We start from the raw sequence: 57668 nt of genomic DNA on the forward strand, positions 1-57668 counted from the left end.
TTAGCGCAGGGGCCCTGGTTGATATGCCCGGGGAGCCTGCACCGGTGCGGGGTAAGGTGCTATCAATACCCGATGGGCGCATGCCAGATGTGAACACACTCTACCTGAAACGGGGCACGCTGCCGCGCAAAGGACGGGAAGAAGTTATTCTCCTCGACAGTTTTGTACAGGCGCACAAGCTGCAGCTTGGTGATACAATTCCGGTCACCCTTTATGGCGCAAAACGATTCTTACGGATCGTCGGCGTGGCGCTTTCGCCAGAATTTGTCTATTCAATTCCGCCGGGAGAGCTTGTTCCAGATCCGAAACGGAATGCGGTAATGTGGATGGGTTATGATGCGCTGGCTCATGCCTATAACATGGACGGTGCGTTTAACGAGATTGTTCTGCTGACTGAACGGGGAGCCAGTGAACAGGATATCATGCGCAGAATTGATATTTTGCTGGAACCATATGGTGGTATTGGCTCTTATTCCCGAGATAATCACATATCCGATGAATTTATCAAAAGTGAACTGACACAGCTCTCTGTGGTGGGAAGCATTATCCCGCCAATATTCCTTGGTGTTGCGGCTTTTCTGCTGAATATCATCATTACCCGCATTGTTGAGGACGAACGGGAGCAGATTGGTCTTTTGAAAGCATTTGGATACACACAGACGCAGATCGCGATGCACTATCTTAAATTTGCTCTGATCATCATTTCTATCGGTGTCTTTCTGGGCTGGGCAGGCGGGGAGCGTATGGGGCGTGGCACCGCTAACATGTATCAGGAATTCTATCATTTCCCGCTGCTGATTTTTAATCCGGGTATCGGAATATTTATCGAAGCAACCCTTTTTGCCCTGCTTGCGGGTGTTCTTGGGGTTTTTCTGGCAGTGCGCAAGATTATTGGCCTGCGCCCGGCAGTTGCCATGTCACCGCCACCACCGACAGATTATTCCGGGGTTGTTAGTTTTGGCGGAAAGCTGAAATGGATGGACCAGACCCTGCGCCTTATCGTGCGGCACATCCTGCGTTGGCCGCTGCGGGCGGCATTAACGTGTTTGGGGATTTCCATGGGTATGGCCTTGATGATTGGTGCCCGCGGCAATGTTGATGCCCTTGATAAAATGATGATGTTGAATTTTGAACAGGTTAGCCGGCAGGACCTGACAGTATCCTTCACGGAAACGCAGGACCGGTCGATCGTCAATGAAATGGGGCATATCGACGGTGTTTTGGCGGTTGAGCCGTTTTTGTCTGTGCCTGTTACCCTGAAAAACAAGCACCATATCCGCCATAAGGCAATTACAGGGGTGGTGTTGAATGCGCAGCAAAACCTTCTTCTGGACCGACAGGAAAGACAAATCAACCCGCCTGCTGACGGACTTGTGATGGAAGAATTACTGGCTGAGGCGCTGGACGTGAAAGCCGGTGACACCGTCACCGTCAAAGTGAAAACTGGCAATCGGCCTGAGCTGGAAGTACCGGTTCTACGCATCATCAAAACATACCTTGGAACACCGGTTTACATGGAGATGCATAGCTTGCATTCCTATTTAAGGAACGGTGAAGAGATATCCGGGGTCTATTTGACGATCGACGAATCAAAAGAAGATGCGATCTTTAAAGAATTGAAGGATATGCCAGGTGTGTTGGGGGTGAATTCTAATAACGATACATATCGTGCCATGCGGAAAACCATGGATCAGGCAATCGGTACGATGCTTGTGTTGAATTCAACCTTTGCCAGCTTGATTGCGATTGGTGTGGTTTATTCCAGTGCCAGAATATCTTTCTTTGAAAGACAACGTGAAATTGCCAGTCTGCGCGTGCTTGGGTTCACTCTGACTGAGGTTAATATGGTTCTATTGGGCGAGCTGGCGATCTTGACCGTTTTCGCATTGCCTCTCGGTGTTGGGCTCGGACGGTTACTTGCACAGACGATGGCCCATGAAATGAGTTCCGAGTTGTTTAGAATGCCCAGTGTAGTCGAGCTGTCCACGCTTGGCAGTGCGGCGGCTATAATATTGATTGCCTCAATCTTGTCAGCCGCACTGATGTCAAGGCGTGTAGCAAAACTGGATATGATTATCGCACTGAAAACAAAGGAATAAGGAGCGATCAGTGACCAAAATTAAAGCGAGGACAATTGTTTTCGGGGGCATGGCTTTACTAGTGGCCGGGTTTTTTATCTTTGCCTTTATTCCCAAACCGTTACCAGTAGATATGGGCAGTGTCGACCGGGGTGATTTGACCGTTCATACAAGTGACGATGGCCGCACGCAGGTACGGGAATTGTATGTTGTATATGCACCTGTCGCAGGAAGGCTCCTGCGAATTCAGGGCGAAGAGGGTGACCCTGTCATCGCGGGAGAGACTGTCATTGCGACAATGCGGCCGTCTGGTCCAGGGTTTCTTGACGAAAGACGCTCCAAGGAGGCAGAAGCAGCGGTCGCAGCCGCAGAAGCTGCGCTCGCATTAGCGCAGTCAGATGTAAAGCGTGCCCAGGCAGAGGTGGATTTTGCCAAGGCCGAAATCAAACGCACACGGGAGTTAGTCGCTAATAAAGTATCCAGCCCTGCAATGCTTGACCGTGCAGAACTTGGGTTACGCACGTCGGAAGCACAGCTTGATACGGCACAGTCTGCTGTGCGTGTACGCCGGGCAGATCTTGAAGTTGCCAGGGCTGCACTGATTGCGCCGGGCAACGAAGACGGTACCGGCCCCGGTCTCATTGAAATCAAGTCCCCGATCTCTGGACGGATTATGAAATTGGTGCACGAAAGCGAAGGTGTAGTGCTGGCGGGTACGCCGCTACTTGAACTGGGTGATCCTGCAGAGCTGGAAATCATTGCTGACTTTTTATCGCACGAAGCGGTGAAAGTGAAAAAAGGCGCCAGAGTAGAGATTGATGGTTGGGGTGGGGCGCCGCTGGAAGGTTTTGTCCGCCTTGTGGAGCCCAAAGGTTTTACCAAGGTTTCTGCACTTGGGATTGAGGAGCAGCGCGTCAATATTATCATTGATTTTGCCCCTGGCGTGCTTGCTGCCCATCCAGAGATTGGTCACGGTTTCCGAGTCGAACCCCGCATTGTTATTTCAGAAGGGAAAGATGTTCTTCGGATACCTACTAGTGCCTTGTTTATGGATAATCGTGTCTGGTCGGTTTTTCAGGTGATCGGTGGTGTTGCGACAATAACCCCCGTTGAGATTGGCCGCATGAATACCGACCATGCTGAGGTAATTTCAGGCCTCTCAGAAGGAGATTTAGTTATTTTATATCCTTCTGATTCTGTCCACGAAGGGATAAAAGTTGAAAGCCGTAAAAAGTTTTTTCGGGTGTGAGGGTTTTTTAAGTATTTCTACACTATGTGATGTTTATAATGGTCAGTAAGACAATGCAGTAGTGTCACGTTATGTTTGAAGAACAACCTCGGAATATCTCCGCGCCTAGCTCGCACGACATTTTAAACGATTTGCTCGTGGCCGTAATAGTGTGTACGGAACAGGAGATAGTATATTATAATCAAAGCTTTAAAGATTTCACGGCTATTGGTGGTAAGCAGGTGCCGCTGTCTCTTGAAGATCTCTATAAAAGTGTTGTTCCAGAAGATTTGGCCTTGGTGGAAACCTTCAGGAAGAAGGTTTTTTCCGATGGACAATTTCCAGACAAAATCGAGTTTCGCATCCAGCCATCTTCAGCTGAGATCAAATGGTGCAAACTGTCCCTGAATAAGCTTGATGGGGAGCAGGGGCAGGAGAAACAGGCTACCCTTATTCTGGAAGATATCACCCGCGAGAAAACCGCAACGGGTGAGCAGGCCTGGACAGATAATCTCTTTAAAACCGTGTTTCGGATATCACAGGATTTTATGATTCTGTCACGGCTCCCTGCAACAGATATTGTCAGCGTGAATCCAACGTTTCTGAATTTGTTTGGACTGCGCCGTGATCAGGTGATTGGCAAGGCTACCCATGAACTTGGTGTATGGGCGGAGCCAATGCTGGTACAACGCTTCATCGAAGAACTGAAGATGAGCAGTTTCATATCCGATGTACCGGCGTCAGTCAGGGTACGGGGCGGTGTCATGCGGCATATAAACCTGTCTGCTCAAAAGCTCGAGCAGGGAGGCGATGAGTATCTTCTGCTGATTGGTCGTGACATCACGGATGAACTTACACAGGCGCAGGAGTTGAAGCGTAGCAGAGATTCGGCAGACCTTGCAAATCGGGCGAAGTCCGAGTTTCTGGCGAATATGAGCCACGAACTGCGTACACCGCTGAATGCAATTTTGGGTTTTGCTGAAATTTTACGGGATGAGATTTTTGGCCCGATAGGCAGTGATAGATACAAGGATTACGCAAGCGACATTTATAATTCCGGGAGTCATTTGCTGGAAATCATCAATGATATTCTGGATCTTTCAAAGGTCGAAGCAGGGCGCATGGATACGCAAATCCGCTGGATTGAGCCACAGGAAGCGATTGAAAGTTGCCTTTCTTTCATTCATCAGCGGGCGCTGCAGGGCGGACTGGTTCTGACGTCTGATATAGATGAAGATATGGAACTTGAAGCCGATGAAAGGCTGTTTAAGCAGATTTGTCTGAACTTGATGTCCAATGCTGTGAAATTCACCGAGCCGGGTGGAGAGGTTTCTGTCAGATTAAAACCGTCGGCTAGCGGCGGTGCCATTCTTTGTGTGCAGGATACGGGGATCGGTATGACCCCTGAAGAGCTTAAAATCGCAAAGAGGCCATTTGGGCAAATTGATAATGCATTGTCCCGGTCACAGGAAGGGTCGGGTCTTGGCCTGCCGCTGGTTAGTTCTTTTGCGGAGCGCCTGAAAGCCACGTTTGTAATTGACAGTACCCCAGGGCAAGGCACCAGGGTTAGTATCATGTTCCCGCCTGATAAGGTACGTGCACCTCAGGGTAGCACAAACGAAAGTGACGAAATCTGACGCAGTTGGGGCGTTACTTTCTGTTGGTAACTTTCAGAAAATGTTCAATCATTACATTCACTTGTTCTGGAACACTTTGGTGCAGGTGGTGCGATGCCTCAAGGGGTTCTGCCCACATGATCTTGGGCGCATTCTTTACAATGCTGGTGCGGTCATTACTGGGATGATTGGAGGCAATATAGGCCAGCGGTTTTTCAGAGGCGGCCTGTAAGGCAGGTTTGCCGTACCAGTCCAGCATACCCTTCCATGCCGATATCGCAGATTCTCTCGGTACTTGGTTCATACACTTCTGGGCATGCGACAGCAGACCCTTGGGGTCTGATTTAAAGAACATAAACCGCACAGCCATTTCATTGAAAATCTTGGGTAGCTCACTTTCCTCCAGTTTACGGAGGGATGTTTTCATTGAATTGATGACGGGCTTGTGTGCGACAATCGGTGAAGGGTCGACAAGGATACACCCGGCGGCACACTCTGGGGACTGGTGCAGTATTTCAAGGGCAACGGCTCCGCCCATGGAATGGCCGATCAATATGGGCGCGTCCAGCTTCAACTCATGGATAAACCGGCCAATAATTTCGGCCAGAAAAACGATCGTTAAGTCGATATGAGGTTTGGCAGACTTACCGTGGCCGGGCAGGTCAACGGATATGCAGCGATGGCTTGTGGCTAAATGATCAATTTGTTTGCGGAAACTGGTGTTATCAGCACACCAACCGTGGATGAAGACAAGGGGACGGCCCTTGCCAACATCCGAGTAATGTAGTCTGACGCCGTACGCAACCAGTTCGGCCACTCTAACTCTCCTGAACGGTAAGCCCGTTCGCGTTCTAACTGTTACTGTTCTCTTGCGACTGCTCGCCATCCAATGTCTGAGCGACAGAAACCTTCAGGCCAGTCAATCTGTGCGATTGTACTATATGCCAGTTTTTGGGCTTCGGTCACGGAATTTGCTCTACTGGTCACATTCAGCACACGTCCTCCAGTTGCCAGAAGGCTCGCACCGTCGCGTTTTGTCCCCGCATGGAATATGGTTACATCTTTGCTGTCCAGTGTTTCAGTCCCTTTTATTTCTGTGCCTTTATCATAAGAGCCGGGATATCCTTTGGCAGCCATCACAACGGTCAGGGCTACGTCAGTGCTCCATGACAGGGAAACATCGGACAGGGTGCCTTTTGCGCAGGCTAGCAAAGCTGGCACGATATCACTATCCAGTCGCTGCATCAGCACCTGACATTCCGGATCACCAAACCGACAATTATATTCGATCAACTGCGGGCCGTCTTTTGTAATCATTAGTCCGGCATAAAGAACGCCGGTGTAGGGGGTTCCCATGTCTCTTAGCGCTTGTGCAGTGGGCTCAATAATATCGCGGATCACTTGCTCACACAAATCATCAGTCATGACAGGCGCGGGGGAGTAGGCACCCATGCCACCTGTGTTTGGCCCCTTGTCACCGTCATAGGCGGCTTTATGGTCCTGCGCAGTTGCAAGTGGAAGAACGCTTATGCCGTCCAGTAGAACAAAAAAGCTTGCTTCTTCGCCTTCTAGAAAGTCTTCGATGACTACTTCGGCACCGGCTGAGCCGAATTCACCGCCAAACATGTCATCGATCGCTGCGACCGCTTCTTCCATTGTATGTGCAATGATAACGCCTTTACCGGCAGCAAGGCCATCAGCTTTAATCACAACAGGAACGCCCGTTTTGGATAGATACGCTTTCGCACTTTCTGCATCAGTCAGGCGGGCGTAAGCGGCGGTTGGAATATTATAATTCGCACAGATGTCCTTGGTGAAACCTTTGGAGCCTTCGAGCTGTGCAGCAACTTTTTTGGGGCCAAATGCCGGAATGTCAGCTGCTTCAAGTGCGTCAACAAGTCCTTCGACCAGTGGTGCTTCGGGTCCCACAACAACCAGATCAATCGCCATATCCTGACAGAAAGACAGTACAGCATCATGATCGGAAACATTCAAATCAACAGAGGTTGCAATCTCGCCAGTGCCGCCATTTCCTGGGGCACAGTATAAAGTTTTGAGCATTGGGCTTTGAGCGATTTTCCAACATAGGGCGTGTTCTCTGCCACCGGAACCGATTACTAGGATATTCATTAAAACCTCTACTTTTGTGGGGACAGGCAGATCTTTATCAACTGGCCCGAACCAAGACTTGATTGCCTGCCTTTTGTATCATAGCTTTTCAAACACTCAAGCGTCTTTGACGATTACCAGCATTGGTATTATAGACCGCAACTTATACATACAGGCACAAGCAGGGCAACATATGACGACAGACGGATGGGGTACCACCAGTTCCACAGGTAATGCGCACGAATATACAGTGTCGGAAATTTCCGGCGCGTTGAAGCGCTCTGTCGAGGACCTTTTTGGCAATGTTCGGGTGCGTGCTGAACTGTCCGGTGTAAAGCGGGCGGCGTCAGGGCATGTATATTTTAGTCTGAAAGATGACAAAGCAGTTATTGACGGTGTATGTTGGCGCGGTGTGGCCAGTCATTTGTCCTTTGTGCCTGAAGATGGTCTGGAGGTAATTTGTACCGGGAAACTGACGACCTATCCCGCCCGGTCAAAATATCAAATGGTTGTCGAACAGATGGAGCCAGCGGGTGCCGGTGCGCTGATGGCGCTTCTTGAGGAGCGCAAGAAAAAGCTCGCTGCTGAAGGGTTGTTTGACCCCGCTCGTAAGAAACCAATACCGTATCTGCCTTCGGTTATTGGGGTTGTGACATCCCCAACGGGTGCTGTTATCCGTGATATTTTACACCGACTGGGCGACCGCTTTCCCCGACATGTTCTTGTGTGGCCTGTTCTGGTCCAGGGGCAGGGGGCAGCCGAACAGATTGCAAATGCTATTGCGGGCTTTAATGCGATTGATGGGCAGGGCGGCCTGCCACGTCCAGATGTTTTGATTGTTGCGCGCGGCGGTGGGTCCATCGAAGACCTATGGTCATTCAACGAAGAAATTGTGGTGCGTGCGGCAGCAGACAGCGCTATCCCGCTTATTTCCGCTGTTGGTCACGAAACAGATACCACGCTCATTGATTATGTATCTGATCTGCGTGCCCCTACACCTACGGGTGCTGCGGAGAAAGCTGTTCCCGTTAGGAGCGAGCTTGAAGCAACACTGTATGACCTGTCCAAACGTCTTACGTTATCCAAGGGGCGGGTGATAGCAGATCGCCGCGACCGGTTGACAGCTCTTGGACGGGCGTTGCCAAAGCCACGGGATTTGCTTGGCCTGTCGTCCCAAAAACTGGACGACCTGTCTGATCGTCTGCCGCGTAGTTTGATGGCAGTGGTGCAAACAAAGACTGGCCGGTTAAATCGCCTGATTGGCGGTCTGGGCACTGGCCAATTACGGCAGGGATTGCAGTACCGCCAGGAGCGCTTGAAACAGCAGTCTGCCAGACTTCAGCCAGCCTACGCGCGCCGTCTTACGATTTTATCAGACCGCCTGACGGCGGCGGGGCGTATGTTAGACACCCTATCCTACGAACGCGTTTTGGACAGGGGCTTTGCCGTGGTCACAAACACAAATGGTGATCTGGTGACTGTCGGTGCGTCATTACAGGCAGGAGAGCAGGTACAAGTACGCTTTAAAGACACCGCTCGCGCCATGATCGTCGGGGGGGCTGGCACAGATAATAAACCAGACCAGGACGGTGCGCCCGGCATGACTGCTTCAGTCTCTATGCAGAAAGACAAGAAGTCTACAAAGACATCAGGTACAAAATCGGTGAAGAAGGCAGGACCAAAACCAGCAAAGGACGATGGCAGGCAGGGACGATTATTGTAAGCCGGTCAAAATTTTGCCCTAGTCCCCCTGTCAAGTACTTGGCATATACGCTGTATTCAGTCTGAATAAATGAGGCACCAGTTCGTGATATTCATCCGTAAACTCTTTTTGTGGACCCTGTTACTCAGTGGTTTTAGTCTTAGTGCCTCGGCGCTTGATATTGAAGGGTCGCTGGTACAGGGCGGCTTTGCCTACGGCAAGGTGGCACCGGGCTCTACAGTGTGGCTGGATAATAAGCCTATATATGTGGGCGAAGAAGGGGACTTTGTCCTGGGGTTTGGTCGGGATCATCCTGCCCAGTCCCGGCTGTCGATTTCGTCACCGACAACAAATAGTATGGAGACACATACCCTTGATATAGCGGATCGTGATTTTGATATTGAGCGTGTAAACGGCCTACCCCCGAAGACAGTATCGCCACCACCAGAATGGGCGGCCAGACGAAAATTGGAAACGGGGCGGGTGGCAAAAGGAAGAGCCGCAGTTAGTACGGATACTTTCTGGAAAACCGGTTTCATTAAGCCTGCTAAAGGACGCTTTTCCGGCTTTTATGGCAGTCAGCGTATTTTAAACGGTAAACCCCGCAGTCCCCACTATGGGCTGGATATTGCAGGCCCGATTGGTACGCCGATTTATGCACCTGCGGGGGGCAAAGTCACACTTGCAGCGCCCGACTTTCTTCTGGAAGGCGGTATTGTAATCATTGATCATGGCTACGGTGTTAGTTCGACCCTGTTTCACATGGACACGGTCACGGTTTCTGAAGGCCAGATAATCGAGCAGGGCGATCCTATCGGCACAATCGGTGAGAAGGGCCGGGCATCTGGACCACACGTCGACTGGCGGCTTAACTGGCGATCTGTCAGGCTTGATCCCGCTCTTGTGATTGGGCTAGAGGGGGCAACATCTGGTACGTCCTGATGGTCGTATCGCTTGGACGCCTAGAAAATTTGCAGCGAAGGTAAATAATAATGAGAACATATGTAACGGCACTGTTGATATCATCAGCTCTTTCATCACTGGGTATCGTAGGTACGATTGCTGACGATGCAATCAGCACCGTTGATTTTGATGCGTATGTCGGGGTTGTCAGCGATTACCGTGACCGCGGTTTATCGCTTTCAGATAAGGACCCAACCATTGTCGGGTCTGTTGTCGGCTACCACGACAGTGGGTTTTATGCCGGTGTGAAGGGTGCGTGGATTGCTGACCGTCGCGGCAATGATGCACAGGCTAAATTCTTCACGGGGTACAGCTTTGATAAGGATGCTTACACCTACGATGTGTTTGTTGATGTTGATACAATCCACGGGGATGGTGACAGCAAGTTCTATCCGTCCGTAGGGGCATCAGTAGCACGTGATTTCGGACTATTATATTTCCGGACTGGTTTGTCTTACTCTTTTGACGGGCGTTGGTTTACACCGGAAAATGATAGTCTATACGGCTTTTTTGATTTGGAAGTGCCGATCCCGAATATGCCGGAAATAACGGTTCTGACCCACGTGGGGTATGACAACCGTGTTGGGCGTTCTGATCTGATGGATTGGGGTGTCGGGCTGTCAGCTTTTGTAGATCAATTTGAGCTTACTGTTATGTATGAGGATTCAAGCGTTAATCACCCACTTGGCAGTGGGTCGGTCATGTTTGGGATACGCACGTATTTCTAAACAGTGTCTAGTCTCTGCGTATTAAGCGGGAAAATGGGAATTGAAGCGAAACTTTTGTGCCAACACCTGGCTCGGATTCAATAACCATTTTGCCGCCATGCATTTTCATCAGGCTCGATACCAGAGGCAGGCCAAGTCCGGTACCTTCTGTTGACCGAGTAAGCGTGTTGCCTGCCTGCCCAAAGGGGGTAATGGCAACTTCCAGTTCTTCTGCTGACATGCCTGTGCCAGTATCAGTAATAATGATGCTAAGGGCATCATCAATTGTGTCGCCCAGTAAATAGGATACCGTCACCGTTCCACCCGCCGGTGTAAATTTGATGGCGTTGGTCAGAACATTAAGAATGATCTGTTTAATTAACCTTACATCACCGCGCATGTCGGGAAGGGCATAGTCTGGCTGGGTTATGGAAAGATCCAGCCCCTTATTCGCAGCCCTCTGTTCCACAAGATATGTAGTATCGTCAATCAGTTCGGGCAGGTTGAACACCTCTTCATGCATTTCCATCTGCCCTGCTTCGATCTTGGATAGATCAAGAATGTCATTGATGATGGACAATAGATGCTGGCCCGACCGCTGAATGTTCTGAGCGTAATCGTGGTATTGCGGGGTTGAGTGTTTTCCGTACAACTCTTCAGCCATAATATCAGAAAATCCGATAATGGCATTCAGTGGGGTTCGGAGCTCATGGCTCATATTCGCCAAGAAGTCAGATTTTGCATTATTAGCATGTTTCAGTTGCAAATAGCTCTGGCGTAGACGCTTGGTGAAACGGCGCTGGATGATCAATATGAAAATACCCAGCGTCAGGATTGATATAAGGAGCAGTATGAAAAGGTTACGGTTCCTGCCTTCAGATGCAACAAGCTCGCGTACGGCCCGGCTGCGGTCCAGCTTTAGCTGAAAGTTCGCGGTTAGCTGGCCAAGGTTATTAGCGATTTCATTATCAAGAATGGTTTTCTGCGCATCCATCGCCGATCGCAGAACTTCATAGCCTTTTTTATAGTTTTGCTGTGCATATAGAATTTGTGCCTCCGTGAAGAGGCTTCTGGAATAAAGCTCTGTCTGATAATAGTCGGGATTATCATCAAGTGCTTTCAATACTTCATTATGATGAATGATTGCAGCTTCTATGTTGCCGATTGCTGCATAACTGTCTGCCAGCAGCTGATCCAGATAAATGGAGAATGTTCCGACAGCTTCATAGTTTTGACGCGCGGATTGACCGAATTCAAGCGCTTCCTCGAAACGCTGCTGTTCAAAGGCAACACTCGCACGTCCATACTGTGCATAAAAGCCGCCGTCTTCGTTACCGTTTTCATCAATGACTTGTTGAAGACCTGCATAAAACCGGTCAGCTTCTTCCAGATCACCAATGCCGATAAACCCAAAGGCAACATTATATATGATGGTTTCCCGATCAATGGGCACGCCAGAGGTTTCGGCGATATCCATGGCTCTGTGATAATAGCGAAGGACGCTTTGCAGGTCGTCGCCTTCCACATATATATATCCAAGCGTCTGAAAGATGGTCGACCTGATCTGGTTCGACCGATAGTCATCAGGCAGTTGTTGGTCAATCTCAAGAAGTGTTTCAACGCCTTCCAAGAGGTTGCCAACTTTGGGGCCGTGTAGGGCAATAACAAGATTTATGAAATGCGTTGCCAGCAATTGATCTTCATCCAGCGCTTTTTGCAGAAGGACTTTCTGATAGGTGTGGGGCGCGATCAGGTCACCATCAACTTCATCAGCAAAGGTTTGCGCGGAAAGCGAGATTAGCTCCAGTTCGTAATCTTTTTGTTCCTTGGCAAAGGCATGTGCTTCGTGGCCGATTTCACGCATCTTGTCCGAGAATTCGGTACTTAAAAGATTAAATAGTAAGCTTGTGTATAATTCTTTTTTTCTGGCTGGGCTTTCCGTAGATGCTATTTCAGACCGCAATTGATGAATACGCGTGTAAACGTCATTGTCGGGTGCAGACAGTACCCGTTCCAGTAATGCATCAGCCGTTTCAATAAGGGCGCGCGGCGCTGCTTTTGTTACAATGACAGCACTGGTTGCGCTTCCTGATGCCATAAATAACAAAAAAGCGAGTGTTAAAACGCAAGCGATCTTAGCCTGCCGTTTTAAAACACCCGACAATATTTCCGGATATTTAAATATTGCTCCAGTCCCCAGCTTAATTCGTCCCCCACTATTTCGTTTAGTGCATCGGTTCTTGAATTTCAACGAATTGTTCTTCGGACTTGGGCTGCATTTCAGGTATGCGGTTAATCATGCCTGTATTTCGCGGTCTATTTCTATGGTGCCGTCGGTGCGATGCCCGTGTTTAAACGTTTGTGCCATGCTTCCAGTGCTGGCTCTACCCGGTCCATAATGGGCGTTATCAACCCCGGTGTCGATGCCACTATATGCTCATGCAGGGGTTTGCGTCTGTTGAATACCAGTTCACATTCGCGTCCCGTAGTCACCAGCCCCCCTGCTTCCCTTACAATCAGGTCAGCAGCGGCAACGTCCCAGTCATTTTTCGGGCGCAGTGTTACACAGCAATCAAACTGGCCGTCCGCGACCTGGCAAAGCCTGAGCGCGATGGAGTTTGCCTGTTCTGCATACATGCTCGGTGGCCACGGGGTTGGCCAGTATTTGCTGGCCTTGAAAGCATCTGGGTCACCCATCATTCGTGCACTGCATAAATCAATGGATCCAGAAATCTGAATGGGCTGCCCATTACGCGTTGCCCCTTTGCCAGCACGCGCAAAATAGAAAGCATTTTTCACCGGCGCATAAAAGGCTGCAACAACTGGTTTTTGGTCCTGTACCAGTGCAACGCTGATACCCCAATTATCACCGCCCTCTAGGAAAGAGCGTGTTCCGTCAATCGGGTCTACAATCCAAAGCCGGCCGCACCGCAGACGCTCTGGCTGGTCTTCGGTTTCCTCAGACAGCCAGCCATATCCCGTGCGGTTTTGCATCAAGGTGGTGCGCAGAAACTCATCAACAGCGAAATCGGCCTCGCAGACGGGATTGTTGGGCGACTTTTCCCAGACCTTTACATCGCGTGCAAAATAGGAAAGGGCAATTCGCCCGGCTTCTTCAGTAACTTGTCTGACCAGTCGCTCGTCGTCGATCAGTGACCATGGACACGTGTCTTCGTCAAATCTGGGCGCTGGTTGCAGCGTTTTCATCGTATCACCTACTGGCTGGCCCTGACGGTTAGGAACCAGCGATCATCATGCCATCAATGCGCACGGTCGGTGCGTTGCTTGAATAGCGGAACTTCAAGTCTGATGCTGCCACACACTGCATGAACATTTCCTTAAGATTGCCTGCAATTGTGATTTCCGAGACAGGTTCAGCGATCACCCCGTTACGTATTCTGTGCCCGGCTGCGCCGCGACTATAATCGCCCGTGACACCATTTACACCCATGCCGATAAGCTCGGTGATATAGACGCCGTCTTTGATATCTGCAATCAAATCATCTTTTGAAACAGTCCCTGCCGCCATATATAGATTGCTGCAGCCAATGCCAGGGGGGGAGCTGGTGCTGCGGCCCGCATGGCCTGTCACCGGTAAATTCAACTGCCGTGCTGCGGCGCTGTTCAGCGTCCACATTTTCAAGACGCCATCATCGACTAAAGCGCATTTTTGAACCTGTACGCCTTCGCCGTCGAATAGACGGGATTTCAGACCGCGTACAATCTTGGGGTCATCAATAATGGAAATGCCGTTGCTGAATGTCTGCTTGTTCAGGTAATCTTTCAGAAAGCTGGTGCCGCGAGCAATGCCGGTACCGTTAATCGCGCCAGCAAAATGCCCAAGGAGGCTATTTGCGACCCTTGGTGCAAATACCACAGGCAGGCTTCCGCTGGTCATTTTGGTTGGGTTCAGGCGTGCCACCGCCTGTTCGCCAGCACGGCGGCCAAATTCCTCGGGACTATCCATATCCTGAAAATGACGCGCACTGGTAAAATCATAATCGCGTTCCATGCCTGTACCTTCACCGGCAACACCGGATACAGACGCGCTGAAACTGCTTCCTTTGTAGCTGTTGGAAAACCCGTGGCTGGTTACAAGAGCCATGGACCAGCTACCTGCGCTGGCACCAGCGCCGGAAGAATTGGTTACGCCGTCCACACTGTACAGCGCATCCTCTGCGCGGTGTGCAATTTCTGCCAGAGTTTCCGCGCTGACATCTGTATCGTCATAAAGGTCCAGCTCTGCCAGTGGTCCTGTATGGAGTTTGTCTTCGGGAGCAAGGCCGCAGTAAGGATCTTCTGGTACTGCTTTGGCCATAGACATGCAGCGGTCGATTAGTTTGTTCAGGCTTTCAGTGCTGCGGTCACTGGTCGAGACCATTGCCTGCCGTTTACCGATAAAGACACGAAGACCAATGTCTTCGCCTTCAGATCCGTCAACGTCTTCAAGTTTGCCGTTGTGCCAGGAAACTGATTTGCTCGTGGCTTCAATAGCGGCAGCATCTGCCGCATCTGCACCTGCTTTTTTAGCTTTTTGCACAAGGTCATGAAGAAGGTCGAGCGAAGTATTTGACATGAACCGGTCCTTATTGATCAAATTTTCCGCAATAAGCCACAGTTTTGACCTGGCTTCAACCTTGATCGACGTTGATTATCAATCACCAAAGAAAAAGCAGGATCGAAATCCTGCTTTGTCCTGCTTTTATTTTGTCACCAGACCGGGGATTTAGAAGTTGACCCGGTACGTCACGCCGTATGTCCGCGGCTGGTTGGTGAAGAAGGCCAGCCGTGCCCTGCCGCCGCGTTCGCGGTTGAAGGACAGGTTAGCATTCTCGTCAAACACATTGTTGACGTAAAACACCAGTTCCCAGTTGTCTGTCATCAGGCCGGTACTCAGGTTCATGGTTGTGTAGCTGTCCAGCTCCAGATCCAGCGTTGTGGACGCATCAGCAGGCGCACCACCAAATGGCAATCCATGCGTGAAAGTTCTTGGATTGTCTTGCTGGTCGGATGGTTGAGTAAAGATACTGTCACGGTGCTGTACAGTGCCAGAGAAGAATGCCTCTGCGTCCCGAACCATTTCAATCGGCCATGAATACGTGGCCGTTGCCCCAATTGAGAGCTTTGGAACAGAAGGCAGGCGCCAGCCATCTTCGACCAAGGTATTGCCAAGGCTGTCCACAATGGTGCTGTCAAACTCTGCTTCAATCAGGCTTGCATTCAGCGCAAAATCCAGACCTTCGGTCGGGCGGGCTTTCAGTTCAGCTTCCAGGCCCATGGTGTGTGCTTTGGGCACGTTGAACGAAATACGCGACGAACATGTACCGGCGTCCAGAGTTACCTGCAGGTTTTTGATGTCGGTATAGAAGGCAGCGGCATTCAGGCTAACAGCGCCTTTTTGCATTTTGATGCCAGCTTCATAGTTCCAGAGACTTTCATCATTATAATCCTGGAAGCCACCAAATACTTCAAGGTCATCATCAGAACAAAGCGCAGTGTTCAGCGGATCGTTGACACCGCCTAGGCGGAAGCCCTTGGAGACTTGCGCATTCAGCGTGACATCCTCATTCATGTCATAACTGACCATGACACGAGGGGAGAAACCGTTAGAACTGGTTTCGTCAACCTGATCTACAACACCGTTACCAAACAGCCCAACCTGTGTTACCGAACGCTCTTCCTTATAATCATAGTAGCGACCACCCGCAGTAAGATGCAGCACATCAGAAACATCGTATGTTAGTTCTGCGAACAGGGAGATCTGCTCCAAAGTATAAGGCAGTTCCGAATAGAAAGGTGAATCAGGGGGTGCTACGCCTGCGCGGGTCGCTTCTGCCGTGCCGGCACCAAGTACAGAATCTGTGAAGGCGTCATAGCCGGGTGTTGGCAGGAACTGCTTGTAAAAGCGGTCTGTGTTTGAATAGAAACCGCCAACAACCCACTGCAAGGGTCCGTTACCATTTGAAGATAGGCGTAATTCCTGTGTGAAGCTTTCCACCTTGGTCGTATCGCGCAGGTTTGACGGCAGGTTCACAGCCTCGTCCGGGTATCCCAGATCGACGGAAACAGACCCGGTGAGGGCAGAAGCATCCCGGCTGACCAGAATGTCACGGTCCGTGTAGCTGGTCACGGAGGTAAGGTCGACACCGCCAAATGAAATTTCTGCAGTAAGATCAGCGATCATGGTCTGATCTTTGAAGCCTTCGTCCAGTAGCAGATATTGTTCGCGCTCGCCAAAATTGACGACGCCGCGGTCTGTTGTAAATTCATTGCCGTACAGGTTATAGACTTCCTGACGATTAAAGCCGTCCATATCTATTTCCTGATACACCAGTCGTGGTGTAAGGGTCACATTTTCACTTGGCTCAAACTTCATGGCGACGCGCAAACCGCTGCGAGTACCGTCATTGACATTTGTTTTCATGTCGCCGGACGGGGTGTAGGCGTCAATAAATCCACCATATTCCTGATGATAGGCAACCATGCGCAGGGCGACGGTATCTGTCAGTGGCAGGTTATACATGCCTTTCAGATGATAGCCCATGCTGCCGCCGTCTACCTGGTTAAGGTTAGCTTCAAAGCTGCCTTCTGCTTCATCCAGATTAGGTTGGTTGGTAATGTAGCGGATTGTACCGCCAACAGAGCCAGAGCCAAATAATGTCCCCTGTGGTCCACGCAGTGTTTCCACACGGTTCAGGTCATAGAGATCAAGGTCGGGGGTGAAAAGCGAAAGGGAGATTACAGATTCGTCCAAATAGACACCAACCTGTTCTTTAACGCCGGGCTGGTCACGGACAATCTGGCCAGCGGACACGCCGCGAATAGCGACCTGACTTTGACCTGGCCCAAGGTTTTGGATCATTAAGCCCGCGACATTTCGGGACAAGTCTTCCAGTGACTGGGAACCGGTACGACGAATATCATTAGAAGTCTGGGCATTAATGGAAAATGGAACATCTTGGATGCTTTGGGCACGTTTAGTTGCTGTAACGGTAATTTCTTCCAGTATAGCAATGTCACTATCCTGCGCGGTAACGGCTGATGATAATGCACCTGATGCAAAAACGGCTAGTGCGGATACGCTTAATAGGCTGGACGTAAAGGTCGTTTTCATACGATTCCTCCCTAAGTGATTATTATTGTTTCACTACCTCCCGAGTAGCGGTACTTCCGACTGACGTAAAATATTGAACTTCATGTCATTGCTGACACTACAGCAGGAAAGTACAGATAGTGGATAGTATGAATATTGTAAAATCCTGTCCATACAACAGGGTAGGTAGACATAGTCTGCCCTGCATACTTTTCCTGTCAGTGTTGCAGATATGTCCCCATCGCTTGTCCTGGTGCGGAGAATTTGAGAAATACTAGCAATTTGGTATAAAATCAGGTATCACGCCGGCCAAATGTTAGATATTGAGTAGGATCAGGAATGCGCGACCAGAAGAAAAGATCTGAGCTATTAATGCCAGCCGGTAATCTAGAGAAGCTGAAAGCAGCAGTGCTTTACGGTGCGGACGCGGTATATCTCGGTACACCGGATATGTCCCTGCGGACAAAATCTGAATTCTCGCTTGAAGATGTTATCGAGGGTGTTGAATTTGCCCACAAGCACGGCAAACGCGTATATCTGACGCTTAATCTGTTTTCACATAACAAAGACATTACGAAACTACCACAGTTTGTGGAGACAGTGCGCAAGGTTAAACCTGACGGATTGATTGTTGCTGACCCTGGTGTCTTTATGTTCGTCAAGGAACAGGCCCCAGAGCTGGAACTGCATATTTCCACGCAAGCGAATGTGTGTAGCTGGCAGTCTGTAAAGTTCTGGGAAGACCTGGGCGCCAAGCTGGTCGTGCTGGGACGGGAAGTGTCCTTTGCGGAGCTGGTTGAAATTCGCGAAAAATGCCCGGATATCAAGCTTGAAGCCTTTGTGCACGGCTCGATGTGTATGACCTATTCCGGACGCTGCATGTTGTCTAACTTTATGGCAGAGCGCGGTGCCAACCAGGGCGCGTGTGCCAATAGCTGTCGCTGGAAATACAAAGTCCATATGAAGCTGAAGGACGGCACGGTCAAAGAACTGCCGCTGACAGAAGAAAATCTAGAGCTGTTTGATTTCTTTATCGAGGAAGGGTACCGCCCAGGCGATTTGCTTCCGATCGAAGAAGATCAGCGCGGGACCTATATCCTGAACAGTAAAGATTTGTGCATCATGCCTAAGCTGAATGACCTGCTGGAGTTGGGCGTAGACAGCCTGAAGGTCGAAGGACGGGGCAAATCCGTATATTATGTGTCGATGGTTGCACGCGCGTACCGGATGGCTATTGATGACTGGTACGAAAACAAAGAAGACTGGAATGCAGATTCTTACATGAAAGAACTGTCCCACGTTCCGTCGCGCGGCTATACGCTGGCCTTCCACGATGGACGTTTGACCAACTATGCGCACGGTTTTGAGCAGACTTACACGCTGGCGGACTGGGAATATGCCGGTGTGATCCGCGAAGTTCGCGATGATGCCTTCATCGTTGAAGTGAAAAACAAAATCGCGGCAGGGGATGTGCTGGAATTTGTTTCTCCAATCCGGAAAGAGACAATTCTGTTGCGTCTTTATGAGATTGAAGAAGCCAAGAATGGACGCATATGGGAAGAGGTCCACGCAGGCAATAAGCCGATCATTCGTGTTCCTTTCTCGTTGTTCCATGAGGAAGAGATATCTGTGTTACAGAATGACTTCCCGGAAATGACGGTGATCCGGAAGGAAAAGCCACTTACACAAGACCAGTGGGACCGCCTGAAACTGGACGCAGAAGCACAGCTTCTTGAGCTTGGTAAAGGCAATGAAGGGTCATACGAGAAAAAGCGTGCAAAGCTGCAGGAATCTATTGATGCGGCTGAAAAAGAACTATCGCTGCGGACGCCGCGTCGAGGTAAGGAAGGCTGCTGCGGTAAGGGCTGTAATGGCTGTCTGCCGTTCTGGCATGATGAAAAATATGCTAAGGCTCGTGCACTTCTTGCACAGAAAAAGATGGGCCAGCTTTTGACCAAGGAAGAAGTAAAAGCCGAGACAGCCGAAGCCATCCCGGCGGAATAGTTTGAATGTAGCTTACTGACAGAAGATTACTGGCCGCTATTCAGCTTTTTATCTTTCCAGTATTTAGTGCCTTGCAGCGTTGCCTGCAGGGCAATACCGTTTTTGGTAATCTGGTAAACGCTGACTTCTTCACTGATGTTATCTGCAACAGATCCTTCGCCGCCTTTGTCGCCAGACTGGGCTGCTGCATCAGCCTGGGCAGATAAGTCCCATCCTTTGTCGATGAAATAGTCGAACGCTTTCTGGGTGCGGAAAATAAAGACGGCCCGAAAATCTTTCACGCCAAGGCCAAGACCGACACCGGCACTCGCCATTTTCATGAAGGTTTTTTCGCCGGTTTTATTGTTGATGGCAACGCCGCGTCCGCCCCCGCCAGAGAGAAAAATTACATTAACGCCGACATTCGAGAAGACGGCATAGCCTACGCTATTATCCAGTTCTTTCTTTGCACCGGGTTCCTCCTGCAGTAGCTGGGCGATTACATCTTGCTTCATCTCCATAATTTTGGCGCGCTTTGTATCCGATGCAAAGGTCGGTAGCGCAAGGGAGATGATCAAAAGGCCTGTGGCCAGCAGTCTTGCAAACATATGAATTCTCCTAACTAGCTTGGTTTGGCCGTATCATCAGTGATGATAGGAATATCGTCAATAGCACAATAAAAAAAGCCCCGACCCAGTTCAGGAAGCTGTCGTCGATGTAGTAGATTGTGTCAACTTGAAACAAGTTTGGTGAAAATCAACCATATGGAAAGTTTCTTGATTTATACTTAGATGAAAGCAGTTCACGAGCACTGTAGTTACTTTCATTGGCTTTAAATCAGGGATTTGCGCGGTTTGAAGTGTTTGCAGCGTGGTTTTGCTTTGCTAGTCTGCACCGTAGATTCCCGTCTAAGGGGTTGCCATCTATGCATATTTTTGACATGACTGTCCCGCCGTTGGGGGTGATGGCTTGCAGTTTATCGGTCATTTTAATGATTGGTGTGCTGTCAACAGGGACACATGGGGCGGACGTATGAGGGTGATTTGGTGTTGGGTGTTTTCCCTTTTATTAATAAGTGTTTCTTTTGATTCGCTGCATGCTTCTGGTCAATCTGGTACACGTCAGAACGTTTTTGTTGGTGGCTATGTTTATGAACCGTTTATCGACGCGGACGGTTCAAGCGGGGTTACCTTTGATCTGATCAGGCAGCTTAATCAGATCCAGGATGTCTATCAGTTCAATATATCGGTTTTTCCGTCCCGGCGGCGTTACGCCCAAATGGCGCAGGGTAATATGCATGTAATATTCTTTGAAAGCCCCATTTGGGGGTGGACGCCACTTGCTGAGCAGTATGATGTTACAGACCCGATTGTACAAGTTCGGGAGCAGATGGTCATGCGTGCAGATAGTGCCAGGTTTCCGCGAACCTTTGGCGATGTGGCAGGGTACCGGTTGGTGCTGATAAATGGGTTTTCTTATAACTTCGCAGGCTTTGAACTGGATACCATGCAGTTAAAACGACGATATGATGCCGTTTTCGTGCATAATCAGTATCAGATCCTGCATATGATTCAGACAGGCAGGGCAGAACTGGGCATTGCAAACGATATGTTTCTAAGTCTTTGGCGTAAACATAACCCTCAGGCTGCGGTTTCAATCGCAACTGGCCCAACGCCAGACTATGATTATAAATTACCTGCCATCGTCAGCAATCAAAGCCCGGTTGGTAAGGAGGAGCTTACCCATTTGCTAGACACGCTCAAGGACAGAGGGATGCTGCTGGATATTATTCCAGAGGAGAATCTTATCTGGGGCGGGAATGATAGATAGTAGCATCTGGCTAGATTGAATTTGCCGTGTTCTTTCTAAAGTGTTCCCATATAAAAGAGTGCCCAGATAGCAGCGTATCTGATCGCCTTGCCGAAACCAACCAGAACTAAAAAAAGTGAAAAACGCGTGTTTAGCACCCCCGCTATCAAGGTGAGCGGGTCACCAATCACTGGCAGCCACGCAAACAGGAGGGACCAAACGCCGTAGCGGGCAAACTGATTCGATGCCTTGTCTATTTGTGCGGGTGTGAACGGAAACCAGCGTTTCGTCTGGAAATCATGCAGGCGCATCCCCAGCCACCAGTTCACACAGGCACCAAGAATATTACCGGATGTAACGGCAAGAAACAGGAGAAAGGGACTATACTGCCCCTTTGTGAGCAAGGCCGCAAAAGCCAGTTCAGAAAAAGCGGGCAATAAGGTTGCCGCAATAAAGGCATTGCTGAACAATGTCAGATAGATGATGGCATCACCCATCATGCTTTGGTCCTGTTCTGTCTTGCGTTCGGTACGTTTACGGCCATTTTGCCTCTGGTGGCAAGGACATTAGAATTGCTTCTACATTGCCGCCGGTTTTCAAGCCAAAGGTGGTGCCGCGATCATACACAAGATTGAATTCAGCGTAGTAGCCTCTGTACTCCAGCTGTGTTTCACGTTCTGCTTCTGTCCAGCTGTCGTGCATATGGCGGCGAACTAATGCAGGATAAATCTCGTTAAAGGTTCGTCCAACGTCTTTTGTGAAAGCAAAGTCATCTTCCCATTTACCTGAGTTAAGCTGATCATAAAAGATACCGCCTTCGCCGCGGGCACGATTCCGGTGCTGGATATAAAAATATTCATCACACCATTTTTTGAATTTTGGATAATACGCTGGATCGTGACGATCGCAGGCCTCTTTGAAGGCTGCATGAAAGTCCGCTGTATCCTGTGCGACAGGCAAGGGGGCATTCAGGTCCGCACCGCCACCAAACCAGCTTTTTTTTGTGCAAATAAACCGGGTATTCATGTGAACGGCAGGTACTTTGGGGCTGTTCATGTGGGCAACAAGCGAAACACCGGTGGCAAAGAAACTTGGATCTTCATCGGCGCCGGGAATGTTTTTGGCAAATTCTTCGGTGAAAGTACCGTGTACCGTGGAAATGTTTACACCAACCTTTTCGAACACACGGCCGCCCCGCATTATGGACATGGTCCCGCCGCCACCTTCGGCACCGTCCGACTGGTTCGTCCGGTCCCATGTCTTTCTTTCGAATCTGCCTGCGTCCCGGTCGCTTAACGGGCCGGTTGCTTCATCTTCCAGCTTTTCAAAACTGGCGCAAATCTGATCCCGCAAAGTTCTGAACCAATCAGCAGCTTGTTGTTGTTTTTCCTGTAGTGTCAGATCAGACATGAGATATCCTTGTTTCAGTAAGACTTCAGAGTACGGTTTATTGCAATCGTCTGGCGCAGTGTTGTATGAAAGCTTTATTCAAGCGTATCAAATGAGCCGGTCTGTCGCAGTGCTTCACCCAGTACCATAGCCATAGATACGGCGACATTCAGTGAGCGCAACTGTTTTTGCATCGGTACACGGACTTTTCCGTCTGCCGCTGCAACGACCTGATCGGTTACACCGCCGGATTCGCGACCAACAAGCAGTATATCAGTCTCCGAATAAGTGAATTCGGTATGTTTTTGGCTGCAGGCAGTGGTCAAAAGGACAATCCTGCGACGGTTTGTCGCACACCATTTTTCAAAGGCATCCCAGTCCATATGATGATGGATAGTGACCATATCAATATAGTCCATGGCAGACCGGCGCAGTGCCTTGACGGAGAACGGGAAACCGCACGGTTCAATAATGTGTACAGCGCAGCCCATACAGGCCCCAAGTCTAAGCATGGTTCCAGTATTTTGAGGCTGGTCGGGTTCAAACAGGGCTATATCCATGGGCGGACACTAGAAAAATAATCCCGTCCGCGCAATCCAAACAATGGCCAGCATTGGAAAAATATGGCGTTTTTGTGAAAACTTCACGATAAACCCTTGCACCACAAGCCATACCCGATTAAACCCTCTTTATCGTACTGGATCTGTATCCAGTGTGCGTTATGTGGTGTGGGATATATTACCCTGTCTTATAGGGGCTGTACCTGATCCATGTAACTGTATAGAATTATAGGAGGGCTGGGCCCGGTTCGCCGGTTATTCAGTCTATGAGTTTGGAAGCAAACATTTGATCGCCTGAGATGCATCAAGTTCCTGCCAAGGAAGATTAGATGAGCACAGTAGAAGACACAATACATGGTGAAGAGGGCGCTACACGGCGTGACTTTCTTCATATCGCAGCAACTGGCTTCGGTGCGGTTGGTGCCGCAGTTGCAGTTTGGCCATTTATCCATCAGATGAACCCTGCAGCTGATACGCTTGCTCTTGCAAGTGTGGAAGTTGACATCAGCCAAATCCCGGTTGGTGAGGCTGTTCTGGTGAAATGGCGTGGTAAACCGGTTTTCATCCGCCACAGAACCGCAGCGGAGATCGCAGACGCACGTGCTGTTGATGTAGCAAGCCTACCTGATAAGCAGACCGACCAAGAGCGTGTACTTGAAGGTAAGGATGAGTGGCTCGTTCTTACTGGTATTTGTACGCACCTTGGCTGTGTGCCACTTGGTACAAAATCCGGTGATGAAAAAGGTGAATATGGCGGATGGTTCTGTCCTTGCCATGGTTCCCACTATGACACATCTGGTCGTATCCGGAAGGGTCCTGCTCCACGGAACTTGGAAGTTCCTGAGTATGCTTTCCTAAGCGACACAGTGATGCGCATCGGGTAAGGGGAAGAAGAATGGCACTTTCAGAAGTAAAACCGAATAACAAGGTTCTGGCTTGGGTAGAAGAGCGTCTGCCAATCCTGACTGTTGCAAACAGTGTAATGGGTCCTGGTACGCCAACACCTCGTAACCTGAACTACTGGTGGAACTTTGGTTCCCTGGCAGCTCTCTGCCTGATTATTCAGCTTGTCAGCGGTATCGTTCTTGCGATGCACTACACGCCGCACACTGGCATGGCCTTCGACAGCGTCGAGCGTATCATGCGTGATGTGAACTACGGCTGGCTGATACGCTACATGCATGCGAACGGCGCGAGCTTCTTCTTTATCGCAGTGTACACGCACATTTTCCGCGGCTTCTACTATGGTTCCTACAAGGCACCACGGGAAGTATTGTGGATGCTGGGTGTTGTAATCTTCCTCCTGATGATGGCGACTGCTTTCATGGGGTACGTACTACCATGGGGCCAGATGTCCTTCTGGGGTGCGACTGTGATTACCAACCTGTTCTCTGCGATCCCTGGTGTAGGTGAAAGCATTGTGACACTTCTTTGGGGTGGTTTCTCTGTTGATAACCCAACTTTGAACCGTTTCTTCAGCCTTCATTATCTGCTGCCATTCGTGATTGCAGGTGTTGTGGTTCTCCATATCTGGGCGAAGAAAATCTCTGATAGTGGTAACCCACTTGGCGTAGAAGTAAAAAGCAACGCAGACCAAATTCCTTTCCACCCTTACTACACAGTTAAGGATGCGTTTGGTGTAGGTGTATTCCTGATGGTATTTGCGTACTTTGTATTCTTTGCACCGAATGCGCTGGGTCATCCGGACAACTATATCCCGGCTGAGCCACTTGTGACGCCTGACAGTATTGTTCCTGAATGGTACTTCCTGCCATTCTATGCGATCCTGCGGTCAATTACATTCGATCTTGGTATCCCGGGTACAGACATCGTCTTTATCGACGCGAAGCTTCTGGGTGTACTAGCAATGTTTGCATCCATCCTTGTTTGGCTGGCACTGCCATGGCTTGATACGTCCAAGGTTCGTTCTGCAAAGTTCCGTCCAACATACCGGATTTTCTTCTGGTTCCTCGTTGCTGACATGCTGCTTCTGACAGTTGTTGGCGGTAAGAAACCTGAAGGTATCTGGCCGATGCTTGGTCTTGCCGGTACTATTTACTATTTCGCACACTTCCTCGTTATCCTGCCTCTGCTGGGTAAAAAGGAAAAGACACTGCCACTGCCTGAAAGCATTATTTCAGCAGTGAAAAAGTCAGCATAAGTAGGAGTATAGACAATGAAGATGATTAAAAACATTGCCCTTGCTGCCGCTGCTGTTGCTGCCTTTGCTGTGGGTGCGAATGCTGCGGGTGCTGCAAAGCACCCGGAGAAGGTTGACTGGCAATTCGAAGGTGTCTTCGGTACATTTGATGTCGAATCTGCGCAGCGTGGCTGGCAGGTTTACCGCGAAGTTTGTTCCGCGTGTCACGGTCTGAAGTATTTCCGTTTCCGTAACCTGGACAAGCTTGGCTATGACGAAGACATGATCAAGGCATTTGCTGCAGAATACACTGTAGCTGGCGAGCCTGATGATTTCGGGGATCCGACTGAGCGCAATGCATTGCCGCAAGATGCGTTTCCGAACCCATTCCCGAACGACAATGCAGCTCGTGCGTCAAACGGCGGGGCTCTGCCACCAGATCTTTCTCTGATCACTAAGGCGCGTCATGATGGTGCAAACTATCTTTACAGCCTTATGACTGGATACGAGGAAGCGCCAATCGGTGTGGATATCCCGGCAGGCAAAAGCTACAACCCTTACTTCAAGGGTGGTCAGATTTCGATGGCTTCTCCTCTTTCGGAGGGCATCATCGAGTATGAAGATGGTACGGCTGCTACACAGGAACAAATGGCAAAAGATGTTGTGAACTTCCTGATGTATGTTGCTGAGCCAAGCTTGCAGGATCGTCACTCCCTCGGACTGAATGTATTCCTGTTCCTGTTGGTTCTGACTATCATTCTGTATTTCTCAATGAAGAAAATCTGGAAGCCAATTAAGGCAGGCAAAAACGTCTACGAAGACGAGTAAGCCAGAACAGGCATAAAAAATTATGAAGGGCTGCGATTTCGCAGCCCTTTTTCTTTGTCTGTGTTTTCTGAACCGAACAGAGATGTGCTACACTTCTTCTGGACAGTTTCGGTTGATGGCAATGGGAACGTACAGAAAATCAGTAGCGACAATGGTGCAGCAGGATATCGCGGGTCGCGGTATCAGGGATCAGCGCGTCTTGGAGGCGGTGGCTTCGGTAGACAGAAAGCAGTTTGTACCAAAGGCCCTTGAGGATGCTGCGTATGATGATCGGGCTCTTCCCATAGCCGGCGGCCAAACGATTTCCCAGCCCTATATCGTTGCCTTGATGGCCGAACACTTACGGTTAAAGGGCACAGATACTGTTTTGGATATTGGGACAGGCTCGGGCTATGCCGCGGCTGTCCTCTCCCAGTTGGCTGGCAGGGTTATTTCCGTTGAATGTATTGCCGAACTGGCACAATCAGCGAAGGCCCGGCTGGAACATCTTGGGTATGATACTATTCAAGTCTGCCAGGGGGACGGTGCTTTGGGCTGTAAAAAATACGCTCCCTATGATGCTATTCATGTTGCTGCTGCTGCACCTTCTGTGCCTGACGCCCTTTATCAGCAATTGAAAGTGGGAGGGCGCATGATACTCCCAATAGGACCACCCGGTCACGTTCAGATGTTGAAACTTATTATTCGGCAGGAAGAAAATTGCTGGCAGGAAGAAGACATACTGCCTGTCAGATTTGTGCCGCTGGTTGCCGCTATGTAAGAAAATAGCCGGCATGGAAGTGATCCAGACCGGCTAACACCGAAAATACTGAACAATAGGGCAGCTAGTTTCTATTCGAACGGGGCGACCCCAAAGGTGCCGTCATCACACTGGGTGACCACGTTTAGTTCACCGGTATGAATGTCAAAAATCGTACCGTGGATATTCAGGGACTTTTCGGCCAGTCTTTCCTGAATGAACGGGAATGTTTTCAGATTATCAATAGACATATTGATGGCGGCGCGCTCTAACATGCTGGAACGTGCTTTCAGGTCAGATGATAGAATGCCGGTATTTTTCTGCATCCAGCTGTCCAGGGGCGCCATCCACTGGGAAACAAAGCTTCTGGTCCCTGATGTGGGGCAGGCATGTCCTTGGGCCACGTGGCCGACACCGCCGCAGCCTGTGTGACCCATAACCATAATGTTTTGTACTTTCAGTACCGTCACGGCAAATTCAATGGCGGCACTGGTACCGTGATATCCATCATCGGCTTCGTATGGGGGAACGAGTGCTGCTACATTTCGGACAAGGAATAGATCACCTGGTCCTGAATTGAGAATATGTTGTGGCAGTACGCGTGAATCTGAACAGGCAATCATCAATGTGTGAGGTGTTTGCCCCATTGTAGCCAGTTCTTCGTAAAGGGCGCGATCTTCCTGAAACCTGTGGGTTAGAAAGTGTTGGTAACCGTCCTTAAGTTTTTGATCCATCGTTGATATGGTATCCTTTTATAAAGAATGTTCGTTCGTGCATTTATGGTTTTAGGGCGGTTGGGCGAAAGGTCAAATAATTTCGACCCTCTATCCTTGCAGCCGAACACTGCCTTCAGGCTTTATGGCCACCTGTGCCGTCTCCCGCGCGTTCCCACGTTCGCTGCCGGTTGATGGACATTTTATCATTTAAAACCTGTGAAACGGACAGGCCGTTCAGTTCCAGTAATCTGTATAAAAGAATCAGCACGTCTGCTGTCTCATGACCTATTTCATTGGTCTGGCCAGCTTGCACCGCTTCCCTCAGTTCAGTCAGCTCTATGGCAGCACGGTCAACAAGTTTTGTCTGGTCTATAACCGGGCCAAATGCCGTGTTGGCCCAGTCTGCGATTGTTTTTTGTGTCTCGGCTGGGGGTGTTGATTGTGGTTCGGGCATAGGTTGCGTATCTGGCATCGAGGGTCTTTCTTGTCGCCTATTTTTCAATTTGCCCCAGAACAGCATCCCGTTTGTCTTCATCAACAATGTTTAAAAGGACCTCCCAGAAACCTGAAACAGCTTCCGGACCAGCTTTGCGATATGCCTGTGCAACGCGCTCCCGCTGGGTGTCAAAGAGCATTTTTTCAAACCTTTCGCCTTCATCTGTCAGGTATAACAGTCGTTGTCGGCGATCTTCTGTGCCTGCCTTTTGGATAATATAGCCTTCTTCTAGAAGCTGACCCAGCACACGGGACAGACTTTGCTTTGTTATCCTTAGGATGCTCAGAAGCCCGGATACACTAGTACCGGGATTGCGCCCAACGAAATACAAAACTCTGTGATGAGCCCGGCCGAAATTAGATTTAGATAGAATATCATCAGGGTCGCGGGTAAAATCACGATACGCAAAATACAGGAGCTCGATCCCGCTGCGGAGCTCTTCTTCACGAAGGTACAAATTAGAACTAGGAATTTTCGTTTGCATGAGTATTATTGCCAGCAATTTAAGTCAGTTATATTGACTTATATGCGACACAATGTTACGCCGATCAACATATTTATGATATTTTATAGTAGTAAGGTTCCGGAGAAAAAGAATGTCTGTTGCTGCTTTTGATGACCGTGATGGCACAATTTGGATGGATGGGAAGTATGTTCCCTGGAGAGATGCAAAAGTCCATGTGCTGACCCATGCCATGCATTATGGCAGTTCTGTTTTTGAAGGTCAGCGTGCCTATAATGGCAAGATTTTCAAGTTGGAAGAGCATACAGAGCGCCTTTTCGCTTCCGCAGAAAAGCTCGGCATGACTATCCCGTTCACGCAGGCAGACATTAATGATGCCTGTAACAAGCTCCTTGAAATGAGTGGCCTCGAAGACGCCTATTTCCGCCCTGTTGTATGGCGCGGTAGTGAAATGATGGGTGTGGCAGCGCAGAAAAACACGATCCATGTGGCGATTGCTTGCTGGGCGTGGCCATCATATTTTGAGCCAGAGGCACGCTTGAAGGGGATTCGGATTGCAATCTCTGACTGGAAACGTCCAGACCCAGCAACTGCACCGGTTACTGCCAAGGCTGCTGGTCTGTATATGATCTGTACGCTGTCCAAGCATAAAGCAGAGTCAGAAGGGTATGACGATGCCCTGATGTATGATTACCGCGGCCAGGTCGCTGAGGCTACAGGTGCAAATATCTTTTTCGTGAAGGACGGTGTAATTCATACACCTACCCCAGACTGTTTCCTGGACGGTATTACCCGCCGTACAGTGATTGATCTGGCAAAGGCGCGGGGTTATGAAGTGATAGAACGCGCGATCATGCCAGAGGAAATGGAAGGCTTTGAACAGGCTTTCTTGACTGGAACAGCTGCCGAGGTAACACCTCTTAGCGAAATCGGTCCATACTCTTTTGAAGTCGGCGAGATCACTAAAAACCTGATGTTTGATTATGACAAACTGGTACGGGGTGAGCTTTAGTCTTCGTCAGTGATTTTGTAGCGGTGAAGCAGGGGCGCGTTTTGTGCCCCTTTTTCTTTATGGTAAATCTGTCTTTTCCCAAGTGTCGGTTTTGGTTGAAATTTTTAGTATGTTTGCACTAGCATGCTGCAGTTTTATCTGGATGTATGGGGCTTTATGAAATTCTTATCGGTAAAAAATATTGTGGGACTGCTGATGGTGGTCATCGCTATTGTGGCATATCGTCAGTTGAAGGATGACAGCCCGCAGCTGGACCTGACCCCTGTTCCTGATCTTGTTCGTCAAACAGCTGACGGTTCTGTTATTGGAATACGGTCTCCAAACGATGCTGATATGTGGCTCGGTGTTCCGTTCGGTAAAGTGACGCAGCGCTGGACAGAAGCAGAAAAAGCTGACCCATGGTCAGGTGTGCGCCAGCCCTATCAATCCCCTGACTGTGTCAGCACGGGCACGTCCTTTGGTGAAAATGCTGGCGGTCTTGCTGTCGGTAGCGAAGACTGTCTGTATCTGGATATTAGTGCACCACAGAATGCCAAAGGCAAAAATCTACCCGTGATGGTTTGGGTGCACGGCGGGGCAAATCGCTACGGTGCGCCGGGTGATCTGACGCTTAATCGGCTAGTGCCCGAACAAAACGTAATCCTTGTTGGTGTGCGGTACCGTACGGGTCCTTTCGGCTATTTCAGCAGCAGTATTCTGCGTGATAATGGTATTGATCTTGCCAATTTTGGACTTTCCGATGTTATCAAGGCTTTGGAATGGGTGCAGACAAATATCGCCGAATTTGGGGGTGACCCTAACCGCGTGACCCTGTTTGGTGAAAGTGCTGGCGGCCGGAATACATTTGGCTTGTTAATCTCGCCTAAGGCACAGGGACTGTTTCACCGGGCAATCGTTCAAAGTGGTTCTGGTATGACGACACCGCGGGCACAAGCAGAAAACTCCCGTCAACATCCAACTGCGCCTGGCCTTGCGAATAATAGCACTGATGTTTTGGCTAAGCTGTCTGAACAAACCGGCACTGATATTCAGTCGCTGGCTCCGAAAGAACAGTTGGAGTTTTTGCGGAGCCTGTCGCCGGATGATCTGCTGGCAGCCTACAAAAGTAAGCCGGAAGATATTTCCTATAGTTTGCCAAATGTTATTCGGGACGGGGTGATTATCCCGTTTGAAAACCCGTATGACCTGCTGGCGTCCGGTACCTATAATCAGGTGCCTGTGATTATGGGGGCGAACCGGGATGAAAATAAACTCTATCAGTCTGTGAATCCGGCTTTGGTTGAAAAAGACTTGTTGCAAAGACCAAATGTAATCGACCAGGACTTGTATGATCGTTTATCATATTACGGCTCGCAGGCATGGATTATCTCGGGCGTCGATAAGCCGCTTGGCCTGATGCAGGCAGGGGGTGCCAAAGATATTTATGCGTACCGGTTTGATTGGGACGAGCAGGCAACGCCTTTCGGTGTGGATCTGCCTAACATTCTGGGGGCATCTCACGGTGCAGAGATATCCTTTGTGTTTGGTCAGTTTATCAACCGGGACTACCCGGACTATTTATATGACGATGAAAATGCTGAGGGTCGGTGGTTTGTCTCTCGCGCAATGAACGCTTACTGGGCAGAATTTGCGCGTACTGGTAAACCCGGTCGAGGGGGTGGTGCGTATCCTGAATGGCAGCCCTTTGGCCAGGCTGAGGCAAGCAGCATGGTGTTTGATACGCTGGCTGATGGTGGCGTTCGCATGGAAGGGCAGCCTCTCGTGGGGGCGGACCTGTTGAAAGAGCTATCGGCAGATACTCTCCTGTCGGGTTCAGAGATACGGTGCAAAGTAGCGAAAAGCTTCACGGGCTATCGCAGTTGGGATGAGGCTGAAACCGAGCGGTTCGCACAGGAAGCCTGCGCAGCTAAGTAGATATGCCTGATGGCTTAGGTGCTTTGGGAAGGGTGGCTGTAACAGGCTGCCCTTCTTTGGTTCAGAGGGGCAGGAAGTAAGCGCGCTTAAAAAATATCAGGGGCAGTTTCTTCTGCTTTAAAAATATCGCTTGGTCCGTTCAAGACTGGACCGAATACCAGCGAAAGCAACATATCCAAGCCCGGCAATGATCAGTAAATTCAAGACAGTCATTTTCATTTTCCAGTTCTAATCTGCATAATAATATTTCAACACCTGCAGGATGCAGGGATAAATGGGCATGATTGTGAAGAAAATAGGGAGTCTTTGTTGCAATTTGGGCAAGAGTTTGCCATAAGGCGGCTGAGTTTTTACAAGGGCAGCAAGTGTCAGTGTTTGTTGCTCTCCCAACCCTTTTAATCTGGAGGGATATCTATGTCTCATGATACTCTTGGTACTCGCCGTACGTTGACCGTTGGTGGGAAAGAATACGACTATTACAGCCTTGCTGCGGCGGCTGAAAAGATTGGTGACGTTTCACGCCTGCCATATACTCTGAAAGTTCTACTGGAAAACCTACTGCGCTACGAAGACGGCGTGTCCGTCACGACTGGCGACATTCAGGCGCTTGCGGACTGGCAGAAAGAGCGCAAGTCAACTGCGGAAATCGCATACCGTCCGGCTCGCGTTCTGATGCAGGACTTTACAGGCGTTCCTGCTGTTGTTGATCTTGCTGCAATGCGTGACGGTCTCAAGAGCATGGGTGGTGACGCCTCCAAGATTAACCCACAGGCACAGTGCGATCTGGTGATTGACCACTCTGTAATGGTTGATAAATTTGGCACTGCGACTGCCTTTAAAGAAAACGTTGATCTGGAAATGGAACGTAACGCAGAGCGTTATGAATTCCTGAAATGGGGCCAGAACAGCTTTGAAGATTTTAATGCGGTTCCTCCTGGAACTGGTATCTGTCACCAGGTTAACCTGGAGTATATCGCGAAAACTGTCTGGACGAAAAAAGAGGGTGACCGCACGGTTGCTTTCCCTGATACCTGCGTAGGTACAGACAGTCACACGACAATGATTAACGGCCTTGCTGTTCTTGGCTGGGGTGTAGGTGGTATCGAGGCGGAAGCAGCAATGCTTGGCCAGCCTGTATCTATGCTGATCCCGGAAGTTGTTGGTTTCAAACTAACTGGCAAGCTACGTGAAGGCATTACGGCTACTGACCTCGTTCTGCGCGTTGTTGAAATGCTGCGTGAGCTTGGCGTTGTCGGCAAATTTGTCGAATTCTACGGCGAAGGTCTGGACGAACTGACACTGGCTGATCAGGCGACAATCGCAAACATGGGTCCAGAATACGGCGCGACTTGCGGCTTCTTCCCTGTGTCACAAGCAACACTTGATTACCTGACCTTCACTGGTCGCGACGAAGAAACCGTTGCACTGGTTGAAGCATATGCCAAAGAGCAGGGCATGTGGCGTGACGGCAATAGTGCAGAGCCAGTGTACACAACAACACTTGAGCTAGACATTTCTACTGTTAAGCCAGCGCTTGCAGGCCCAAGCCGCCCACAGGACCGCGTTGATCTTGATAATGTTGCCAACTCATTCGTGAATGAGGTTCTGGCAAAAGCTGGCAAGAAAGACGACGAAAACCAGTATAAGGTTGAAGGCGAAGACTACACACTGGGTCACGGCGACATTGGTATTGCTGCGATCACGTCTTGTACAAACACGTCTAACCCGGGTGTTCTTGTTGCGGCTGGTCTGGTTGCTAAAAAAGCCCACGAACTTGGTCTGCAGCGTAAGCCTTGGGTGAAGACATCCCTGGCGCCTGGCTCCAAGGTCGTCACTGACTATCTCGACAAGGCTGGCCTGACGGAGCATCTCGATGCTCTTGGCTTTAACCTGGTTGGCTACGGTTGTACGACTTGTATTGGTAACTCTGGCCCACTTGCTGCGCCAATTTCCAAGACAATCAATGACAACCAGTTGGTCTGTGCGAGCGTTCTGTCCGGTAACCGGAACTTTGAAGGCCGTGTAAGTCAGGACCTTAAGGCGTCATACCTTGCGTCACCGCCACTTGTTGTAGCATACGCTATCGCCGGTAACGTGAAGATCGACATTACTACTGAACCGCTTGGTCAGGACAAAAACGGTAATGACGTATTCCTGAAAGACGTTTGGCCGTCAAATGCTGAAATTCAGGAAGCAATTTCCCAATCTCTGAGTCGTGAAATGTTCATCGAGCGTTACGCAAACGTCTTTGATGGTGAGCCAGAGTGGCAGTCAATTCCTGTTGCTGAGGGTGAAACCTTTGCGTGGAAAAGCAACTCAACTTACATTCAGCACCCACCATATTTCCAGGGTATGAGCCTGAATGTTGGACCAACGTCTGATATCACTGGCGCGCGTCCACTGGCACTTCTGGGTGACAGTATCACGACTGACCACATCAGCCCTGCTGGTGCGATCAAGCCAGATAGCCCTGCTGGTGCGTATCTGCAGTCCAAAGGTGTTGCGGTTAAAGACTTCAACTCTTACGGCTCTCGTCGTGGTAACCACGAAGTAATGATGCGCGGTACATTCGCAAACGTGCGTCTGCGTAACTTGATGGCACCTGGTACAGAAGGTGGCTGGACGACACATCAGCCAACGGGCGAAGTGATGAGCATTTATGATGCTTCTATGAAGTATCAGGAAGCTGGTATTCCGCTTGTTGTTGTCGGCGGTAAGGAATACGGTACGGGTTCATCCCGTGACTGGGCTGCGAAAGGCACGAACCTTCTTGGTGTCAAGGCGGTACTGGTTGAAAGCTTTGAGCGTATTCACCGCTCCAACCTGGTTGGTATGGGTGTACTTCCACTTCAGTTCAAAGACGGTGACAGCCGTGAAAGCCTTGGTTTGACGGGGACTGAAACGTTTGACGTAACTGGTATTGCGGGCACGATCAAGCCACGCCAGGATGTGAATGTTACAATTCATTATGCTGATGGTTCTCAGAAAGACATAACGGTACTGTGCCGCATCGATACTGCGGACGAAGTTGAATACTACCGTAACGGCGGCATTCTACATTACGTACTGCGTCGTCTGGCTTCCTAAGTCAGAGGATATCTTCAGATTGTGTGAAGGGGTGGCGATTGCCACCCCTTTATTTTTTGCGGTGCTGTGCGTTTTCTATGGCATCAAGCAAATCTACTACGGCTTCTTCGATACGGGTATGCGGTCGAAGGCTTTGCGACATAGATGCAGCGCTTGATGCCAGCGCAGTATCGGGCAAGGGGCGCAGGCCATGATAGAATCGTGTGACCGACACACCCATGGCGTTGGCCAGCATGAATAGTTGGCCTGCGCTGATACGATTATGACCATGTTCGTATTTGTGTATCTGGTGTGATGATACGCCGACCATGGTTCCCAATTGGGTTTGCGTTAGATGTTTATCCACCCGAATAGACCGAAGTTGTTGGCCAATATGTTTTTCCAACTTCTTCGTTTTTTCGCCAAAATCTGGTGTCACAAGACTTTCCCCACATGTGTTGTTTTACCGATTTGAGCGTCAACCCGCGGGAATAGGGGCAATCCACTCTGGCAAGCAGCAAAATCATGTGCTAGAGGATTGTCCAAGGTACTATTCGCGATCCCTTCATGCGGGAGCGATCAAATAGTAATAAACACTAATAGTAGAATTTCGGCAAGGGATTTTCTACTAAAGAAACGTGAAACCACTTTGCCAAGCTGGAGACAGAGACTTATGACGTCCAATTGGATCAAAATTCCCCTTATCGTGGCTACTTTTTTTAGTCTTGCGGCCTGTAGTTCATCGCAAGAGGAAGATCGTTATGTCGCTCGGGATGTGGAAGTTCTCTATAATCTGGCGCAAGATTTGTTGGAGCGGAAGCGTTTCACAGCTGCGGCTATTACATTTGATGAAGTCGAGCGCCAGCATCCATATTCTGTCTGGGCACGCCGGGCGCAGTTGATGGCATCGTATGCACATTATATGAGCAATAATTACGATGATTCTATTTTGGCAGCACAGCGGTTCCTGCAGCTCCATCCGGGTAACCAGGGGGCACCGTACGCCTATTATCTGATTGCTCTGTGTCACTATGAGCAGATTAGCGATGTAGGCCGTGATGCTGAGGAGACTATCCGGGCGCGTGATGCCTTGACCGAAGTTATCCGCCGGTATCCTGAAAGCGAATATGCGAAAGATGCGTCCATCAAGCTTGGCCTTACAAACGATCACCTTGCAGGGAAGGACATGGAAGTAGGGCGGTATTACCTGCAGCGCCATGAATATCTTGCGGCGGCACTGCGGTTCCGGCAGGTGGTGGAGAACTATCAGACGTCTTCTCATGTACCAGAGGCCCTGCACCGCCTTGTGGAAGTGAATTTGGCACTTGGTATATACGAAGAAGCACAAATGGCAGCAGCCGTTCTTGGCCATAACTACGGCGGTACGAAGTGGTATCGTTACAGTTATGCTTTGATGACGGATAAAGAGATCGAACCAGAATATTCCAATAAAAGCTGGCTGAGTAAACTTTGGCCGTTTTCGTAACGCGTTCAACTGGCGGTAAGGGGGAACAGGATGCTGGCGAGCCTCAGCATTCGTGATATTGTTCTGATTGACAAGCTGACCTTGAATTTCGAGGCCGGCTTGACCGTTTTGACGGGTGAAACTGGCGCTGGTAAATCCATCCTTCTAGATTCTCTGGGCCTTGCAACAGGCAGTCGTGCTGACCGCGCCCTTGTTCGGCAGGGGCAGGACACGGGTATAGTGATTGCTGAATTCTGCGTAGCGCCTGACCATGCCGCTTGTATAATACTGGAAGAAGAGGGCATGGATTCTGGTGGCGGCACGCTACTGTTACGGCGCCAGGTGTCCTCTGATGGCCGTAGCCGTGCCTGGATCAATGATCAGCCTGTATCACAAACCATGTTGTCCCAAGTCGGCTCTCTTCTTTTGGAGGTACACGGTCAACATGATGACAGGGGACTTCTCGAAGCATCAGCTCACCGCGGTTTACTGGACACGTACGGGGCATACGAGACTGAGGCGAAAACCGTATCCGATCTTTTCCGGGAGCTGGAGAAAACCAGAAAACATTTACGGTCGCTAGAAGCAGAAATCGAAGCTGCACGCAAGGACGAAGAGTATTTGCGCCATGCGGTGGAGGAATTAGACCTGTTAGGTATGACAGAGGGAGAAGAAGAAGCCCTGTCAGAAAAGCGCACCATGATGATGCAGGGCGAGAAACTGTCCGACGATTTGTCTGGTTTCATGAAAGACCTGATGAAAGATAAGGGTATTGATGCAGCAGTGCGTAATATCTTGCGGAAGATGGACCGTCTTGATGCATCAGCTCATGAACTGGTCAAACCTGTTTACGATTCTCTAGACCGTGCTGCGATTGAGCTAGGAGAAGGTATTGGGGCGCTGGAAGGTCTGATGCAGGATCTGGAATTTAACCCCGTAGACCTTGAAGAAACTGAAGAACGTCTTTTCGAAATCCGGCGGCTCGCTCGCAAACATTCCTGTGCGCCAGATGATTTGGTATCGCTCCGGGAGCAATTGCATGCTCGCATTCAGGCGCTAGAGGCTGGCGATACAGATTTGTCTGAGACACGGCACAAAGTTGAGGCGCTGGAAAAAGCGCTGGGTGACGCAGTGACAGTCCTGCACAAGAAGCGTGTTGAAGCCGCTGCAGAGCTTGATGCACTGGTTATGGCGGAGTTACCACCACTGAAACTGGAAAAGGCTATTTTCCGCACGGTGGTGACACCCGTGGAGCCAGACGAATGGACTAGACATGGCGGTGATTTTGTGACTTTTGAGGTGCAGACAAATCCGGGTGCCCCCTTTGGCCAGATGGTCAAGATAGCATCGGGTGGTGAGCTTGCCCGGTTCATTCTGGCATTGAAAGTTGTTCTCGCACGGTCTTCCAGTACACCCGTAATGGTATTTGATGAAGTCGACCGAGGCATTGGCGGCGCAACTGCAGATGCTGTTGGCGAGCGTCTGAAGCGGCTGACTGACGGGTCACAGGTGCTTGTTGTAACGCATTCGCCCCAGGTGGCGGCACGCGGTGATAGTCATTTCCAGATTGAAAAAGGGGATGACGGCGTTGTTACCAGAACTGCCGTGCGCCAGCTTGAAAATATCGAACGCCGCGAAGAATTGGCACGTATGCTGTCCGGTGCAGAAATTACGGATGAAGCCCGCGCGGCTGCTGATAGACTATTACTTGTATCATAGAGGATCTTATGGTTGATCTGTCCAAATATCCTGTGGAAGACCTGTCCAGTCGTGAGAGCAAGAAAGAGCTTGAGCGCCTGACCAAAGAAATCGAACACCATGACAGATTATATCACGGGGAAGATGATCCTGAGATTTCAGATGCGGCCTATGATGCGCTTCGTCTGCGCTTGCAAGCGATTGAGGAGCGTTTTCCCGATCTGGTTACAGCGGCAAGTCCCACGCAAAAGGTAGGGGTTGCACCGCAAGGCAAGTTTGCCAAGGTGCGTCATGCGCGCCCTATGTTGTCCCTTGATAATGCGTTTACGGACACAGACGTGCAGGATTTTACGCGTCGGATCAGACGGTTTCTGAATTGGAATACTGACACGGACGGTGCTATTGCCCTGACTGCTGAACCAAAGATTGACGGACTTTCACTGGCGCTTCGTTATGAAAAGGGAGAGCTGGTTATCGCGGCAACACGGGGTGACGGTACAGAAGGCGAAAATGTAACGGCGAATGCGCGTACAATCTGTGATGTGCCTTCAACCCTAAAGGGCGAGGGATGGCCAGACATTCTCGAGGTCCGCGGTGAGGTCTATATCTCCCGGTCCGACTTCCTGCGCCTGAATGAGGCCCAGGAGGCATCGGGCGGCAAGGTTTTCGCGAACCCAAGAAATGCGGCTGCAGGCTCGCTCCGGCAATTGGATGTGGAGATCACGAAACAGCGGCCACTGCGTTTCTTTGCCTATGCGTGGGGCGAAGAGAGTGGCCTGAATGCGCAAACCCAGATGGACGTTATCAAGCTGTTCCAAAAGTGGGGATTTTCCACTAATCCTTTGATGAAAAAATGCGACGGCTGGGAAGCAGCGGTAGAGCACTATCATCAGATAGAGCAGGCCCGACCAGAGCTGGATTATGACATTGATGGTGTTGTCTATAAGGTAGACCGGCTCGACCTGCAGGAAAGACTGGGCATGGTTGCCCGTGCCCCAAGGTGGGCCATTGCTCATAAATTCCCTGCCGAGAAAGCTTTTACAATTTTGAAGGCTATTGATATTCAAGTCGGGCGCACGGGGGCGCTGACACCTGTTGCAAAGCTGGAGCCGGTTACTGTGGGTGGGGTCGTCGTCTCTAATGCGACGCTTCACAACCGTGATGAAATCAAACGTCTTGATGTGCGGATCGGTGATACAGTTGTGATCCAGCGCGCGGGCGATGTCATTCCGCAGGTGGTCGAGGTTGTGAAAGACAAACGGCCCGCAGATACAAGTGCGTTTGAGTTTCCAAAGGCTTGTCCGGAATGCGGCAGCCATGTGGTAGCCGAAGGCGACGATGTGGTCGTGCGCTGTAGCGGGGGGCTGAGCTGCCCGGCACAGGCTTCGGAACGGTTGGCGCACTTTGTTTCCAGAGATGCCTTCGACATTGAAGGACTTGGAGAAAAGCAGGTCAAGGAACTGTTCCGGCGCGGGTGGGTGAAAACCCCTGCTGATATCTTTGAGCTGGAAAGCATAAACCGAAATGCCGCTGACCCTATTGAGAAATGGGAAGGATGGGGTGACTTGTCAGTGCGTAACCTTTTTGCTGCCATTGAGGAACGTCGTACCGTCAGCCTGCACCGTTTTCTATTTGCGCTGGGTGTTCGTCATATGGGGCAGCAAACAGCCAAACTATTGGCGCGTCATTATGGCTCTTTCGCCGTATTTTATACTGCGATGAAAGAGGCTGCAAACGGGGATATGTTGGCGCGGGGTGAATTGACATCCATCGACGGGATAGGTGACAAGGTTGCGGACAGCATCATCAACTTTTTCGCTGAAGACCATAATCTGTCCACACTTGATGCGCTGGAGGCCGCCTTGAGGATTGAGGACGCGGAAGTAGTATCCAGCGATAGTGCAGTATCAGGTAAGACCGTTGTCTTTACCGGCAAGCTTGAGAAGATGGGACGGTCTGAGGCCAAGTCCAGTGCCGAAGGGTTAGGCGCAAAGGTTTCCGGCTCTGTATCTGGTAAAACCGATATTCTGGTCGCGGGGCCTGGGGCTGGATCCAAACTGAAAAAAGCAACGGAACTGGGAATTACAGTCATGACAGAAGATGAATGGCTTGAATTGATTGGGGAATAATGTGTCTGAGTTTGCAACGCCTGTACCAGCATTTTCTGATGCGGAAATCCAGAAGTTAGTTCGTGAAATATACGGGATTGACGCGGCGGCCAGTGCCTTGGTTGGTGACCGCGATCAGAATGTTGCTCTGAAATCGTCGACTGGTGAAAAATACGTATTGAAAATCGCGAATGCCGCAGAAGATGTGTCTATTCTGGCATTGCAGGCGGAACTGGCAGATCATTTGGCAGCTGTTGATCCGTCGTTAGGTATTGCACAGGCCGTAAAATCGCTGTCCGGAGCGTCGATCCCGCAAATTACCGCGAAGGATACAGACGGTACCCATGCCGTGCGGCTGTTACCTTTCGTTGAGGGGCAGTTATTGGCGCATACACCTCGCACACTATCTCAAGTAAGAGCAATTGGAGCGTATCTGGGACGATTAACCCGAGCCCTACAAAGTTTTGGTAGTCCGGTGGCACACCGGCCAGACTTCATGTGGTCACTTGATAATGCAACTGGGGTGGAATCATTTGCTGGTGATATTTTGGACCCTGCCGACCGTGCGTTGGTAGAAAGAGAATTTTTTCGCTATAAGCTGCGGTGTAAACCGCACCTTCAAGGTCTTCGCAAAAGCGTGCTGTATCAGGACGCCAATGATCACAATATCATCATGCAAGCGGATGATCCTGACTCTGTTGCCGCAGTGATTGATTTTGGCGATGTAGCTTACGGCAGTACGGTGAATGATCTGGCGATCGCGCTAGCCTACTTGTTGCTGGATGCAGACGATATATATGCGACAGCGCGGGCGCTAATCTCCGGTTATGTTGGGGTATGCCCTTTGCAGCCCAAAGAACTGGAAATACTGTTTGATCTGGCTGCAATGCGTCTTGTGATGAGTGTCTGTATTTCATCAAACCGGGCAAAGGACTTTCCTGATAATGACTATCTTACTATATCACAGGCGCCGGCATTAGCATGCCTTAGACGACTGGATAGTTTGAACAGGGAGTTCCTGTCTTGTTTTGCCCGTCATGTTGGGGGCTGTGAGATTTTTGATGGTCAGCGAAACGTACTGGCTTCGATCAGAAGCGCGGGAAAATCTGCGCGCTCCTTACTGGGAATAGACATCCAGTCTGCCGCGAAGTCGCTGGTGTCAATGCGCGAAGGGGCGCGGGGGGCTGAGTATATTGAAGATCAGTCCCAATATACTAGCTGGCTTACTGAATGCATGGCGAGGGAGGGTAGCGAGATTGCCCTTGGTACCTATCTTGAAGACAGAACCTGTTATCAGATGGATCAGTTTCAGTCAGAGGCTGGTGAAAGCCGATCAGTGCATTTGGGTGTCGATGTTTTCGCGCCGGCCGGGATGTCTGTGCACACGCCGCTAGATGCAACTGTTGTCAGCGTTACGAATAATGATGCGGCACTGGATTATGGGCCAACAATCATTTTGGCGCATAACGGTATTCCGGGCGAAGGCACCAAGCAGCCATTTTACACCTTATATGGTCACTTATCGCTGACTTGCCTAAAGACCCTAAAGCCCGGCCAAAAGCTTGCTGCAGGGGACAAAATTGCAGAGATCGGTGATATTTCTGTCAATGGCGGTTGGGCGCCTCATTTACATTTTCAGGTCATGACAAGTCTTCTTGGCGAAGAAGGAAACTTTTTTGGTGCCTGTGAACCTTCTGTGGTTGATGTATGGCAGCAGATAACACCTGACCCGAATTTTATTATGGGTCTTGCCCCCGAAAGCTTTAAGTATGACCCGCTAGGTCCTGATCAATTGCTGGAGGAGCGCAGCCAGCTTATGGGGCCTTCCTTGTCTGTCAGTTATGACAAGCCCCTGAAAATAGTTCGGGGTAAAGGCGCGTATCTCTATGATCACACGGGACGGCAGTATCTGGACTGTGTAAACAATATTTGCCATGTCGGTCATGCGAACCCGCGTGTTGTAACCGCAATGGCGAAGCAGGCAGCGATTTTGAATACCAACACGCGCTACCTGCACGAAACAATATTGACATACTCAGACAGGTTGCTGGCAACCCTGCCGGATAATCTTGAAGTGATCTATTTCGTCTGCAGTGGGTCGGAAGCAAATGAACTGGCGCTGCGGATGGCACGCAATGCCACAGGAAGAGAAGATATCATCACCCTGGATTGGGGATATCACGGCAATACGGCTGGTTTGATTGATATTAGCCCCTATAAATTCAACCGTAAGGGTGGCACGGGCCGTAAAGATCATGTGCATATCGCCAAGCTTCCAGAAGCACAGGCTGCAGAGCCTATCGATCACTATCTGGAAAGTGTTCAGCAAGGTATACTCGCATCAATCGACCGGTGTGGTGATGGGCCCGCCGCCATGATCGCAGAATCCATTTCAGGGTGCGGTGGGCAAGTGGTGTTACCGGACGGGTATCTGAAATCAGCGTTTGAAATGGTCCAAAGGGCAGGCGGTGTTGCCATTGCCGATGAAGTGCAGGTCGGGTTTGGTCGCACAGGCAAAGGCATGTGGTCGTTTGTAGAACAGGGAGCACGTCCAGACATTGTGACGATGGGCAAACCCATGGGCAATGGCCATCCTGTGGCTGCGGTTGCGACGACACGCAGGATTGCCGATGCCTTTGCGAACGGCATGGAATATTTCAACAGCTTTGGTGGCAACCCTGTTTCCATGGCAACAGCATCAGCCGTGTTGTCTGAGATTGAAGACAAACAATTAATCGCTCATGCGGATGCAGTAGGCAGTTATCTGATGGACGAAATCCGTAAGATGAGTGCAGAATATCCAGCTATAATGGACGTTCGGGGCAGAGGGCTTTTTATCGGGGTTGAGTGTACCGGCACACTGGGTGGGGACATAGTTAGCTTCGCACGGGACAGGGCCATCCTATTGTCAACTGACGGGCCGCATAATACAGTAATTAAAATCAAACCGCCGATGGTTTTCTCATATGCGGATGCTGATACGCTGATGGCGGTCTTAAAGGACGGGTTCGCACACCTGTCGCCGTAAGCAATATTCTGATTCTGGCAAAGGGGGATATCAATGCCACTGAAAATGTTACAAATCTCTGCCCCTGTTGCAGCCGAAGCTAAACTCAAACAGCTTGCACGCGAGTATGAGTGCCTGTCTTTTCATAAAGGTGTGACGCTAGAAGATGATCATGCAATGTTTTTCATCCTCACCACGCCGAAAAGACGACAAAAGCTGATCGATAAATTGCAGGAGATATTGTCTTATTCCTCGCAAACACGAATCAGCATTATGCCTGTTGATGCGACCCTGCCAGCACCGGATGCCCGGGGGGCTGCAGATACCCGTGAAGAGCTCATGCATAAAATGGATATTGGTGCCAATACGGACGGTACGTTCTTAACGCTGGCAGCTTTGTCAACCGTGGTGGCGCTTATTGGCCTGATGCAGGATAATGTGGCCGTTGTGGTTGGTGCAATGGTGATTGCCCCGCTGCTTGGTCCGAATCTGGCGTTTGCGTTTGGGACATCCCTTGGCGATACAAGTTTGATGCGGCGGGCGCTTGTAACCGCGCTTAACGGCTTGATAATGTCAATCATCTTTGCCTCGCTTACCGGATATATTTGGGGTGAGGTTCCTGAAAGTATTGAATTGATGAGTCGTACGTATGTTGGGCTTGACGGAGTGATATTGGCAGCTGCATCCGGGGTTGCAGGTGTTCTGTCACTAACATCCGGTCTGTCGATGACCCTTGTGGGCGTAATGGTTGCGGTTGCTTTGCTGCCGCCTGCGGCCACTTTCGGGTTCATGCTGGGTGTGGGGGAATTGGGGCTGGCATTTGGTGCTTTCAAGCTTCTTGCTGTTAATATTGTCAGTGTCAACCTGGCAGGTTTGCTTGTCTTTCTTGCAAAAGGATTTCGCCCGCGGCTGTGGTTCGAACGCCGCATGGCACGGTCTTACGTTCTTACAGGTATAGTCTTCTGGTCCTTGTGCTTGCTTGTTTTGGTAGGGTTAATTCGCCAATAACAGGCCGTTTTCTCGCAATACCTATGTTTGCTGCCGGCTCAGGTCATGGCAGGAATGGTTAATCTATGCGTTTTGTGCATGGCTACCTTGCTGAAATTGCCCTTCTAAGCCTTTGAAGTTGAGCCTATATAGCGCCTCAGATGATCTGCGATAGATGACTGATTGATTTTTTGGCCTAAGGAGAAACGACATGGCTAAGACTCGGAACGAAATTGAAACTATTGGTGCATACTCATTTATGGGCTTGATGGCTTCGCGTGGCCAGATCCCGGGTGTTAAGTCTGCGCGTCAATCAAACGGCTTCCCTCACATTGTGCGCCCGCTCAGCATGGGTGGCACATCGGAATTCAAGTTTTCCTAAGTACTCTTCCCGGGGGTATCCCCGGGAAACACTCTCTGGCCGGTTACGGTTTTCTTAACAGTAATGCGGCCCACTCTCCCTTCTCTACTCTGCCCAGAGTTTCTAGTCCTCGCGCCGTATAGGCGTCGAGGACTTCTTTTTTCTGTGTGATCAACAAACCAGACAAAATAAGATGCGCCCCCTTGGACAGACTGGCAGTGATGTCAGCTGACAAATCAATCAGGGGGGCTGCAAGAATGTTCGCGATAATCAGATCAAACGGTCCTTCTGATGTAAAAACCGGATCATCCAGACCCTCCGCCACAGCAAGGGCGATACCTGTTCCTGTCTCTCCGGCTTTCCTCTCCGGCTGGTGATTAACTGTCAGGTTTTCACGCGTAACATCAATGGCGATCGGATCAATATCTGTCGCCAGTGTTTGTGCGGCTTGCCACTGATTTTGTGCGGCCAGTGCAAGAACCCCGGTACCGGTGCCGAGGTCAAGAATGCGTTTCGGTGCAGTGGTGTCTTTCAGGTCATGGATTAATCTTAGGCAGCCAGCGGTCGTCTCATGCTGGCCTGTACCAAATGCCTGCCCTGCATCAATCTGCAGAGCAATGACCCCGGTCGGGACAGTGTCAGCATCATGACTGCCATAGATGTAAAAGTTCCCTTCATGGACTGGCTGCAACAGTTTTTGGCTCTCGCTTACCCAGTCCCGGTCTTCTACTTTCGAGGAGGTGTAGGACCAATCGGACAGACCCGCACTTGAAAGCAGCGTGCTGACAAATTGCTCGTCTGGCTTTCCTGTGAAGAATAGATCAACTTTCCATTCCTCGCTATCTGGTTGTTCAAAGTATGATAAAGTCGGCGGGTACTGATCGTCCTCATATACCATTTCGATCAACAGCGTATCCAGGACTTCTGCTTGTTCCCGCGTCATCTCACCACTTAGGCACCAAATATCTGTCATGCATTTTATCCCTTGGTTATAAACTGGTCCATGACCCGTTTTGTGCCGGCTTTTTCAAACGCGACCAGCAATTTATTTCCTTCGACATCTTCGACAACGCCGTAGCCAAATTTGTCATGAAATACTCTTTCGCCCACAGCAAATTCACTTACTGCCGCGGTGGTTTTCTTCTTTTTCCGTCCTAAAGATGGGGTTAGCGGACTGGAGGTAATTGATGAACCAATACCCCGATCGCGTACAGGACGATAATTGTCGTATGATTCCCGCCTTTTCCAGCCAGGTCCGTATTTGCTGGGGTTCTGTTCTGGCGCTGTCCAGTCTTTGTCCCCTGACCAAGTGCTGTCTGATTCGTAACTGGTATCGCGGCCCCAGCTACTGCCACTGTTTCGTGTGTTTCCGTATAGGCCCTGCGCAGACTGAACAGTGATATGATCTTCCGGCAATTCTTCGATAAAGCGGCTTGGCATACTTGTTTGCCACTGTCCAAACACCTGTCTGCTACCGGCAAAATAGATATGGGCATTTTTCTTTGCCCGGGTCAGTCCGACATAGGCAAGGCGTCTTTCTTCCTCCAGCCCCTTCAGGCCGGTTTCATCAAGCGAGCGCTGACTAGGAAATACACCTTCTTCCCAGCCGGGTAGAAAGACAGTGTCAAATTCCAGCCCCTTTGCACCGTGCATCGTCATCAGGGTGACTTTTTCATCACTGGTGTTGCTGTCATTTTCCATAACGAGCGATACATGATCCAGAAACCCAGCAAGGTTTTCAAACTCGCTCATGCCGCTGACAAGTTCCTTCAGGTTTTCAAGCCGACCCGGGGCATCAACAGACTTATCAGCCTGCCACATTTCCGTGTAACCAGATTCGTCCAGTACCATTTCGGCGAGTTCTGTGTGGCTATAGCTGTGGGACAGGCCGCGCCACCGATCAAAATCGTCCATCAGGCGGGTTAGCGTGGTACGTGCGCGCGGTGTTAATTTGTAAGTTTTATCATCTGTTGTCAGCCCGGTGATTTGTCTGGCCGCCCGTGTCATGGAAATTCCGTGCGCCCGTGCAAGCGTGTGGATTTTCTGGACGGTGGTGTCACCCAGGCCGCGTTTCGGCACATTGATGATTCGCTCAAAGGCCAGGTCATTATCCGGCTGCGCAATAACCTTCAGATAGGACATCGCGTCCCGAATTTCGGCACGCTCATAAAAACGGGGGCCGCCGATCACGCGGTAGGGCAGGCCAATCTGTATCAATCGCTCTTCAAGCTCTCGCATCTGAAAGCCTGCGCGCACCAGAACGGCAATTTCTTCAAGGCTATGACTTTTGGATTGCAGATTCTCGATTTCAGTACAGATGTCACGGGCCTCCTCGGGGGCATCCCAGACACCTTTGACCGTCACAGGGGTGCCGTCCCCGCTATCTGTCCACAAGGTCTTGCCCAAGCGGTCCTCATTCGCGGAAATCAAGGCAGACGCAGCGGCCAGAATATGTCCGGTAGAGCGATAATTTTGCTCCAGCCTGATAATGGTAGCGCCTTCATAGTCTTTGTTGAATCTGAGGATGTTTCCAACCTCGGCACCGCGCCAGCCATATATGGATTGGTCATCGTCACCCACACAGCAAATATTCTTATTGCCCTGTGCCAAAAGTCGCAGCCACATATATTGTGCCGTGTTTGTATCCTGATACTCGTCTACCATGATGTAACGGAACTGGGCATGATACTGTTTTAGAATATCCGGATTATGCTGAAACAGTTTGATGACATGCATCATCAAATCGCCAAAGTCACAGGCGTTCAGGATTTTCAGCCGGTCCTGATATTGTTGATAGAGCTCGCCGCCCATCCCGTTTGCAAAGGCGTATCCTTCCCCTTGCGGAATCTGGTCAGGGGCCTGCGCCTTGTTTTTCCAGCGGTCAATAATGCCAGCCAATTGCCGTGGCGGCCACCGCTTTTCATCAATGTTTTCAGCTTTGATCAATTGCTTGAGCAAGCGGATTTGGTCATCTGTATCCAGGATGGTGAAATTGGAAGACAGCCCGACCAGTTCGGCATGACGCCTTAATATACGCACGCAAATGCTGTGAAATGTACCGATCCACATACCTTCTACAGGACGGCCAATAACTTTCATGACCCGTTCCTGCATTTCCTTCGCCGCTTTGTTGGTAAAGGTTACAGCCAAAATGTTCCACGGTGCCGCCCGACCCGTTGCAAGCAGGTGACCTAGCCGTGTTGTCAGAACACGGGTTTTGCCGGTGCCTGCGCCCGCCAGGACAAGAACGGGGCCTTCTGTTGCCAGCACTGCATCGCGCTGCGGGGCGTTTAGTCCGTTTAAATAGTCAGGTTCTGATTGGGCGTTCGCCAATGGGGCCCCGCTTGTTGTTTGCATGGGGGCTGCCGGGGCACGGGTTCCGTGATCTGCCGGTGTTAGGTCATCTAGGTCAAAAGGGTCGTCATTATTCATTCAGCGTCTATAGCATTCGGGTGCTCTAGTGCAAAGGCGAACTAAGGTGAAATCTAGAAATATTCTGATGTGACGTTGAGGGTAGACGGAAATTTACAATGCTTCTTAGATAGAAAGGTCAATTTGCCCAATAAGTCAGGTAGGAATGATTACTCGTCATCGCGCCCCTGCGCTTCTAAAAGAGCACGATTATATTCTTTCATGACATTGCGCAATTTAATGACCCCGACAACCGCTGCAGTGTCATCACTGGACAGGACGGGCAGCATTTCTTCCCCACTGTTTTCAAGGCGGGATAGAGCATACTGCAGCGGATCTGTTGTTCTAACAGTCATGGGTGGACTGCGAGAAATACGGCCTGCAGTTTGCTCGGCTGCTTCCTCGTCTGTCATGTTGTGCGGAATGTCTGTCAGGCATATACTGCCGGTCATCACACCAACATCGTTCGTTACAATCAGGTAGCCGCCTCCTTGCGCCATCAACAGGTCACTTGCGCGTTTCACCGTTTCTGATTCTGAAACGGTGAAGAAATCCCTGCTCATATGATCAGAGACGCGGGCCGTTTTCAGAAGATAGGTAGCCTTGCCCCCTTCAAGATAGACGCCGCGGTTCGCCAGTTGCAGGTGAAAGTAGGACTGTTTGTAAAAAACCGTGGACAGAAGGGAAGACACGGCAGACGCGATCATCACGGCCAGGGTGACATTATAATCCCCGGTAATTTCAAAGATGATCAGCATGGTCGAGATAGGGGCGCCAAGGGTAGCCGATGCCACCGCGCCCATGCCGATAATTGCGTAAACAGCAGGCGAGGATGCATATTCCGGCGAGATTTGGCCAATTATAATTCCAAATGCACTGCCCAGCATGGCGCCCAGAAACAGGGACGGACTAAATATACCGCCGCCAAATCGACTGGCCAAAGTGATGGTGGTTGCCAGGGTTTTGAAGACGACCAGCAACAACAGCAGCAAAAGGCCATAATCGCCAATAAGCGCCTTTGATGTTGCTTCATAGCCAACACTCAGGACTTCAGGGAAAAATATTCCAATAATGCCAAGCAGAATGCCGCCGATGACTGGATGCAGCCAATACGGCAGATGATTGATGCGCTCGCGCACTTTGTTGCCCCAATCCATCGTCATCATAAAGATCACGGCAAATATTGCGGCAACAACACCCAAAATGAAGAAGGCCGGAAATTCCCACGCACTGACGATATGAACGTCAACAAAGGCGAAAGCGGGGTATTCCCCCAGATGGACACGGCTGATTAACGTACCGGCGATGGCAGCAATAACAATGGGCGTGAAGGTGTGCAGGGCATAGTGGCCGATAACGATTTCAAGGGCAAAAAATACGCCGGCCAGCGGGGCATTAAACGATGCTGCAACGGCAGATGCAACGCCGCATCCAAGCAGAATTTGACCAGATTTCGGCGGCAGTTTGAAAGTACGACTAATGAAACTGGATATAGTCGCGCCCAAATGCACTACTGGCCCTTCTCGTCCGGCTGAGGCACCCGCCCCCAACGACAGGACAGTAGCAAAAGCGCTGACAACGCCGCTTTTAACATCCATATTTCCAGACCGAAGCGCTGCACATTCGATTGCATCAGCCACGCTGTAAGGACGATTCTCCGGTAACAGACGCAGTAACTGACCGACAAGAAAGCCACCAAGCGTGGTTGCAATCAGTATGTGATACCAAGGCAAGGATGCTGCGTGGCTTGCCAAAACTTCTTCTGTTGTCCCGTAAAAGAGAGATAGAACGTAGCCGATCCCTTTATAGAAGCCTATCGCCCCGTACCCGCAGATGATTCCGATGAATGTTGCAAGCAGCATCAGAAGCCAGTGCTTATGCCGCCCTGAGCCGTAAAACAATATTTTGACCCGGCGGCCAAGCCGTAGTCTTTTCAGTGCATTCAATCCACCAGGGGACATGGAGGGTCCTTTTACCGCTACTACCCGTAGTAGTTTTTAGTATCTAGACATAAAAAAGCCAAGAAATTCCACTAGACCGCCCAAATGCCATATCTATAGTAAGGGTAAATTCAGTCTGGTCACTGTGCCGGGTGCAGGTATCGAGGGGAAGTCTGTGAAGATCGCGAAGAAAATCAGTCTGGGAATTTTTACAGTGATCGTCGCGTCGCTGGTACTATTGTCAGTGATGCTTGGCTTTATGGATTGGAATGAGTATCGTTCGACCCTTGCTAAGATTGCGTCTGACGGGTCCGGCTTGAAGGTAGAGCTGGACGGTACTGTCAGCATGTCGCTTTTCCCCAGCCCGCAGATTTCAGCAGAAACCGTTAGTCTGTCGCCTCAGTCAGCCGATGTGACAAGGCCATTTGCCACAGCAGATAAAATTGATCTGAAGATATCGCTATTCTCTCTCCTGCGGGGGGATATCAGTTTTGAACGTCTGGATCTGGATGGTCTGGAACTCACCGTTGCTGAAAATAGTGAGGGTGGCTGGTGGATTGAAGGCTGGCCTGCGGCAGAGGACACCGGCCCTTCTGAGGCGTCGGGCCGTGGTCTGGGATTTGATAGTTTGCGGGTAGAGAATGCCCGTATCACGGTGGCGCAGGCAAATACTGCTCGGCGACAATTAATCATCCCGACACTTGATTTTGTCGGTAGCCTGCCGAAAGGCCCCCTTGATTGGGATGGGGAATTCCTGCTGGACGGCGAACAGGTGAAAACAATGGGTCGCCTGCGCCCAGTAAAGGTACGTGATGCAATCTCTCTGCGTGCAGAATTTGATGTCAGCGGTGGTAGCTTGATCCTGTCAGGCAGGCTTGACCCGGACGGGGCACTAACAGGCCGGGTAGAAGGGCAGGGCACAGATATTATCTCCTATGCAAATACTCTGGGCTTTTTAGCGACAGCCAACCGCGCTTTTGAGAGTGGACCGAAAAAGCCTTTTAAGTTTGATGTGCAGGTAGGCGGTCAGCGTTCTCTTATAGAAGTAGACACCAGGGAACTGCTGATTGGCGATACGCGTGGTCGTTTCGAGTTGGCTATTGCCGTCATGGACAGGGCTTCTATCACCGGCGCAGTATCTTTGGGGGTGATAAAAGCAGACGCATGGCAAGGTTTAACCTTTGCGCCCTCAGAGGAAGAAAATTTTGATTTTCCATTTTCGGCGACAGTGGATCTGGATATTGAGGGTATTGAAAATGCTCGGGGTGTAACCCAGCACATTGGTGCTTCTGTTACTGTCACTGGGTCTGATGTGACGGTTCAAAAAATTCAGGCGATGCTACCGGGTGGTTCAACGCTGACCGCTGGGGCAACATTTTCATCATCCAATGATTTTGACGGCACATATCGTTTAGATTCGGGCAATTTGCCGGCTTTGCTGCGGTGGCTGGATATTGACTTGAATGATAAAATCGCCACTGGTCGTTTGGCTACGGCTTCAGTTTCAGGACAACTGTTGTCCGGGCCAGCTGGTTGGCAGTTCGCAGTTACAGAGGGCAAGGTTGACACAACCCGTTTTGCAGGCACCATGTCTGGCCCAAGGGGTATCTACCGGCCAGAAAAGATTTTTGTATCTATCGCTGATTTAAATGTTGATGCGTATCAAACAGGATCTGCTGCGAATTCAAAGGCTGGGGGAACCGGTAGGGAGACGATCGCGCAGCAGTTAGATAAATTGCTTATCGATACCGATGATCTAGCGCTTTCTGTCGAGGCAACAAACCTTTTTTGGCAGAGCGAAAGTATCCGCAAAGTCAATTTTGATGCCGATGTGAAACGCAGCGGGCTGGCTGTACGCAACCTGACTGCCTCGATGGGGCAGGGGGTGCTGAAACTGGAAGCCAGTGCGGATAAATCTACGGGTGCCTGGACACTGGATACGTCTGGCAGTTTGCAAAATGTGCCTGTTAGTTTTGTTACAGCTTTCGCCAAGGACAGCTCTGCTCATTTGCAGGCTTTAAATGTTTCCGCCCTGAACGGCTCTTTCTCTGTTCGGGGGCAATTGTCTGACATGCGTGTAACCGCGGACTTTACGGCGCCAGGTAACGCCCTGAGTGCAAGCGGCACGGTTGCTGTCGCCGGTCAGTCTTTGTCGTCTTATGCCATACAGGGAAATATTCAGCACGGTGATCTATCGGATATACTGAAGGCGAATGACATAACGCTGTATCAACCAGTAGCAATAGAGGCTGCATACTCTCTGGAAAAGACGGGAAGTGCCGCCGACACCAGCTTCCGCTTGGGCGGCAAGCTTGCCGGGGGTCAGGTTCAAATTTCTGGCTCCGGGACGGAAAATACTCTGACAGCAAAAATGTCAGTAGATCACCCAAATGCCGGATATTTATCTGATTTGTTGGGAACAGGAATTTTCCCGACCCCAGATCAGCCAGCAACCATTGAAGCAAACATCAAGAAAACGGGGGATGTCCTCAGCTTGTCTGATATTATTATGCGCAATGCGGGAACAAGCCTTACGGGGCATGTTGATGTTGCTGCCAATAATACCATAAAAGGACGGGCGCGATTGGCCGGGCTGACAATTGATGCCACCAAGAGTTCTGAACCGTCTGCAAAGACACTGACAGATACAGAGATTAGTTTTCCCTGGCAGGATGCAGCGGGCACTTTGGCCATTGAACTACAAGACATTTCTATCTTCGGACAGAAGGTTGCGGCTCCCTCTGCGCAGGCAATCCTTGGTGACGGTGTTATGCGTATTACACTGGGCGACGACGCCAGCCTGAATGGCGGGCGACTTAGGGGGCAGGTAGACTTATTGTCTGATGCCGTTCCGTCCTTTCATGTGACGGTTGATGCAACACAGTTTGATTTAGCCTCTTTATTATTAGGAGGTGGCTTGAAACCCGTTATCAATGGTGGGGGGTCCGTTCGTCTTGATCTGGGCGGCAAGGGTAGGACGCTTCGCGACATGAAACAAAGTCTGACAGGCGAAGGCCAGATTGAAGGCTTTGCCGGAACACTAAACTTTTTGTCTGTGCCTTCGATTGTGCAGACGATGACGACGGCAGATACAGCGACGGGATTTCTCAAATCCATTGGTACCCATTTCCGGCAGGGCCAGACATCGGTGAATAAATTTAATGCCTCTTTCACGATGGATGGCGGGGTCGCTCTGTTTGAAACGCTGGATGCCTTTGGTGATTGGGGCAGCCTGACACTGGATGGTCAGGTAAATCTGGCGGATGACCTACTGAACCTAAAGGGACTGCTTGAACTTGTGAAGCCACAGGACACACCAGCCATTCCCGTTAGTTATACAGGTAGTTTGTCCGCGCCTGCCACCGATTGGCAAAGCCGTTTGTTTGAAAAATTTGTGATTGCCGACATCGAACGGCGTTTCAGATCAGTTGTGTTTCAGGAGTTAGAGCAAAAACAGAAAACCACGGGCGGGACGCAGCAATCTCCCGGTTCTGCGGTTTTTGGCCGTGCATTGGAGCTTTTGAACAAAATTCAGAAAAAGCCTGAAAAAGATGCAGCAGAGACAGAGACTAATAACTAACCCTGCAGCTTTGCTATGTGATCTTCTAATTGTTTAAGAACAAATGATCTAAGTGCACCGGACAGCGACCCTGTCCGGGCTTCATCAATCTGCTTAACCAGTTCATTCATTGAAATTGATTCCTGCTCTGCATACTGGCGCAGATGTCGCCAGAAACCTTTTTCCAGTGAAATGGATGTGCGGTGACCAGATATGGTCACAGAGTGTTTTTCAAGTTTTGCATCATCAAGGTTTAACATGCGCGCAGTTTCCAACAGCAAACAGAGGCTGTCAATCTATATAGATTTTACCGCGTGATGTGGCGGGTGGACAGTCCTCTAAACTGCGATAAATGAGTTTCGCCGCTGCATAGTCTTCGTGGGCACAGCCAACAGACTTAAAAAGAGTGATATCATCGTCTGACCGTCTAACGGGCGCATTGCTGCGTGCCAGGGCTGGCAGATCAGCTTCTATACTGTCGAGCGTAATCAGGCCTGCGTCCAGCGGTAATCGCAGATCGCCCGCTTCTTTGGTCGCGCCTGCAAAGGTATCACAAAAAAGGCGCGCCCGCTTGATCAGTGCATCATCGCTTTCGCGCATATCCGGCAGGTAGGCACCAGCAAGGTCAACATGCGTGCCGGCCTGAACCCAGTTACCGTCTATGACCGCCTTTTTCGAACTGGTGACACAGGTGATGATGTCGGCCTGCTTAACCGCTGTTTCGAGAGAATCAACAACAGCCGCGTTCATACCTTTAGCGGACAAGACATTCACGGTTGCTTCGGCTTTGTCTTTGTTTCTGCCGTAAACCAGTGTCTGGTTGATGGGCCGGGCAGCTCTGTGTGCTTCGGCAAAATAGGGGGCTAGCTTTCCTGTACCGATTATCAGATGGGTTTTGGATGTCTCTCGTGACAGGTAGCGGCTGGCAAGGGCGCTGGCACAGGCGGTGCGCCGTGCAGTCAGTTCAGGTGCGTCCATCATGGCTAGTGTTTGCCCTGTTAGGCTGTCCATTAATATGTAACTACCCTGAATGCTGGGCCGGTCTTGATTGAGCGGACAAACAGTAACCAGCTTGAAGCCAATATAATCCTGTGCTTCCCACGCGGGCATTGCAAGAAGGGTGGTTCTTGCGGGGTCTTCCTTATCAATGGCATAATGCTGCCTGACAGGCACTTCTATGTCGGAACGGAACGCTTCGTCCAGTGAATCCATAAGCACCGCGTAAGGGGACAGTTCCTCAATCTGTTTGGCGTCAATATATTGCATGCTATCCCCCTTGGTACTGTAATGTCTGGCCTCTAGGCCGGTTGATGCCATCTGGCACTGAAAGTACAGATAGACATAACGAACCGAAGATCGTCTTGGCAACCATCATGAGGTTTATGCATCAACGACGGTGAAGGCTTTGCCCGCAAAACCGGGATTTTCTGCCTCATCAAGTAACGCGACAGCGAAGTCTTCCATGGATATCTGTGATAGTCCTGCCTTCGATTGAAGAAGTTCATCCTGACCAAGCTGGTAGTGCCCGGTGCGTACGCCTGGATATATATTGCCGGAGGGGGACGCATACGACCAGATCGACAGGCGCGCATGATTGAACTGTTCATATTGTGCCATGGATGCTTTGGCGATCGGGACAACAGAATCTGGCAGGAAGCCAGGCTGTGACAAGACGGTCATCCCCCCGGTGCCGGGAATAATAAGTCTGGCCGCGCCGCCGGATATAATAAGACGTGTGTTATGTTTGGCACTTGCCTGCATGATGGGTGTGGTCAGGTCAGGTAAAATATGCTCCTGCCCGGCAGGTGGCCTTACGGCACTTATTATAAGGTCGATGTCTGGGTGGATTTGAAGAACTGTGGCCGTATGTTCTGCAGTTCCAACAATCGGTATCACTCCTTTTACAAGGAATCTGGACTTATGTTCTGATCTGATCATTCCAAGGACAGTATGCTTCCTTGAAATGGCTTCGGCGCTGACACGTTGACCGATATCGCCGGTCGATCCAATTATCAAAATTTTCATGGTATTTCTCTTTATTATATAGGCGGTGTGGAATGGGGTAGGGTGTTTACCCATTATTAGGTTGCGTCAGGTGCGGCGCACTCAGGCGGCGACGCTTTGTTGGGATTTGGCTTATCCAAATACTTGCGAGTGTTATCAGCACCCCCAAAATCTGTTGGTTGTTCAGGCTCTGCCCCAGGAAAAGCCAACCCAGCAAGATTGCGACGACTGGACTAAGAAGCCCAGTTTGAATGATTCGGTCAGGTCCAAGGTTTTTCACCCCCCAGAACCAGGCAAGATAAGACAGCGCTGCCCCCGGAACGGCCAGATACAGAAGCGCAAGGATATGACGTGCTTCAAGGTGCGGGGTGTTTGCTTCCAGCCACAGAGCGAACGGGAGTAATAGAATGCCACCTGCAATCAGCTGCCAGCTGGCAAATGTAGGCAGTGATACAGAATCAGGCGGCGTCCATGCCTTGGTCAATATTATGCCGCTGGCCATCGCGATTGCACCGCCGACTGCCGCAAGAACCCCAAACACATCCAGTGTGCTGAGACCATCATTCAGCAGAATGGCTATTCCGATGATACCGCCTATGGCAGCCACAACAGATTTTCTTTCGATGCGGGTGTTCAGCACCGCCCACGATAACCCCAGTACGATCAGTGGCTGAAAAGAACCGATTGTAGCGGCAATTCCTCCAGGTAAGCGGTATGCGGCAATAAACAGAAGCGCCCAGAATATCGAAAAATTCAAGGCGCCCAGGATGACGCTGCGCCACCACCAGTGACCCTTGGGCAAGATGGGCGCCCACAGAAACAATAGTATCCCGGCAACGGATGCCCGAATCATCGCGACGGTTAAAGGCATGTCGAACGGTAAAAACTCGGTCGCGATGAAAAAGCTGCTACCCCAGACTATCGGCGCCACCGCGGGTATAGCCAGCAGAAAGGGGGATACTGTCTGTGGTTTGTTTCGTTGCATGACGCATCTCCTGTTTTATCTTGACGTCAAGATACATGTATTTGTCTTGACATCAAGATAAAAATCGAAATAGTTGCTCCATGGACAGATTAGACACAGTGCGAGAGCAATGGGGCCGGGAACGTCCGGACCTGAATACAGAACCGATGGAGCTGATTGGGCGGTTTAAGGTGCTATCACGGTTTCTGTCGGCTGAAATGGAGCGTACTTTCAAAGAGCATGGTCTGAACGCCGCTAGTTTTGATGTATTGGCGACCCTCAGGCGATCCGGTCCTCCTTATGCGTTATCGCCTAATGATCTATTGTCTGCGACATTGGTAACTTCAGGAACTATGACGAATCGTATTGACCGGTTGGTCGCGGCTGGCTTTGTTCAGCGTCTTCCCAATCCTGATGATGCGCGGGGTTGCCTCATCTCCCTAACACCGGAAGGTCGATCGGTTATTGATACTGCGCTCGACGCTCATGTCAAAACGCAGGAACGTTTGGTGTCTGACCTATCTAAAGAGGAACAAGCCCGGTTAAATGCGATTCTGCGTCGCTATATGGAAGTATCGGGCCTGTAGTTCTCTCTGATCCGTATTGTGCCAGTCTCGGCCAGGAGATTCTTGCCTCTATTATAGAAGTCGCTTTTCTTGATCTGAAAGAATGGCAGGAATCAGTCAGGTCTTTACCCACTTCTGTACCGTTTACCCGGTACTTTGGCCAATATCAGTGTCGAACGGGCCTATGTGAAAGTATCCGTACACCTGATTCCCATCGTCACACATGGCAAAATACCGATTCTTAGCGTCTCCTGGGTCGCTTCTGGTGTGATTCTACCGTCTGTTTCCCCTGTTTTGGTGCATTTAGCATCTTTTGCGCGTGTTTTTATGTGTTTGTCTTGGTCCGATCGTTTTTTGGTGGCGTATCAGCATGAATGATTGGGGGGAGAGTCGCCTGATTCAGATCAAAATGGAGGTCGAATACCTATTATTTGATAGCGCGGTATAAAAGCGTACCCGAAGGATTACGGTGTTCATGTAATATTGTTTCAATAAGGCTGTCCTCATCATGCCGTTTATATCAAGAAAGCCTGATTTCTGCTTTTGTTACAGGTTTTTTAGAAAAAACTGAAAAAAGGTGTTTACAGACTGAATAACCACGCCTATAACCCGCCCCACACCGCGACACGGTAACGCCAACACGGCGAGGCAGCGAAGCGGAACAGCCTAAAGAAAACAACAGTTTACGGCAGGCGATTTGATCTTTGACAGAGTAGATATGGAAGGGAGATGAGGACGGTAGTCTGTTTTGACTACTATTTCTTATCTCTAACATGCTTCGCTTGTTTTTAAGCGAGTGAAGTTATTTTGATATATGTTCACGCATATATCAGTCAGTTAATTCTTGAGCTTCTGTGTTTAGGCACAGATGTTGGAAGATTTTCTGGTTGTGTGAAGGAATAGTGGTTTTTTATGGAGCCATTATTGGTTTCCTGACATTCAACTTGAGAGTTTGATCCTGGCTCAGAACGAACGCTGGCGGCAGGC

General features: G+C 50.1%; 44 protein-coding genes (1 of these 44 running past the window's edge). 23 read left to right on the plus strand and 21 right to left on the minus strand.

Translation table 11 applies throughout. The annotated features are described in order from the left end of the window. The 3 genes from IE181_RS07385 to IE181_RS07395 all read left to right on the plus strand — a co-directional run. Positions 1-2099 carry the 3' portion of an ABC transporter permease gene (locus IE181_RS07385; RefSeq protein ID WP_191251362.1) on the plus strand. It extends 301 nt beyond the left edge of the window, so the window shows 2099 of its 2400 coding nt (coding positions 302-2400); its start codon lies beyond the left edge, outside the window; the stop codon is at positions 2097-2099. A 10-nt stretch (positions 2100-2109) separates the two neighbouring features. Continuing rightward, the gene (locus tag IE181_RS07390) at positions 2110-3327 is read left to right on the plus strand and encodes an efflux RND transporter periplasmic adaptor subunit (protein ID WP_191251364.1); all 1218 of its coding nucleotides are present in this window, start codon (positions 2110-2112) and stop codon (positions 3325-3327) included. A 71-nt stretch (positions 3328-3398) separates the two neighbouring features. Continuing rightward, positions 3399-4943 (plus strand): PAS domain-containing sensor histidine kinase, encoded by a 1545-nt coding sequence (locus tag IE181_RS07395; RefSeq protein ID WP_191251366.1) that lies wholly within the window; start codon positions 3399-3401, stop codon positions 4941-4943. 13 nt (positions 4944-4956) lie between these two features. Here the strand turns inward: IE181_RS07395 and IE181_RS07400 are convergent, their stop codons facing one another. Both IE181_RS07400 and purD read right to left on the minus strand, forming a co-directional pair. Next, positions 4957-5739 carry an alpha/beta fold hydrolase gene (locus tag IE181_RS07400; RefSeq protein ID WP_191251368.1) on the minus strand — a complete coding sequence of 261 codons (783 nt, stop codon included), beginning with the start codon at positions 5737-5739 and terminating at the stop codon, positions 4957-4959. A gap of 41 nt (positions 5740-5780) precedes the next feature. Further along, entirely contained in the window at positions 5781-7052 is a 1272-nt protein-coding gene (gene purD / locus IE181_RS07405; RefSeq protein ID WP_191251370.1) for a phosphoribosylamine--glycine ligase, read from the minus strand. 172 nt (positions 7053-7224) lie between these two features. Between purD and xseA the strand changes: the two genes are divergently transcribed. The 3 genes from xseA (at position 7225) to IE181_RS07420 (ending at position 10424) form a co-directional block, all read left to right on the plus strand. Continuing rightward, positions 7225-8754 (plus strand): exodeoxyribonuclease VII large subunit, encoded by a 1530-nt coding sequence (gene xseA / locus IE181_RS07410; RefSeq protein WP_191251372.1) that lies wholly within the window; start codon positions 7225-7227, stop codon positions 8752-8754. Positions 8755-8838: 84 nt separating this feature from the next. Next, the gene (locus IE181_RS07415; RefSeq protein ID WP_229819219.1) at positions 8839-9675 is read left to right on the plus strand and encodes a M23 family metallopeptidase; all 837 of its coding nucleotides are present in this window, start codon (positions 8839-8841) and stop codon (positions 9673-9675) included. Between the two features lie 50 nt (positions 9676-9725). Next, a complete protein-coding gene (locus tag IE181_RS07420) occupies positions 9726-10424 on the plus strand; it encodes a TorF family putative porin (RefSeq protein WP_191251376.1) in 699 nt (232 codons plus the stop codon). A 7-nt stretch (positions 10425-10431) separates the two neighbouring features. On the opposite strand, the gene IE181_RS07425 is transcribed toward IE181_RS07420, so the two are convergent. The 4 genes from IE181_RS07425 to IE181_RS07440 form a co-directional block, all read right to left on the minus strand. Beyond that, positions 10432-12501 (minus strand): tetratricopeptide repeat-containing sensor histidine kinase, encoded by a 2070-nt coding sequence (locus tag IE181_RS07425; RefSeq protein ID WP_191251378.1) that lies wholly within the window; start codon positions 12499-12501, stop codon positions 10432-10434. 224 nt (positions 12502-12725) lie between these two features. Next, a complete protein-coding gene (locus IE181_RS07430) occupies positions 12726-13610 on the minus strand; it encodes a 3'(2'),5'-bisphosphate nucleotidase CysQ (RefSeq protein WP_191251381.1) in 885 nt (294 codons plus the stop codon). A gap of 28 nt (positions 13611-13638) precedes the next feature. Further along, positions 13639-14979 (minus strand): TldD/PmbA family protein, encoded by a 1341-nt coding sequence (locus IE181_RS07435; protein WP_191251383.1) that lies wholly within the window; start codon positions 14977-14979, stop codon positions 13639-13641. A gap of 150 nt (positions 14980-15129) precedes the next feature. Further along, on the minus strand, positions 15130-17517 hold the full coding sequence (locus IE181_RS07440) for a TonB-dependent receptor (protein ID WP_191251385.1): 2388 nt from the start codon (positions 17515-17517) through the stop codon (positions 15130-15132). 318 nt (positions 17518-17835) lie between these two features. Here IE181_RS07440 and IE181_RS07445 point away from each other — a divergent pair, with 318 nt between their 5' ends. Further along, entirely contained in the window at positions 17836-19500 is a 1665-nt protein-coding gene (locus tag IE181_RS07445; protein ID WP_191251387.1) for a U32 family peptidase C-terminal domain-containing protein, read from the plus strand. A 26-nt stretch (positions 19501-19526) separates the two neighbouring features. Here the strand turns inward: IE181_RS07445 and IE181_RS07450 are convergent, their stop codons facing one another. After that, positions 19527-20087 carry a lipid-binding SYLF domain-containing protein gene (locus IE181_RS07450; protein WP_229819220.1) on the minus strand — a complete coding sequence of 187 codons (561 nt, stop codon included), beginning with the start codon at positions 20085-20087 and terminating at the stop codon, positions 19527-19529. Between the two features lie 445 nt (positions 20088-20532). On the opposite strand from IE181_RS07450, the gene IE181_RS07455 reads away from it, so the two are divergent. After that, the gene (locus tag IE181_RS07455; protein ID WP_191251389.1) at positions 20533-21309 is read left to right on the plus strand and encodes a substrate-binding periplasmic protein; all 777 of its coding nucleotides are present in this window, start codon (positions 20533-20535) and stop codon (positions 21307-21309) included. 35 nt (positions 21310-21344) lie between these two features. Here IE181_RS07455 and IE181_RS07460 read toward each other — a convergent pair whose 3' ends face one another. The 3 genes from IE181_RS07460 to IE181_RS07470 all read right to left on the minus strand — a co-directional run bounded on the left by IE181_RS07460 (position 21345) and on the right by IE181_RS07470 (position 23237). Then, positions 21345-21788, minus strand: a complete 444-nt coding sequence (locus IE181_RS07460; protein ID WP_229819221.1) for a YqaA family protein — start codon at positions 21786-21788, stop codon at positions 21345-21347. A 34-nt stretch (positions 21789-21822) separates the two neighbouring features. Continuing rightward, the gene (gene hemF, locus IE181_RS07465; RefSeq protein ID WP_191251391.1) at positions 21823-22698 is read right to left on the minus strand and encodes an oxygen-dependent coproporphyrinogen oxidase; all 876 of its coding nucleotides are present in this window, start codon (positions 22696-22698) and stop codon (positions 21823-21825) included. A gap of 74 nt (positions 22699-22772) precedes the next feature. Beyond that, positions 22773-23237 (minus strand): tRNA (cytidine(34)-2'-O)-methyltransferase, encoded by a 465-nt coding sequence (locus IE181_RS07470; RefSeq protein ID WP_191251393.1) that lies wholly within the window; start codon positions 23235-23237, stop codon positions 22773-22775. 329 nt (positions 23238-23566) lie between these two features. Here IE181_RS07470 and petA point away from each other — a divergent pair, with 329 nt between their 5' ends. The 4 genes from petA to IE181_RS07490 all read left to right on the plus strand — a co-directional run bounded on the left by petA (position 23567) and on the right by IE181_RS07490 (position 26965). Beyond that, the gene (gene petA, locus IE181_RS07475) at positions 23567-24121 is read left to right on the plus strand and encodes a ubiquinol-cytochrome c reductase iron-sulfur subunit (protein WP_191251395.1); all 555 of its coding nucleotides are present in this window, start codon (positions 23567-23569) and stop codon (positions 24119-24121) included. An 11-nt stretch (positions 24122-24132) separates the two neighbouring features. After that, positions 24133-25398 carry a cytochrome b gene (locus IE181_RS07480; protein WP_191251397.1) on the plus strand — a complete coding sequence of 422 codons (1266 nt, stop codon included), beginning with the start codon at positions 24133-24135 and terminating at the stop codon, positions 25396-25398. Between the two features lie 15 nt (positions 25399-25413). After that, positions 25414-26205, plus strand: coding sequence for a cytochrome c1 (locus IE181_RS07485; RefSeq protein WP_191251399.1), 792 nt, complete (start codon positions 25414-25416; stop codon positions 26203-26205). Between the two features lie 121 nt (positions 26206-26326). Beyond that, complete coding sequence (locus IE181_RS07490; RefSeq protein ID WP_229819223.1) at positions 26327-26965, plus strand: protein-L-isoaspartate(D-aspartate) O-methyltransferase; 639 nt, start codon at positions 26327-26329, stop codon at positions 26963-26965. 71 nt (positions 26966-27036) lie between these two features. Here the strand turns inward: IE181_RS07490 and IE181_RS07495 are convergent, their stop codons facing one another. From IE181_RS07495 to IE181_RS07505, 3 genes are all read right to left on the minus strand, one after another. Next, positions 27037-27678, minus strand: a complete 642-nt coding sequence (locus IE181_RS07495; protein WP_191251401.1) for a carbonic anhydrase — start codon at positions 27676-27678, stop codon at positions 27037-27039. Between the two features lie 115 nt (positions 27679-27793). Beyond that, on the minus strand, positions 27794-28132 hold the full coding sequence (locus IE181_RS07500) for a pyrophosphohydrolase domain-containing protein (protein ID WP_229819224.1): 339 nt from the start codon (positions 28130-28132) through the stop codon (positions 27794-27796). Positions 28133-28151: 19 nt separating this feature from the next. Beyond that, positions 28152-28640 (minus strand): MarR family winged helix-turn-helix transcriptional regulator, encoded by a 489-nt coding sequence (locus tag IE181_RS07505; protein ID WP_191251403.1) that lies wholly within the window; start codon positions 28638-28640, stop codon positions 28152-28154. A gap of 112 nt (positions 28641-28752) precedes the next feature. Between IE181_RS07505 and IE181_RS07510 the strand changes: the two genes are divergently transcribed. From IE181_RS07510 to acnA, 3 genes are all read left to right on the plus strand, one after another. Next, positions 28753-29631 carry a branched-chain amino acid aminotransferase gene (locus tag IE181_RS07510; RefSeq protein ID WP_191251405.1) on the plus strand — a complete coding sequence of 293 codons (879 nt, stop codon included), beginning with the start codon at positions 28753-28755 and terminating at the stop codon, positions 29629-29631. A gap of 156 nt (positions 29632-29787) precedes the next feature. Continuing rightward, a complete protein-coding gene (locus IE181_RS07515) occupies positions 29788-31545 on the plus strand; it encodes a carboxylesterase family protein (RefSeq protein ID WP_191251407.1) in 1758 nt (585 codons plus the stop codon). A gap of 414 nt (positions 31546-31959) precedes the next feature. Beyond that, a complete protein-coding gene (acnA, locus tag IE181_RS07520; protein ID WP_191251409.1) occupies positions 31960-34632 on the plus strand; it encodes an aconitate hydratase AcnA in 2673 nt (890 codons plus the stop codon). Positions 34633-34681: 49 nt separating this feature from the next. Here acnA and IE181_RS07525 read toward each other — a convergent pair whose 3' ends face one another. Next, positions 34682-35050: a helix-turn-helix domain-containing protein gene (locus IE181_RS07525; RefSeq protein ID WP_191251412.1), complete on the minus strand. Its 369-nt coding sequence runs from the start codon at positions 35048-35050 to the stop codon at positions 34682-34684. Between the two features lie 234 nt (positions 35051-35284). Here IE181_RS07525 and IE181_RS07530 point away from each other — a divergent pair, with 234 nt between their 5' ends. The 6 genes from IE181_RS07530 (at position 35285) to IE181_RS07555 (ending at position 44258) form a co-directional block, all read left to right on the plus strand. Beyond that, positions 35285-36097 (plus strand): outer membrane protein assembly factor BamD, encoded by an 813-nt coding sequence (locus tag IE181_RS07530; RefSeq protein ID WP_191251414.1) that lies wholly within the window; start codon positions 35285-35287, stop codon positions 36095-36097. A 30-nt stretch (positions 36098-36127) separates the two neighbouring features. Continuing rightward, positions 36128-37795 (plus strand): DNA repair protein RecN, encoded by a 1668-nt coding sequence (gene recN, locus IE181_RS07535; protein WP_191251416.1) that lies wholly within the window; start codon positions 36128-36130, stop codon positions 37793-37795. A gap of 8 nt (positions 37796-37803) precedes the next feature. After that, positions 37804-39903 carry an NAD-dependent DNA ligase LigA gene (gene ligA / locus IE181_RS07540; RefSeq protein WP_191251418.1) on the plus strand — a complete coding sequence of 700 codons (2100 nt, stop codon included), beginning with the start codon at positions 37804-37806 and terminating at the stop codon, positions 39901-39903. Between the two features lies 1 nt (position 39904). Then, on the plus strand, positions 39905-42910 hold the full coding sequence (locus IE181_RS07545; protein ID WP_191251420.1) for an aminotransferase class III-fold pyridoxal phosphate-dependent enzyme: 3006 nt from the start codon (positions 39905-39907) through the stop codon (positions 42908-42910). Between the two features lie 33 nt (positions 42911-42943). Then, positions 42944-43897, plus strand: a complete 954-nt coding sequence (locus IE181_RS07550; protein WP_191251422.1) for a TIGR00341 family protein — start codon at positions 42944-42946, stop codon at positions 43895-43897. Between the two features lie 190 nt (positions 43898-44087). After that, positions 44088-44258, plus strand: a complete 171-nt coding sequence (locus IE181_RS07555; protein WP_191251424.1) for a hypothetical protein — start codon at positions 44088-44090, stop codon at positions 44256-44258. A gap of 43 nt (positions 44259-44301) precedes the next feature. Here the strand turns inward: IE181_RS07555 and IE181_RS07560 are convergent, their stop codons facing one another. From IE181_RS07560 to IE181_RS07570, 3 genes are all read right to left on the minus strand, one after another. Continuing rightward, positions 44302-45210, minus strand: coding sequence for a 50S ribosomal protein L11 methyltransferase (locus tag IE181_RS07560; RefSeq protein ID WP_191251426.1), 909 nt, complete (start codon positions 45208-45210; stop codon positions 44302-44304). 5 nt (positions 45211-45215) lie between these two features. After that, positions 45216-47669: an ATP-dependent helicase gene (locus IE181_RS07565; protein ID WP_191251428.1), complete on the minus strand. Its 2454-nt coding sequence runs from the start codon at positions 47667-47669 to the stop codon at positions 45216-45218. A 149-nt stretch (positions 47670-47818) separates the two neighbouring features. Then, entirely contained in the window at positions 47819-49609 is a 1791-nt protein-coding gene (locus tag IE181_RS07570; RefSeq protein ID WP_191251430.1) for a chloride channel protein, read from the minus strand. Between the two features lie 154 nt (positions 49610-49763). Between IE181_RS07570 and IE181_RS07575 the strand changes: the two genes are divergently transcribed. Then, positions 49764-53168: an AsmA family protein gene (locus IE181_RS07575; protein ID WP_191251431.1), complete on the plus strand. Its 3405-nt coding sequence runs from the start codon at positions 49764-49766 to the stop codon at positions 53166-53168. Here the strand turns inward: IE181_RS07575 and IE181_RS07580 are convergent. From IE181_RS07580 to IE181_RS07595, 4 genes are all read right to left on the minus strand, one after another. Then, complete coding sequence (locus IE181_RS07580; RefSeq protein WP_189775038.1) at positions 53165-53407, minus strand: ribbon-helix-helix domain-containing protein; 243 nt, start codon at positions 53405-53407, stop codon at positions 53165-53167. The genes IE181_RS07575 and IE181_RS07580 overlap by 4 nt on opposite strands. 31 nt (positions 53408-53438) lie before the next feature. After that, positions 53439-54413 carry a bifunctional Delta(1)-pyrroline-2-carboxylate/Delta(1)-piperideine-2-carboxylate reductase gene (lhpI, locus tag IE181_RS07585; RefSeq protein ID WP_191251432.1) on the minus strand — a complete coding sequence of 325 codons (975 nt, stop codon included), beginning with the start codon at positions 54411-54413 and terminating at the stop codon, positions 53439-53441. Between the two features lie 114 nt (positions 54414-54527). Continuing rightward, positions 54528-55172 carry an NAD(P)-dependent oxidoreductase gene (locus IE181_RS07590; RefSeq protein WP_191251433.1) on the minus strand — a complete coding sequence of 215 codons (645 nt, stop codon included), beginning with the start codon at positions 55170-55172 and terminating at the stop codon, positions 54528-54530. Between the two features lie 46 nt (positions 55173-55218). Further along, positions 55219-56136, minus strand: a complete 918-nt coding sequence (locus tag IE181_RS07595) for an EamA family transporter (protein WP_191251434.1) — start codon at positions 56134-56136, stop codon at positions 55219-55221. An 80-nt stretch (positions 56137-56216) separates the two neighbouring features. Here IE181_RS07595 and IE181_RS07600 point away from each other — a divergent pair, with 80 nt between their 5' ends. Continuing rightward, positions 56217-56702: a MarR family winged helix-turn-helix transcriptional regulator gene (locus IE181_RS07600; protein WP_191251435.1), complete on the plus strand. Its 486-nt coding sequence runs from the start codon at positions 56217-56219 to the stop codon at positions 56700-56702. Positions 56703-57668 lie beyond the last annotated feature (966 nt).

Source organism: Kordiimonas sediminis, assembly GCF_014656395.1.
GTDB classification, from domain to species: Bacteria; Pseudomonadota; Alphaproteobacteria; order Sphingomonadales; family Kordiimonadaceae; genus Kordiimonas_A; species Kordiimonas_A sediminis.

Bases quoted from the DNA above. Each gene is read 5' to 3' on its own strand.
- IE181_RS07395 (WP_191251366.1), top strand. From the start codon at position 3,399: ATGTTTGAAGAACAACCTCGGAATATCTCCGCGCCTAGCTCGCACGAC.
- purD (WP_191251370.1), bottom strand. From the start codon at position 7,052: ATGAATATCCTAGTAATCGGTTCCGGTGGCAGAGAACACGCCCTATGT.
- xseA (WP_191251372.1), top strand. From the start codon at position 7,225: ATGACGACAGACGGATGGGGTACCACCAGTTCCACAGGTAATGCGCAC.
- IE181_RS07420 (WP_191251376.1), top strand. From the start codon at position 9,726: ATGAGAACATATGTAACGGCACTGTTGATATCATCAGCTCTTTCATCA.
- IE181_RS07425 (WP_191251378.1), bottom strand. From the start codon at position 12,501: ATGGCATCAGGAAGCGCAACCAGTGCTGTCATTGTAACAAAAGCAGCG.
- IE181_RS07430 (WP_191251381.1), bottom strand. From the start codon at position 13,610: ATGAAAACGCTGCAACCAGCGCCCAGATTTGACGAAGACACGTGTCCA.
- IE181_RS07435 (WP_191251383.1), bottom strand. From the start codon at position 14,979: ATGTCAAATACTTCGCTCGACCTTCTTCATGACCTTGTGCAAAAAGCT.
- IE181_RS07440 (WP_191251385.1), bottom strand. From the start codon at position 17,517: ATGAAAACGACCTTTACGTCCAGCCTATTAAGCGTATCCGCACTAGCC.
- IE181_RS07445 (WP_191251387.1), top strand. From the start codon at position 17,836: ATGCGCGACCAGAAGAAAAGATCTGAGCTATTAATGCCAGCCGGTAAT.
- IE181_RS07450 (WP_229819220.1), bottom strand. From the start codon at position 20,087: ATGTTTGCAAGACTGCTGGCCACAGGCCTTTTGATCATCTCCCTTGCG.
- IE181_RS07460 (WP_229819221.1), bottom strand. From the start codon at position 21,788: ATGATGGGTGATGCCATCATCTATCTGACATTGTTCAGCAATGCCTTT.
- hemF (WP_191251391.1), bottom strand. From the start codon at position 22,698: ATGTCTGATCTGACACTACAGGAAAAACAACAACAAGCTGCTGATTGG.
- IE181_RS07470 (WP_191251393.1), bottom strand. From the start codon at position 23,237: ATGGATATAGCCCTGTTTGAACCCGACCAGCCTCAAAATACTGGAACC.
- petA (WP_191251395.1), top strand. From the start codon at position 23,567: ATGAGCACAGTAGAAGACACAATACATGGTGAAGAGGGCGCTACACGG.
- IE181_RS07480 (WP_191251397.1), top strand. From the start codon at position 24,133: ATGGCACTTTCAGAAGTAAAACCGAATAACAAGGTTCTGGCTTGGGTA.
- IE181_RS07485 (WP_191251399.1), top strand. From the start codon at position 25,414: ATGAAGATGATTAAAAACATTGCCCTTGCTGCCGCTGCTGTTGCTGCC.
- IE181_RS07490 (WP_229819223.1), top strand. From the start codon at position 26,327: ATGGGAACGTACAGAAAATCAGTAGCGACAATGGTGCAGCAGGATATC.
- IE181_RS07495 (WP_191251401.1), bottom strand. From the start codon at position 27,678: ATGGATCAAAAACTTAAGGACGGTTACCAACACTTTCTAACCCACAGG.
- IE181_RS07500 (WP_229819224.1), bottom strand. From the start codon at position 28,132: ATGCCAGATACGCAACCTATGCCCGAACCACAATCAACACCCCCAGCC.
- IE181_RS07505 (WP_191251403.1), bottom strand. From the start codon at position 28,640: ATGCAAACGAAAATTCCTAGTTCTAATTTGTACCTTCGTGAAGAAGAG.
- IE181_RS07510 (WP_191251405.1), top strand. From the start codon at position 28,753: ATGTCTGTTGCTGCTTTTGATGACCGTGATGGCACAATTTGGATGGAT.
- IE181_RS07515 (WP_191251407.1), top strand. From the start codon at position 29,788: ATGAAATTCTTATCGGTAAAAAATATTGTGGGACTGCTGATGGTGGTC.
- acnA (WP_191251409.1), top strand. From the start codon at position 31,960: ATGTCTCATGATACTCTTGGTACTCGCCGTACGTTGACCGTTGGTGGG.
- IE181_RS07530 (WP_191251414.1), top strand. From the start codon at position 35,285: ATGACGTCCAATTGGATCAAAATTCCCCTTATCGTGGCTACTTTTTTT.
- recN (WP_191251416.1), top strand. From the start codon at position 36,128: ATGCTGGCGAGCCTCAGCATTCGTGATATTGTTCTGATTGACAAGCTG.
- ligA (WP_191251418.1), top strand. From the start codon at position 37,804: ATGGTTGATCTGTCCAAATATCCTGTGGAAGACCTGTCCAGTCGTGAG.
- IE181_RS07550 (WP_191251422.1), top strand. From the start codon at position 42,944: ATGCCACTGAAAATGTTACAAATCTCTGCCCCTGTTGCAGCCGAAGCT.
- IE181_RS07555 (WP_191251424.1), top strand. From the start codon at position 44,088: ATGGCTAAGACTCGGAACGAAATTGAAACTATTGGTGCATACTCATTT.
- IE181_RS07560 (WP_191251426.1), bottom strand. From the start codon at position 45,210: ATGACAGATATTTGGTGCCTAAGTGGTGAGATGACGCGGGAACAAGCA.
- IE181_RS07565 (WP_191251428.1), bottom strand. From the start codon at position 47,669: ATGAATAATGACGACCCTTTTGACCTAGATGACCTAACACCGGCAGAT.
- IE181_RS07570 (WP_191251430.1), bottom strand. From the start codon at position 49,609: ATGTCCCCTGGTGGATTGAATGCACTGAAAAGACTACGGCTTGGCCGC.
- IE181_RS07580 (WP_189775038.1), bottom strand. From the start codon at position 53,407: ATGTTAAACCTTGATGATGCAAAACTTGAAAAACACTCTGTGACCATA.
- lhpI (WP_191251432.1), bottom strand. From the start codon at position 54,413: ATGCAATATATTGACGCCAAACAGATTGAGGAACTGTCCCCTTACGCG.
- IE181_RS07590 (WP_191251433.1), bottom strand. From the start codon at position 55,172: ATGAAAATTTTGATAATTGGATCGACCGGCGATATCGGTCAACGTGTC.
- IE181_RS07595 (WP_191251434.1), bottom strand. From the start codon at position 56,136: ATGCAACGAAACAAACCACAGACAGTATCCCCCTTTCTGCTGGCTATA.
- IE181_RS07600 (WP_191251435.1), top strand. From the start codon at position 56,217: ATGGACAGATTAGACACAGTGCGAGAGCAATGGGGCCGGGAACGTCCG.